Source organism: Halogranum roseipondis, assembly GCF_059695585.1.
The window spans coordinates 114242-169123 of the sequence record NZ_JBUEED010000007.1 but is presented as its reverse complement, the minus strand read 5'-3'; the positions used below and the strand labels follow the sequence as shown (position 1 = coordinate 169123).

The following is a 54882-nucleotide window of genomic DNA, read 5'->3' as shown; positions in this document are numbered from 1 at the left end:
GCTCTGTCCGAATAACGGACGGCGCCGTTTCAATGAGGATCTGTTCAAAGCTGTGGGAATTACGGCTTTTCTCTCGGACAAGACGACTTTCGATTGGACGCGCTGATGCCGAGCAACAGCGGAAGGCTTATTCTTAAGATTAGAATTAATATTAAATCTAGTTTTACCGTTGTTCCCATCCCGGTCTCGGTGACCCCGGCAGATCATCTGTAGCGTCGAGTAGCTCTTCCTCAGTCGTCCAGGGATAACATCGTCCGTGGAGTTCGAAGAGACGGAAGTCATTCAGATGCACCCAACTGTACGACGGAACCTCGATATCGTGTTCTTCAAGCGTGGTCCTCACCGCATCGACCGATATGTCGATCCCAGCGTCGTCCGCTCGTTCGACGAGGGCCTTGAGTTCTGCCATCTTCATCTCGTCATCGATGCCGGTGGCAGCGCTGATCTGCGCAGCAGCAGCGATTACATCACGTTCGTCGGTGAGGTGGTCCTCCGTTTCCCATTGGTATGCGCGCGGGAAGGCGTACGCCTTCTCGAAGTACTCCGTTTCGCCCAGTTTGCCGAGTTCGTTGATCTCACCGCCCGCATCTTGCTCGAACACAGCAGCCACATAATCACAGAGTGTCGCCGTGATATGGAACTTCACGCGGAACTCCGGAAGTCGGGGGAGGTCGATGTCTGAGAGGTCTCCAATGAGGAAGGCATATGTCCCGTATCGGCGGTTCAGCCGATCACTGACTGCCCGTACGCGTCGGAGATACGGATCACGGTAGCTCCCGAGGACGAGATACGCTGTTTGATCCCGGTCGTAGATTGCTGGTGTCTCACTGTTTGCCCACGAGAGGATTTGCACGGCCTCCGTTGACCCGACGTCGAGCCCGCGTAAGGCCTGCTGCACAGCCTTCATGATCTTGCCCGAGTTCGGGGGCACAGATGGAGCACTCATAAGTGGGAACTGTACTGGCTGAGTAAAAGGCGTTTCTAACTAACTCAGTGTTTCGGCGATTCTATTGACTTGTTCAACCCAAACCGTTATGCAGTCGAGCCCACTACTCTACAGTATGAGCGACACGGCCCCGGAAGGGTTCGAGGATCCCTTCGCAGAGCAGCAGCGGATGCGTGAGCTGCTCTCCCAGGAGACGCGCCACCTCATCGTGCAGTTGATCCTCGGTCACCCAGCACACCTCGCGTCGTTGGCCGAGCTCGACTACATGATTCCGAAGAACGAGGCGGCCATCCTCGACCAGCTCGAGACACTCCAAGAGGCAGGAATTCTTGACGTCTACGTGCACGAACCCAACGTGTCGACGCGAGATCTCCCGTCAAAGTTCTGGGGACTGACCGAGCGCGGGGTTGAGATACTCTACGAGCATAATTTCCTGCGGGGCGTCCCGGTTGCACGCGCGGTCTACGAGGAGACGAAAAAATCTGAGCGGGTGCAGCGCCACGAGGACGCACCGCGGCCGACGCTTCCCGCAGCCGTTAGAGAGGCACTCGAATTCGACGAACCGGATATGGAAGAGGCTGAGGTTTCCTAGGGTTCGTCAGGAGAATCTTGAGGAGAGCGGTTTCTCGCTGCCGCTAGGTTGGCAGGTACTTCGAACGCCATATCCGTCGCTGCGACTGTTGGAAGCGATGGTGAATGGCTGCGAGCGCCTTTTCATCTGAGTTGGTATTCATGGTGTCTTCCCCGATGAATGTTCTCTCAGAGCTACCATGGTAGCTCTAAGCTACCGCTATCTTGGCGCCTTGTTGTGAGACTGCGAAAAGACCGCATTGCCCTTAATTCTAATCTTAATATTAAATATTGCGGAGGAACTCAGAGACACACGTACGGTATTGTGAGTTGGCTCTATTGAAAAACTTAATAGCTGACACAAACTCCGTGCGAGACAATGAGGCCATATTCAGCACTACGAGTCTGTTTATTTTCACCCGCCTCCTGCTGGACCAGCCGTTAGAATGAGAGTGCTTATTGTTTGATTAGTTGCTTTTGTTGTTCGAGAGTTTCTTCGTGATCTTCGATAGCATCGCCACGAGCCTCCGTATCTCCTGCTTGACGGTCTGAGAGTTCTTGTAAGCGGTCTCGTTTTCCGTAGAGAACGAGGGTGTCATCCGGTTTCATCTCCATCTCCAATTGCGGCGCACCGATGTACGAATCGTTTCGCTTAACGCCAAGGACTAACACCCCTTCCGACGGCAAGTCTAATTCTGCAAGCGTTTTCTCGGCGAGCCAGTCACTCGCTTCGATATCAACTTCTGCTACTCGATACTCGCTTTGCAGCCCAAGCAACTGAGCGTAATCTCTGACCTCCAACTCCGTCGTCCGGCTGAGCGCCCATTCGATAAAGGGAGTGACGATGCGGTTGAACCACCGACTCCGTGCGAAAAGGACGATCACACCAGCGCCACCGAGGATGTATGCCAAGTTCAAGAGATGGCCGTCACTCGTTTGTGTGAACGAAAGGATGAGTGACGAAATTGCGCCGAGGAGTCCAATACTGCCGAGCCGAATGAGTGCTTTCACGGTCTTTCGACGGCCAGCTGTCGCGACAGTCTGCTCTGCCTCCTCAGTCGTATATCCTGCTCCGGAAAAGGCCGACGTGGCTTGGAAGGAAGCCACATCCGGTGACAGGCCGGTCATCTCCAGTGCAATCGAGCCAACACGAACGATCAGCAATGAGAGCGCGAAGATGACCAACAGGGACAGAATCGGATACGTGGCGACCATGGCGACATAACAACGGCTGCATCAGTAAACGTTCCACCGACTGGTGAGGGCAATGACGTTCCTCTGTATCTTGCGCTCTGAGGTCTCGCCAGACGACTGGCTCGTGACCGATTCGCGCTCTACGTTCAGCACGACTCCAGAAACCTCTCAGACCTCAAGTGCTCAACAAAGCCTGGGAGTTCTCATGCTTCCATCCGTAACTAATGATAGCTGAGTCACTACTGCTGACCGGATATGTGCAGAATTAATCTTAATATTAGAATTAACTGGTGGTCAGAGGAGTTTCCCATCTGCTTTAACCAACAGTCTATGCAATTGGAGTGTGTTGGTTAACTCACTCCCCGAGGAGATCGTCGACTTGCTTCGCGGTCTCTGCTGCCTGGATGTCGGAGTAAGATTCGTGGGTTGTCTCGATGCTCGCGTGTCGGAGCGCTGATTGGGCCAATTCAGCGTGGCCGCTCGCGTAGAGTTCGTGGCCTAGTCCTCGACGAGCACCGTGTGGCTTCAGGTAGTCACCGTCGACTTCAAGGTCGGCGTCCTCACACAGTCGCTTCATCAGGTTTCGAGCACCGTTCGTCGAGAGCGCTGGTGGGACGACCTCATGTTCTCGGAGCACTGTGTCGATATCACTGTCGTCGAGGATGGTCTCGATCTCGTTGTCCGAAATCCCCTCGCGGGCCAGCTGCTCACGAACAGCGCGATATTTCGACGGGGCGTGTCCGCTGGGAAAGACCGGCCACTCGTCGGTCGGTGGATTGAGGACAGTCCTGTACCGCTCTAATGCCGTGGCGGCCCGCTCGGGAAGCTGTGCGTACTCGTACGCTCGTGACTTCCCGAGGACGCGGACGGCGCCGGCGTCAAGCTGGACGTCTCCCCAGGTGATGCCGTTGCGCTTGTCGTCGGAGGGTTCGGCGAACACCTCCGCGCCGCGAACGCCAGAGAGTCCCAGGAGATAGACGATTGCTCGGTCGCGAAAGGCCCGCTCACGACTCACGTCCGCTTCCTCGTCAAGGGCGTGGTCGACACGTTCGTCGACGTAGCGCATGATCGCCCGCCGCTCCTTTTCCCGCCAGAACTGCCGGTCGGCATCACCGAGATCCTCGGGGAGCTCGTCGGTGGCACGCTTCGCTTTGGCCGGATTCGTATCGAGGAGCTCGTCGGCGACGCAGAACGTGAGGAACGCGCGGACGTACGCGTAGTAGGTGGTCGCGGTACTCGCTTTCAAATCGCCGTCGCGGGCCTGCTTTTTGAGATGACGCGCGTATCGGCGGCAGTCGAGGACGTCGAGGTCCTCGAGGTCCGTCACACCGCGCTCCTCGCGCAGCCAGGTGCGCCACGTCGCGAGGGTCGACGCGAAGTTCTTCTTGGAGTTACCAGCCTCGACGCTGTCGAGGTACTGCTGGATGGCCGTCTCGACCGGTGTTCCCCCGGGTGTAGCGTCGCCCTCGTCGGGTTCCATGGTTCGTGCTCGACCGACGGCGGCGACCTACGTAAATCTACTGTGTACAACTGGGATAATACACAGTAATTCTAAATTCTTGAATTCTTCCTATATCGAAGGGTAGACAGGCTATAACGTCGATATTCCATTTTATGAACTGTATGTGGCTATACAAAATTCCGGGCGGGCTGAGGCCACAGATTCGGAGGATTCGTAGCTACAAATCATCATCATCATGGCCGACTGGCTGCGAAAAAGACGCCTAATCGGTAGGGAGCGAGGGATTGGCGGATTCATCCTTGATGAAGACGACGTGAATCCCTAATACAGCCTCCAGTCGGTCACGATTCCCGCACGTGTGGTATTTGTCTGCCGAGACAACCTTTTCGAGAGTATTGGAATGCGGTCAATCCGTTTGAATACGGCCGAACGGCGGTTCTAGATCGGACTCTAAGCGGAATAATTCTTCCAATGTGCTTTTGGTAATTTCTGGGTGGCGGTACATCGCCCGGCCGATTGCTTGGAAGCGTTCGTCAGCCGTGGTCCAGTTTCGTATCTCTTCTATATCGAAGTCGGGGTCATCGCGATAGTCTCGAAGTTCCCACGCCACACTGCGAGCCTCGTCGATTGTCAACCGGACGTCGTCAACAGCGGTCGGATTCTCTAGCTCGCCGTGGTTGCCGATCTCGGTGTTTGTTAGCGCTGAAATGTTACTGATGAGGTTTTGACTGAGTTCAGTCACGTCCGCTTTCAGCTTCTCGTCGTGATGGGCTGCGACGAGTTGTAAGTACAAGAGCGCCGACATGGTATCCTGCGATGCATACACGACTTGGTGGACGGATTGGACGTTCTCGAACGCTTCGTACGCGTCTTCGAGCTGAATTTGCGCTTCTGTCAGGATATCTCCCATCAAATCGAACGACAAAATGTGCTCGTATATACTTTCTCCCCCTGGTTGGCGGACTGTGGGCGCCGAGAGATCAACGTGATCTCGATACCAGCACGTCCTTTTCGATAAGGTACTCACTAAGACGGGCGAATGTGTCCGCACAACTGTCTTCCTCGTCTCGAAACGCTGCTGTGTTCGAGAGCGTGTCCCAATCACCGATCACCACAAGTCGCTTTTTCGCACGAGTGAGGGCAACGTTCAGCCGTTTGCGGCCATCATCCCGAGGTGACTCAAGGAATCCAGAATCGTTGTTTGCATTCGACCGGACAAACGACACGATAATCACTTCTCGCTGACCACCCTGGAACTTGTCAATGGTTTCGACGTCAACACCGTTCCCGACTTCGCTATCAAGTTCCGTCCGAATTTGACTACGAATGTAATCCCGTTGCGCGCTATACCCAGTAATCACCCCGATATCTGATGGAGTCACACCATGTTGAAGCGCCTTGTTCACCTGCGCAACCACGTATTGTGCTTCTGTAGGGTTGTAGTAGGAGTAATCGTCCTGTTGCTCATCGCCGGAGTCATCGATCCCAAGCAGCGGTGTGAGCCCATCGATGGTCTCGGCCCGATTTGCTTCTCCATGTTCGAGGTTCCCGTCGTAGAACTCCTGACTGGCGAACGCTGCAATGTCCTCATGCATACGGTATTGCCGATGGAGGGTCTGCGCGAGGTCGTCCCCGTATACGTTCAAGAGGTGCTCGAAAAGCGACGTGTGTAGCTCTTGATCTCGCATCTCAGGGTCAGACACAAACGGTGGGAGTTGTTTGTGATCACCCGCAAGCACGGTCCGGAGACCATATGGACGCGGGTACTCCTGATCCTCGTCTAGTCGGCGTCCCCGACCGAATGGAACTGCCGTTGCAGGCCCTGAAGCTTGCGTCGCTTCGTCAATCACCACCAAGTCGAATGCGATCTCGCTCTGGTTTTCCAGCGTCGCAGCAGTATTGGTCGTTGAAGCAATGATATCAGTATCACCAAGGCTCCCATTCAACTGGTTTGACTGTTGGAAATACTGCCTGCCTACGAAGCTATTGACATCTCGCCTTGAACTCCCGATTCGAGCCATCGAAACACCGAGATCGTCAAATTCCTTCACCACGTTGTGGAGCGACGCCCGATCAATTTCGTTCTCAGTGCTTTCCCCGGCTACGATGTTATCGACTGCCTGGTTAGAATGAGCGCAGACAAGCACTCGTTGTCCCTGCTTCACTGCATGAGCGACAACCGTGACAAGCGTCCGTGTTTTCCCCGTCCCCGGTGGGCCATGAATACAAAAGACGTCATCCGTTCGTAGTGCGCCCACAGCGGCGCGTTCTTGATACGTGTTCAAGTTGAGGAACGGCTCGAACTTTTCCCGTAGAGGTGAGCAGAACGAGATCTCGCGGTTCCCAGCGAGAAGATCACGGTGGTTGGCCGCAATCGACTCAAATGCTTCGTACTCTCGTTTTTCGGCGATGCCTTTCGTTATCACACGAAGAGAGCACTCATCGATTCCACCAAGGTTGACGTCACTGAAGTCAACCGCACCGAAAGCAGGGTCGATAGTAATAGACGATGATCCAATCGCCGTTACCAGTCCATCGAGATACGTCTCCTCATCCGTATTGGACTCCCACACAAGTAGCACGGTATTCCCTTCGAAAACACCGTACTCGCTTTGAACCTGATTATACCTCTGCCCGGGCGAATTCGCAGGTGGGACGTAGACGCTACAGGAGATTTCGCTACCTTGGACTCTCGGTCGCGCGGACTGGATCTTCCCACCACCCGAACTCTCAACTTCTACCCCTCGACTAACGACCGTGTCTAACTCCTCTTCATGGGTTCGAAGGAGTTCAGTCCGAACGAATTGAAGCGTGTCGTTGACGTAATCGGTGTAGTCCTCGTCGTCCAAGGCCTGCTGAGCGGTAATCGGCTCAGATCTGTACGGAGGTCGATCATCGATCAAATCCAACTCGACGTCGTCTGGCAAATCGAAATGGCGATCCCAAAATCTGAGTCTGTAAGCCAATCCCGACCGAGCTGCCTCTTCGAACTCAATAAATTCGTCGAGATCTCCTTCTGTGTCGTAGTAATGCAGTGCTTCGCCGTACTCGTCCTTCCGATAGGCGATATACTCACCCGTCAGCTCGGGATGGTCTGTCTCATGGACCGGAAGCATAACGACATCACCCGTTCCAAGCCCCCGCCGGTTAAACACGGTAACGAGGTGGTCGAGAGCCACATCGGGGTCACCGTTCTGCCAGAGATCGCAAATCTCCGCGTCGTCTGTTGAAAGTTCTATTTGAGTTGGCGAGTTAGAACGTAGTTGAGCCGCGATATCTTCCAAATACGTATCCATTATCACTCGCCGTGGTTTTCAAACACAAAAATCGTACTGTTCGGTCGGGCTTCGAACCAGACTCAGAGGGTCAGACACCGCCAACGCCATCGTCATCGTCGTCAGTCGAGAGGACGAGACCCGCCAGACCGCCGATCAACGCACCGGCTGGCCCACCGATGGCGAAACCAGCCGCGGCCCCGCCCGCACCCCCGAGTGTCTGGCGCTGGCCCTGCGTCAACTTCTCGTGCATCCCGCGACTGACAGTCCCCGATCCGTTGCACTTGGGACAGTCACCGTAGCCTGTCTGCGGGTCAGCCGTTGCACCACTCCCGTTGCAGGTGGGGCACTTCTTCGTCTCAGTCATAATCGGTAGTGTCTGTCAAGATGGCAAAGATGTTCCGGTCAGTCGGCCCGTTCGAAGTACATGAGACCGTTGTTCTCCCGTCCAGGGCCAGTGTAGTAGAGCCCTTCGAGGGTCTCTGTGTCGCTCTCATCACGGTATTCGAGGGACGCAGTTCCGAAGTGCATGTTCAGCCCCTTGACGAGTGGCGAGCCCTCGTTCTCGTACTGGTAACTGATACTTGGCCACTTTCCTTCGTCAGTCAGCATCGTCGCACCGTTGCTGTCTGAAGGCGTCTGCGTCGTCTCGAAGTGGACGTTGATCTTTCGCCACGTCTGATCGATGTCAAGCCAGGCCTTCAGTTTCTGGCCATCCTGGCTGTGGTCGTTATCGGGATGAAGCGCCTCGTCGGGGATTTCTCCTTCATACGATGTGACGATCCACCCCTCCCACTTCCCGTTAAGATTTGGAACGCAAGTGATACCGAGCGCCTGGGCGATTCGAGTCTTCCAGAACCACCGGTCGTGGATCTTCCAGACAGCAGCGAAGGCGAGTCCCCATGAGACAACGAATCCCGCCGCAAATGGAAGGACAGTTGAGAGCGCCGAGGTGACCAGCTCGACGAGGATCGTGATGCCGTAGGCGAGCAAAGCCAGGCCGCCGTATATCTTCGGGCGGAGATCATTGTCCGTGGAGTACGTGTGCATAGGTTACCAGTTGTCCCAGAGTGTGACCATCGCGTCGATGTACCGGTCCGCGTACCGGGTGTTCCACTCCGCGGGGCCCGACCCGAACATGTCGGTGATGCCGTTCTGGCAGGTCCAGTCACTATAGTCCGTCGAATTCAGGTATCGGAGAATTTTCGCGACGCGGTCCTGTTTGTTATAGGTATATCGTCCGTCTGGGACGTTGTACAGGAGGTTCTCGATGAAGTACGATGGGACGTTCTCCTTGCTCAGTTCGTTATTATCGACGAGGTAGTTCCGTGCGCGCTTGAAGATGCGCACGGTCTCTTTGAACCGGTTGCTGGTGCTTGACTGCCTGGTGCTGCCGTTGTTGATGTGTTGTTTCGGGTAGTTTACGATCTTCGTGTTGTTGAGGTTGAAGAACGCGATGCCCGAGTGGTAGCCGTTCGGGTAGTGGTAGTAGTCGCGGTGGTCCGCACAGACGAGCACGTCGGCGTTCAGCGGCAGTTTACCCGCTTCCACTTCGATTGCTTTCCCGACCGGATCGACAGCCGAGGAGCCGAAGCGCGACTCCAGTACGTCAACGACATCGGACCGGAACTCGTGCCAGCTGTAGTCCGGGTCGCCGGAGTTGCGCCGCCAATGATCCCGCTCAGCGGGGCTGAGCCCGGACAGATCAACGTAGTACATGTCCGTAAGCTGGACCACGATGTCCACATCGGAACTGGCCCGGACGATGGTGTAGTTCGCATAGGAGCCCTGCAGATAGGTGTCGAAGTCCGCGTGGGCGAGCGTTTCGCTGGACTGCAATTCCTTCTGGATTCGGTTGTGGGTCCGCTTCGCGGAATCGATGGGGCCGCTCTCGTATTGCGCCCACGATTCCAGTGTCCCTGTATCTATCGGCATTAATGGGAGTTACACGCCTCTTTCTGACCGACCGCTAAAACCCCCCCGATTCCACTTCCACCGTGCTCTGCGAACCGTTAAGGGACCGTAGCAGGCAATTAGAATCGTGACCGTCCCGTCTCCTATCGAAACTCTGCCAATTTCTCTTGGTGGTGGCTATGGCAATCGATGAGGATACCCTCGAAAGCTGGACCGACCCGAAGCGAGCCGCCGTGAAATCAGCGGAGAAAACTCACAAGAAGATCCGGAACGCGCTCAACGACAGCGATACGCTCGCTGACGTCGAGTTCCACGACTTCCTCCAAGGGTCGTACGCGAACCACACGATCATCCGCGATTCGAGCGACGTCGATATCGTCGTTCGCCTCGACGAGTTCCAGTACTTCAACCTCCACGACCTCGACCCGGAAGACCAGGAGGATGTAGATGTCGAAGATTACGATTACGACTACGACGAGTTCCGAGACGACGTGCTGAGCGTTCTGCAGGACACCTACCCCGAGGGGACGTTCGACCCGTCCGGGAACGCTATCGAGATCTCGGCACCGGGTCTACCACTCGACGCCGACGTGCTGGTATGCGTTCAGTACAAGCACTACTACAACTATCCCCAAGGGTACGATGGGATCATTTTCTGGCCGACCGATTCGATCTCCTCGGTCGTGAACTATCCGACGCGGCACAAGGACCACGGATCGGACAAGCAGGACGACACCGACGACCTGTATAAAGAGACTGTGCGGATGTTCAAGAACGCCCGCAAGGAGATCGTCGCGGACGGGTACATCACCGACGACATCGTAGCGTCCTACTTCATCGAGTGTCTCCTGTACAACGTCCCACCGGGCCGGTACGTGGACGGCCTGCAAGAACGGTATGTCAAGATCGTCGATTACCTGAAGGACGCGAACTTCTCCGGGTGGAAGTGCCAAAATGGTACGACCGATCTCTTCGGGCGTGGCCGCACGAGGTGGGACACCTGGCACGCCAAGCTATTCGTCGATGCTTTGGAAACGTACTGGGAGAACGCCAGCACCAACAGCATAAATGCACGTCTATTCTAGCGATAACGAGTTCCGCCCGACGTTCCTAGCGACCCTGGGCGTCGTCGCGTTCGTCGTCGTGATCGCACTGAATGCTTACGTCTTCCCGTGGCTCTACCAGCAAATCCCGTTCGAAATTCCATCACTGATAGTTCCCGGTCTCGCCTTCGGGGTTGTGTTCGGCCTGTTTCGCCGAGTGTTCGACCGACGGCTGTGGAACAAGGCCTGGATGCCAGACTTCATTGCCGCCGTTCCCGATCTCACTGGCCACTGGGAGGGCGAAATCAAGACCAGCTACGAGGGTGAAATCTCAGACGACTACCTCGCCGACGGAGGCCACCGGCCGATGACGGCTACACTGGACATCGAGCAGACGTGGAGCAAGATCATCATCCACTTCGAAACAGATCGTTCTCAGTCGGTCAGCACGGCGGCCAACTTCCAGACCGAGGGGACGCTCCATCCAAAGCTCTCTTACCTATTCGAGAACGAGGGTGCAGATGTTGACGAGCAGGCGGCAGACGAAGGACCATACGACGGGACGACACGGTTCACGTATCGGGAATCGAACGACCGACTCGTGGGCTATTACTACACTGGGCCTGCCCGTGCTTCGGAGCAAGGCGATGGCCAAAAGACGACGTATGGGACAGCGGAGTTCACTCGTATGAGCGACGAGTCCCAGAAATAGTGTTAACGCACTGCTTGGTTTGGAACTCGTGGCCGGTCGTTTTCCCAGGAGGCGGCATCAGCGAGTTCCACGAGATCGGTAATCCGCTGGTCAAACACGTTCATGCGTGATATTGAGGAGCAGCTGACGCAACGCTAGCTTCCCAGGGCTTTGGTCTAGCCCATTCTTAATATTAAGAATAAGATTAAGTACTGCTGACTGCTGACAGCCTACAGTATCGAATTTGGCTGTTGTTCCGATTCTGTGCGAGGGAGGCGTCCGTCTGGTCGGGGAACGTGCCCTGCCTCGATTTCGATATCGACGCGGCGCATATGCTTACAGCCCCCCTCAGGTTCGCGTCGCTGCCAGTCGAGACATGTACACGTCTCAGCGGCGACATCGACATCGTAGAAATTCCCGGACTCTGAATGAACCTCGTACACGCCGCCCTTCTTCAAGAGTGAGACGTCCATCTCTTCGTCGCATGCTCGCCGCGTTCGCGGTGTGAGTTCATCGGCTGACGGTTCTGCCGAGACCGCATCAGTCTCTGGTTGGATGGCGCTCTGGCGGTCTCTGTTTGCCACCCATCCACCGTCTGGGGCGAGAGCGGGGTCGTTGGGTTCCACGAGGCGAGCCAAGTGCTCCTCAATCGGGTGATTGTAGTGGAGGAGAAAGTGTGCTTCGCGTCGACCGCGGTGATCGTAGGAGCCACACGCTGCAGCTGGCCCCTCCCAGACGTGCCACGCGCCGAGCGCCGTCATCACCTCCAACGCCCGTCGCGGCAACCCGTCCTGGTCTAACTGCTCGTAGAAGATGCGAAACCGAGTACAGTGTTCTTGCGGTTCGATGTCGGTCCACCACTCAACCTCGTCTCTCCAGTGATCGAACATCGCCGCATCGTTCCCGTACCCGACCGTGATCCCTGGAACACGTGATTCGCCCGTATGGGTGTCTTCAGCCTCGTTCTCCAGCAGTCGGAGTACCGCGAAACGCAGGTGTTCGTGGAGTGGCTGTTCGGTTCCGTAGCCGACTTGCGGATGGTTCTCGATTGTCTGGCTGGCTTCGTCGAGAACCGTCGTGAGGTACTGTTCAGTCATGGATTCGTTCTATCCCGGTCGACGCACGATCACGCGCGCCGCCACCCTTCCACGGCACAATAGAAACTCACGGCGACGTGGAGAGCTGTTCATCGACGCGCTACACTGACCTACCCGTCGATCATGTCGATTATCTCCTCTGCGGTGCTGCTAATCCGTCCGAACCGATCTTGGATCGACTCTGGTTCGTCATCCTGCCACGCGGCGAGATAGAACGCTGAGCCGCTCGTTTCAAGGCCGCAATACCGACCAACGATGTACGCGACGGCTTCTGCTTCGACTTCGCGCTTTGACCGTTCGGCCTCGTCGTCGACGTCGAAATGGAGCAGCGCGTGAGCGAACTCGTGAATTAGCGTAACCGCGAGGTCGGCCTGGTTTGTCCGTGCTTTCGCCTCAACGATCGGCGTGAAATCATGGATATCCCGCTGTTTGCAGACGCCTTTTGCGTCGCCGTGCTCCCACTCGTCAGCGTCGACGATGCGAACCGTCACGCCGAGCTCATCCGCTGCGTCTGTGAGTGCGGGTACGAGGCCCTCAGCGTCGCCTGTCGCCTCCGTTTCTAACTCGGGAAGCGGTTCTCCCTCGGTCTGGGAGACATCGAAGACAGCGGCCGGTTTGAATCCCACGAGCCCTTTCGACCACTCCTCGAGGGGTGTCTCGTCGTACTCACAATCGCTGTTCTCGTGGTAACTGGGCGAGTTCTCGCATTCGGGGCACTGCTTCGTAATGATCGGGGCCCAGATCCAGATCGCCTGTTCGCCTTCCTGGACGTGCCGGCCGAACTCATTCAGCCAGGTGTTGAAGCCAGCGACCTTCGTCGCCTCGGGACACTGGAGTTTGATGAGCAGTGTGTTTCGATGTGAATAGTCGTGGAAACGACTTTGGACGTCCAACCATTCCTGGAACGCCTCACTTGCTTGTGCATCGTCGACGCGGTCGACGAGGTCGTCGATCCACTCTTCGATGGTACTGTGCATCTCGTCGTGTCGGGTGTCGGTCTCCTCGAACGAGACCGACGAATCACTACTCGTAGCCATGATTTCTGGACTCGAATTACCGCAACTGCGCCGATTCAGACCGCGCCGCACCCTTCGGGGCGCGAAAAACAACGCTATCTAGCGGAGGGCTTGTTTCTCGTCTGCGAAGCCGAGCGAGGTGAGATATTCGAGAAATTCGTCGAACTGCTCGACGTCGCTCGGTGCGTCGGTCGCGAGGTGCCGCGCCCACTCGATAGCCCACTGGAACGATGGATCGGTGGCACCCTTTCCGTGGATATACCACCAGCGGGCGGCCTTCAGCACGACGAGCGGATTCGTCGGTGGTTGCTCGCTCGCTAGCCCACGGGTAACCGACTGAATTTCGTCGGGGACCTCTGCTGGGTCTACACTGGCTGTTTGAGTGTTCGGGAGGTCGATTGGAATCTGATCGATTGAGATGTCACTCGGATGGTGCTGTTGACTCATGGAGAATCACTCTCTTGTAGGCTCTCTTTCGAGCCCTCACCCCTTCCGGGGGCGAAAAAACAGCTAGCCGCTCAGACTGGCGGGAAGTGGACGCTTTGTTCGCCGACTAGCTCTTCGAGCTGATTCTGATGCCGATGCGTGAAGTAGCAGTCGTAGCTACAGTACCCACAGATCTCTCCCGTATCGTACTCCGCTACGAAGGGGCCTCGTTTGGTCGTCCAAACGTTTGCGCCGCACTCAGCACACGCTGCACTCTCGATATCAGTCGGTGACGGGCCGCGATACTCGAACTCGATGCCGTCTTCCGTCGTTGTCGATTCGGGCCAAACGCCTCGTGCCCGCCAGAATTCTCGAACCTTCGCGAGACTCCATCGGACGGTTTTCCGGATCGTCATGTGCTCGGCGTCGCGACCGCTGTCGTCCCACCCACTAGCCGTCCAGAACTCGCCGAACTGTGCGCCCCGGTGAAGCCCATTCCAGTCGAGGCCGACGATATCTGCAGGTGGGTCTCCCGTCAGCGTAGGACGGGTAAGCTGTTCGATCACGTCCAGCTGTTTCGACGGACTTCCGCCGAGTATATGGACGCGATGACCACGCCAATCGTGCGGTTCTGAAAACTCGTGAGCGAGCCGGTCAGCGTATCCACGGGAGTACCCGAGAACGAGGTCATCAGGAACCGCATGAATCGCGGCACGGCATTTGGGGACGATGACGAGATCCGATTCTGGGTAGCTCCCTTGGATCTCGCGAGCAGCAGCAACGTATCGGTCCACCTCTTCGACTCCGTAGGCATCACCAATCACCCCGACCTGAGGCTCGTGTTTGAAAAAGCGCTCGACGTACCGCTCAAGGTCTGGATTTCGAAAATCGTTATCGAGCATCCCGACGGGTAACTCTAACGCGTTGAACTGCTGCTGTTGGTAGGAACAGTCCTCTCGAAATCCGGTGAGAAAGCCGAGTCGGAGCGCGTCACATGCAAATGGAACCCGATGGAGAAACGCGACATGGTCTGCCTGTCGAGCAGCTGCAATTTCGCTGGCGGCGTTGCTGGTCGTACTCGCTGTGAGTGCCATGATGAATCAACGCGGGAACTCGCCCCGCGCCCCCTCTTGGGGGAGAAAAACTGCTTCCGACGGCTAGTCGTTAACCAACATCGCTGGCAATTGTGCGATTTACGTTGGTTAATTAGGAGAGAAGATATTGTGAGTGTCTGCTACGTCGCCGGCTCAGAACTGATATCCCGCTTCTAACGGCTCAATCTCTCCCGCTTCGACGAGACTCGTTTTCGAACCTGAATCTTCGTGGAGCAGGTCGACGAGCGCGAACTGCGCACACGCAGTGAACGAACACTCGTCGCTGAGACACCACACGTCGGCATAGACGATGTCCGTGTGTTCGTCTGCGTAGATCGGTTTCCCAATTCCAAGCCGAGATTCGCAGTCGTCACGAGGACAACTCGGCTCGATACGGGTGAACGTTGGATTGTCTTCCGTCATCTCACTTCAGTACGGGAGGTAGTTCGGGGCGATGTCCCCGGTCAGTACGCTACTCTCGAACGCGTCGCTTTCGCTGCCCTCGAGGTCGACAATTCGATAGACTGCATCACCACTCCAGTCACACTCCTCGCTCGAACACACCGCACTAGCCAGGGCACCGTTCTCTGTATCGAGATGGACGCTCTGGAGATCGAGCCGTTCGCTACAGAACGGGCACGTCGCCGGAACTTGCGCATAGCGGTAGCCTGTACTGACGTCGATGTCAGCTTGGCCAGCATCGATTCCACGAAGCCCTTCGACGAGATGGCCGACTCGAGAATGGAATTCGTTGAGAAGCGCGTTGCGGGCTTGCTCATCGACGGGGAGCTCGGCACTATCGAGGGTGATCGTTACTCGATACGTGGTCGTCTCGTTGGTGTCTTTCATTTGGGTCACCTCTGGGGGCATATTTGATTCCCCCGCACCCCTTCGGGGGTGAAAAACGATTTCCGACTGAATCCCACCACGACAGATACGAACCTCGTTCTCAGTGGTTGTCTTCGTCCTCGTTCTCGAACAGACAGCATCCTCCGGCTCGTTCACCGGTGAGTGTTCGTTGATCCTCTGCAGTCTCCGTGAACAGATTCGACTGATCACTCGCAGACGATTGCGTCACTTCTGGACGGTCATCGACGCCGAATCCACTCGCATGCGGGCAATCAATCCGGGAGTCGTGCTCACGATGGTCCACCTCCGCACCAAAATCCTCGAGAGACGTCTCGACGCTCTGCTCGCTCACTTCGAGCTGCCCATCGTCTCTGAATGCGGTCTGATGCTGGATGTTGATCTCTGGTCGGTCGCTCATCTGGATTGAGCCTCCACCCATTGGAGGCTCCGAAAAACAGCGATTACGAGCTGACTCACCCCTCTTGTGAGCGGATCTCTTGTGCCCGACGTTCGAGACGTCGGAGTATCAGAACCCGTCCGCGGTTCGCATTCTCGTAGGCAACACACGCTCGAAGCGTTTCCATGTCGTTGATCGTCACGATACCGGCGTTGATGAGGCGCGTGTTCGGTGGTTCGAGACGCTGCTCTGGTGTTAGGCCACCCGATTCTACAGATTGATCTGACGAATCGCTCACTGGTGTTCGCCTCCGCGCCCTCAAGGCGGCGACAAACAGCACCTGCTCACTCTCTGTCGGGCTCAACTTCGGCGACGGCCACTCACAGATACCGCCGCTGTTGCTGTTGCAGTGAGCGCTATCTCACTCCTGTTGCCGCTTGAGGAACTCGAGAAGCGTCTCGATATCATCTGCCGAGGCTGAGGATTGACCGAACATGCTCTTGAACCGGTGATCGAGCCCGCCCTCCTCGATGAACGCTTGTGCCTCACTGAGCTGTTCCCGAAGAGCATCAGCATCGCCGCGATGCAGGTGCGTCTCGACCATGTCGAGGTCGATCGACGGAATGGCAGCGAGGACATCAGCGAGATCCGTTTTTCGACCACTATGGAGCTTGGCCGCGACGAGTACTTCTCCGTCGGCTGCTCGTGCTGTCGTCGACCGAGTGCCGCCTGAAATCGTCGTCGGGGAACTGTGCGTGCGCAGATAGTCGAACGACCACTCTGCTTCGGTCTGTCGGCAGCCGAGGCCATTCACCAGGATGTCTACGCCGACCGGGTGAGGAAGCCCCTCAGTGCGCTCGAAGAGTTCGATTTCCCGATTATAGATCGTCTCTTCTGGGGGAACTTCGAGATCGGCCTGTCGCTCGAAGCCGCGTGCTTCGAGAAAGGCAACGACTTCATCGTAGTCGTCTGGGGCGATGACGAGGTCGAGGTCGGTCGAGAACCGCGTCTCGAACTGACTAATTGCGTAGCCTCCAACGAGGACGAACCCGATGTCTGACTGCTCTAGTTCTTCGAGGACTTCGATGAGCGCCTCGCTTCGGTCTTCTTGACTCATGTTCAGGCTGGCTCCATCCGGTAGGCTGCGTCCGTGTCGACGTCGTCGTACATCCGGCCGAGCATATCGAGTGCCGACTCGAAGGTCGCGTAGTACTCGTTTGCGAACGCCACGGTTTCCTGGAGCGGGATGACGGGCCGTCCATCGACCATCTCGGCATCGATCTGTGACCGTGGCTCCAGAACAACCTGAATGGCGCCATCGAGGTCGTCAGCGGACTGGCGCTCTTCCGCAGTCGGGATTCCGAATCGGTCGAAGAACGCCGTCCAGGCGTCGAGGTCGGACTCGTGGACGGCGATGAACAGCGGATAGTCCGCCGGGTCGCGAGCGACTTGGTAGCCACCGCGAGTCCAGACATAGACTGCATCGATGGCGGTGAACGCGTAGCTCATGCCGGCGAACTGGGGAAGGACGTACGTCTCCGAAATCGATGGCGGCGAGGTGGTTGCTGCCGCCGTCAGGAAATCGAGGCCGACGTCGCGGAGCGTCTGATCGACGAGCTGGAGGCCATCATCGTACGCGATGTATCCCGCCTCTTCGAGGCGGTTCACGACGCGCCGAATCGTCTCGCGGTTCTCGTCGATCTTTCGCGCGACGCCGGAGATGGAATCTCCTGGGTCAAGCGCGAGGATGACCTTGAGTTCCTTTTCACCGCATACTTCGTACATCCTATGGTTACACAATTCTGTGCAACACCCAAAAGAATTACTCTTCGTGTGGGTCTCCTGGCTGGATCTGGCGAGCGTCCTCGGCGAGGTCGTGGATGTACGCGCGGAGGGTTTCCATGTCCTCGCGGGCCTCCTCGAGCGTTTTCGCCTTCACTTTGGCTGTGACCTTGTCCTGATCGCGGGTGCCAGTACCGCGAGTGAGCTTCACGGTGAGTGAGACGCCGACATCGCTTCGCTCGACGTATTCAGTAGGCGTCTGTCGCGCACTCTTCTCGGTCGATTCTACGTTCGTACGGGACTGCTGGGTGGGTTCTGACATAGATTGCTCTCTGTGAACGTTAGTTGACGGACGGTGCGACTGGTTCGCCGACTGTCTCACGAAGGGCTGTATCGATCTCTCGTCCGGTGAGTCGCCAGCAGCCGTCTGGTTCTGTACACTCCAGCTGGCTCACCACCTCGGTCTTGAAGGACATGTACTCCGCCAGTGCCACCTCCTCATCGTCGGTGTGATCGAGCAGGAGCGCGAGCGCGAGTTGGGCCGGGCCGCTCCCACCATATCCCCATTCGAAACCCGAGGGACTGTGATTCGCCAACTCGAGACTCCGATCGAGTGTGAGCTGTTCCTGGTCAGGATGTTTCTCGACGATGGCGCGGCCTCGACGACGGTAGCCGACGTAGACGATGTCGGCGTCAGCCGAGGCGCGTGGCTGTTCGTGCGAGTGTGAGTCGGTAAATCCACTCATAGGTCTGTTCGCGGGTTGCTCGTTCGAGCACCCCCGCACCCCTCAGGGGGCGAAAAACCTCTCTGCGGTCGCCTGAATCGTCGAGTGCAGACTTACACCGCACTCAGCACAATGAGACCGAAATCAGCTACACGACGTCTCTTGGAGGTACTCCTCGCCCCAGGCGTCCATCGCTTTGATCACGGGTTCGAGCGAGGCACCCTGTTCGGTCAGGGAGTACTCCACCCGGAACGGTTTCTCGCTCACGATCGCTCGATTCACGAGACCATTGTCTTCCAAATTCTCAAGGCTGTTCGAGAGCACGGTACTGGAGATCGACTCGATCTCGTCTTTGAGCGCATTGAACCCGAGCGGGCCGTGATCGAGCAGTCGGTGGACGATGACGGGATGCCATTTCTTCCCGATGAGATGGGCTGTACACGTCACCGTACACCAGTCGTCGTCAGCACACCACGACGCAACGCACTCTTCGTCTTCGATTGCTCTACTCATTCGTTACTCGCGATAGTGAATGTGGACCTATTATTATGACGCTACTAAGTTGCTATTCCTGAGTTGGTGGGGAATCCATAGCTAGTTAGCAACCAGTACTCCCTCAGCACCAGCTTCGCTTACGCTTATCCGGATTCTTGGACACCTCTCAGTATGGAAGACGCCGCTGTCGATCGTATTCAGGCACTGCGGCAGGCGATACCGGAGTGGGTTCACATTGGTCTTCGTCTCGTTCTTGTCGCACTCGTCGCGAAACCAGCACTGAGCAAGTTCGTCACCCACGAGAATTCAGTTACCTTCTTCGATGCAATTGGGATGCCCGCCCCTCAGTTGATGGTCATCATTGCAGGCATCATCGAGGTCGGGGCAGTTCTCCTGCTATTGGTTGGCGTCGGTGAGCGCCTTGCGGCTGTGTCACTCATTCCGGTGATGTTCGTCGCCATATTGTACGTGGGACCAGACTGGAAGAACCTCAGCGTATTGGTCGGAGCGCTTGCACTACTCGTCCTGCAGACTGAGGTGGACGCCGTCTGGCGCCCTGCTGATCGACTACGCGGTTAGGTCACCCTCACGTAGTATGGGTCGTTGACTCCGTCAGTCCGACCTTGTCTTAGCCTTATTTGGTCGCTCACAGTTGCTTCGAGTGTGACACAACATAGGCTCCGAGCGGGGTTCGGCTACGGTGTAATCGCGACGATTGCGATGTCAATTCTCATGCTCCTCGCAGTAGTTTCGGGGAAGTCGCCGATGCCCCAGCCGATTCCAAAAGCAATGGTTGCACAGCTTTTCGGCAGCGGTCTCCCGAAACCCATGGTGATGGCGCTCGCCGTGGGACTCCATCTCGGATATGGTGGTGCATTCGGCGCAGTCCTCGCACGAGTTGCGCGCCCCGTGACGATTGGAAAGGGCCTCGCGCTCGGTGTCGGTCTCTGGATCCTGATGCAGGTCGCATTCCTGCCGTTTCTCGGGTGGGGCCTGTTTGGCACGGCGATCACGCCGAGAATCGCGGTTGCCACGCTTGTCCTGCACCTCGTCTACGGTGGCGTGCTCGGCTGGGCGCTGGATCGCCACACAGTGTCGACGAGTGGTGAATCGGTCACGACCGCTGACTGACGAGACTCGGTTAGCTCGCGCTAACTGGGTCAGGGAACCCTTGTCTTAGCTTTACGGTGATTCCGTTCCGAGTAGAGAGTAGGTATGACTGCTGTGTTGAATAGGGGTACGGCGTAGGGATCAGAGCGGATCACAGAGTTGTTCGATGTTGATGATGGCGAACATCAGGACGATTTCACGGAACTCTCGATACCAGGTTTGCGCTCGCACGGCATCGCCGAGCGAGCGCTTCACGGACGAATACGACGTTTCAGCCATCCAACGCTGGGTGTAGCCACGCTCTCGAATGAGCGCGTTGTTGCTGAGCGCGTTCGCAGACGATCCACGGTAGTGAATCAACGGTTCCACGCTGAGGCTGTAGAACTCGTATTCAGAGTGCCAATCCTGGAAGCCGTTATCAGCAGCGACTGTATGCAGGTCGTCCGCGTTCCGGCGGACGACCTGCGGCCCTGATTTCGTATCATGTGGCCACTGCGCGTGGCACTGCACGTCAAGAACAGCGAGTGACGCTGTATCGGTCAATGTCGTCACTTTCATCGTCTCAACCGTCTGGTTCGACCGATCGAGATAATGCGCAGAGGCGTGGCCTCGATCAAAAAACGTGCTGTCGAGAGCGGCGAATCCAGACTGCGGGTGTTGCTGCGCTGAAACGCGCAGCAACGCCCGCCACACCCACATCTTGAACCGATCGAACGACTTGTTCAGCGTCGTGTAATCTGGGACGTCGCTCCTGTTCAACTCAAGGACGTCCCGTATGTCACCCATGTACTTCAGCCGATTTGCGGTTTCTCGGAAGCTGTGCTCCTCTTCGAGCCGAAACCCGTGAATAACGACGTGCTTCCAGCGGGCGAACCCGCCGGTGGCGGGCTCGCCCGCGTGCTTTCCCAAGGCTTGTTTGGCTAGACGCTTGAACCACTCAACGAAGTCGAGGAGATCGACTTCCACCATACCCGACCTCCTCGGCTTCATCCTTACTGATTTGACGGTCTATCCCGACGCCGTCTGTCTATTCAACACAGCAGGTATGACCGCAATCGAAATCGAATACTGCGTGCCGTGTGGATTGCTCGAGCCCGCGATTGAAACCCAGACGCGGCTTCTGAACGAATTCGGCCAGGATCTGGACGGGGTCACCCTCACCCCTGGCCACGGTGGCGTCTTCGTCGTGACCGCCGATGGCGAGACCATCTGGGACAAAGAGGTACACGGGGCTGACCTTGATTTGGAACTCATCGTCGAGACGATCGATGACCGACTCCCGGCAGAAGCCTAATTCCCTGTATCCATGCTCGAACTCTACCAAGCAGAGGGCTGTGGCTACTCGAAAAAAGTCCGTGAAGCGTTGACCGAGTTCGGTGTCTCATACGTCATTCACAACCCGCGAACCGCTGCGGGTGAGACGCGAAACGAACAGACTCACGACGAACTCCGAACGCTAGGTGGACAGGATCAGATTCCGTTCTTGGTTGACCATCAGCGTGGCGCCACGATGTACGAAAGCGACGATATCGTCGACTATCTGGAGGAACACTACGCATGACTACTGCCGTCGAAGATGATTGCCCGATCTGCAACTCCTCACAGCGGGCGAAAGAGCGGTTCGCAGTAGCCAAAGTCGCTGAACATATCCTCGAGAAGGCCCGACGAGACCAGAATCATCAGCAGTGGATCGATGAGCACACCACGAACGGCACGCTCGCCGAGATTCGAGAGGCTCTCGAACACCACGATCGCCCTCGGCAATAGCTGATGGTTGGCACCGACGGTACACCTGATCGGTCGTGGCAAATTGTCAGTGTCTTCCCGTTATGGACCTCATTTCGGAAAGCAACTAGTCCTCCTTCTGGGAGGATCGAGCATTGACAGCCACGAGAGAACTATCAATGCGAACTTACACCTGTCGTCCCAAATTAGCTATAATGAGTGAGCTTGGGTGGTTCTTCGGCGGTGCCGGACTGCTGTTCGTGCTTCACCCAAGCGCCGCTGCTCGATATCCCGACAGTGACCCAGACGGTCAACGACTGGTTCGCTACGTTGGCGCACCCACCTTGGTGGTTCTTGGACTACTGATCTCCCTCGAAACCACAATTCAATAACGACAGTGACTATCTTATGACACGACTCTCGAAACAGTGGATTCAGCACAACCAGGTCGGAGTGTACGCCGTCGCCGTCCTCCTCGCGATCGGGATCGGTCTTGGACTGCCGGGCGCGAGTTCCATTCTGGAACCGCTTATCAATCCCGTCCTCGCGGTGCTATTGTACGTGACGTTTCTGGAGATCCCATTCGTTCGGATTCGGCGGGCGTTCCGGAACGGCCGGTTCATGGCGGCTGCGCTCGGGATGAACTTCGTGGTTGTCCCGGTTGTCGTGTTCGGACTCACCCGATTTCTCCCGCAGGAGCCGGTACTCCTCGTCGGGGCGTTCATGGTGTTGCTGACGCCGTGTATCGACTACGTCATCACGTTCACAGACCTCGCGGACGGGGATGCCGAGCAGATCACTGCCGCAACGCCGGCACTGATGCTCGTTCAGTTGCTGTTGCTCCCGCTGTACCTCTGGCTGTTCATGGGCCAGCAGGTGGCCGAGTTCATTGAAGCTGGTCCGTTCATCGAGGCTTTCGTCGTCATTATCGCGCTGCCGTTGGCGCTCGCCTGGGCGACCGAACTCTGGGCAGATCGATCGGACCGTGGTGAAGCGTGGCAGGAGACGATGGGCTGGTTGCCGGTGCCGATGATGGGGGTGACGCTGTTCGTGGTTATTGCCTCCCAGCTGCCACGCGTCCAGGATTCGATCGGGCAAATCGCGGCTGTCGTTCCGGTGTACGTGGCATTCCTCGTTATCATGCCGCTGCTCGGTCGACTCGCTGCTGGACTGCTCGGAATGGACGTCGGTGAGAGCCGTGCGCTCGTATTCACGTCCGTGACGCGGAACTCGCTGGTTATCCTTCCGCTGGCACTGGCGTTACCGTCGGGGTATGCGCTCGCGCCGGCGGTCGTCGTGACGCAGACGCTCGTCGAACTGACCGGGATGGTCATCCTGACCCGAGTTGTTCCGGGATGGCTCTTGCCGGACGCCCCATCCCCGATTCCGTTGGGCACGTAATAGACGGATATGGCGGGATGTCTGCTCGTGTGCGTTTCTCCCGTCGGTATCGATCGACGACGAACAGTACGTTCGTCGGTGTCGGTAACGCCGCTCGAAGTCACATAGAACTTCATACGGGGCGAGCGGATCGCTGCGACGCTGTCGATTAGAATGCGTGGCTTCGCCGCTCGCGGTGAGCGCTAGATGCAGTCATTCTGGGCCTCTGCCCATTCGAGGAGTGGGTCAAGTCGCTCGCGAAGTTCGTCACCTTTCTCGGTGAGTTCGTACTCGACGCGGGGTGGGATCTCCGCGTACTGTTCGCGGGCGAGAAAGCCCGCTTCAACGAGGTCATCAAGACGAGTCGACAGCGTCGAACTGCTCACCTCGCCGAAGGTCTCCTCGATCTCGCCGTATCTCGCAGGCCCGATCGCGCCGACAACGCAGATCACTTGCATCGCGTACCGCCGACTGAGCAGATCCATCACGCCGCCCAAAGGGCAGTAGCAGGTAGTCTCTGTGTTCTGTATCTCTGGGACGTCAGGTGACGAGTCTGGTGTTTCTGCCATAGCTTTCATTCGCCGAATTTGGTGCAATACTTCGGACTTGACAGTATAAACACTGCCGTATTCAAAGTAATTGTGTATCATGAGTCAAAACGACTCGTCACGAGAGGTTGCATGTACGCTCACTGAAGAACAGGAGCGAGAACGGAGTGCAAAAGTCCACTCGCGTCTCATTTCCCACTACGTCGGGTATATGGAAACGGAAGATGGACTGGCCATTCGGTTCGATGGAACCGACGAGTCGCTTCCCGCGGTTGCACAGTTTACCGCGTCGGAATTGCAGTGCTGTGCATTCGCCGAGTACGAGATCACGGTCACACCGCCGTACGAGGAGACCGTGTTGACAATCACTGGTCCCGATGGAACGCGACAGATGTTCCGCGACGGACTGGTCGACCGACTCGAGGCCGAGACCGCATAGTCCCCCTCTGGTATCGAGCTGGAACTCACTTACGCGACTGTCTTCCCTCCCGCTCGTGTCAGTAAGTACGAGGCCGCTAACGATCGAAGCGAGGGTGAGCAATCGGTCACCCCATAGTTCTGATCGTGGGATCTTTGTTCGAGCACGCCGCATTCCTCAGGGGATAGGAAAAACGCCTCTATGTGGCAGAACTAGATGTCTTTCGTGGCTGCCGGGACCTCAGTCGGACGTATCGAATTCCTCGAACAGCGCGATAACCCGCTGTTCGATCTCATCGCGAATGTCTCTGACTCGATCGAGAGATTGTCCGTCTGGATCCTCAAGCGCCCAGTCGCGCACATCGACGTCACTCCCGACTTCCCCGACGTCAAGCGTCGAACAACCCATCGTCGCGACGTAATCACACGACTGGAGTTCGTCGATCGTGATCTCCCGAGGCGTTCGATCAGAGAGATCAAACTCGACCTCGTCCATTACCTTGATCACTTCCTCGTGGACGTGCTCTGCTGGATGCGTCCCACCGGTCAGGATTTCGACCTGCTCGGTAAGACCACGGCGGTCGCGCTCGCGCTCTGCGAACGCGGTGGACATCTGCGAGCGGCCAGCATTCTGGACGCACATGAAGGCGATACGAACCGGGTCAGTGGTGTCAGTAGTGGTGGACATTGGGTGGGTGGTGATTAGTCGTCAGTAGTCGGTTCGGACGTAGACGAGTTCCGGCGGCCAATCTCAGAGCCGCCCCAATCGAGTTTCCGCTGGAAGTAGAGGGCGACGTTGACCAGCGCAAGTAAGACCGGGACTTCGATGAGCGGCCCAATGACGGTCGCGAAGGCAACGCCGGAGCCCACACCGAACACCGCCACGGCGACGGCGATCGCCAACTCGAAATTATTCGAGGCAGCCGTGAATCCGATCGCGGTTGTCGTCGAGTAGTCTGCACCGATGCCCTTGCCCATGCCGAAGCTCACGAGGAACATCACGACGAAGTAGATCGTCAGCGGCACGGCGATCAACAGGACATCTGCGGGCGCAGCCATGATATTCTCGCCCTGCGTGGCGAACATCACAATGATGGTGAACAGCAGTGCGACCAGCGTCAGGGGGTCGATTTTCGGGATGAACGCCTCCTCATACCATTCTTCGCCCTTGGTCCGCGTTCCGACGTAGCGGGTGAGAAAGCCCGCCGCGAAGGGAATACCGAGGAAGACGACGATCGCCTCGAACACCTGCATCGGGGTGATATCGAAGGTCGTAATCCCGGCAACGAGCGTCTCCATCCCGAGGAGCGGCGGCAGGAACAGCGCGAAGAACCAGACGTACACGCCGTAGGTGAGGATTTGGAACAGGCTGTTGAACGCGACCAGCCCAGTTACGTATTCGGTCGAGCCCTCGGCGAGTTCGTTCCAGACGAGGACCATTGCGATACACCGTGCCATTCCGATGAACACGAGTCCGAGGAAGAACTCGGGTCGGGCCGGCAGGCCAGGAACGAGCCCGCTGAAGAAGATGACCGCCAGCGCGAACATCAGGGTCGGGCCGATGAGCCAGTTCTGGACGAGACTCAATCCGAGCACCCGCCAGTTGCTGAATACGGTTCGGAGCTGGGAATAGTCTGCCTTCGCCAGCGGGGGGTACATCATCAGTATGAGGCCGATTCCCACGAGATGGAGGTTCTGAATCGGCTCGGTGACCGACGGGGCGACGTAGCCAAGCCCCACGCCGATGGCCATCGCGCCGAAGATCCAGACGGTGAGATACTTGTCGAGGAAGTCCATCGACCGGGGATCCCCACAGCTCTCACAGTCGCAGTTCGGCCCGTGCTCGTGAGCGTCGACGTTACTCATCGCTCACGCTTCCTTCGAGGACGGTGACAAGGGCGACTGCGCGGTTGGTTGCCCGGTACTTCTTCCAGCGACCGTCCTTCCGCCCGGAGACGAGTCCTGCGTCAACGAGCGCCGAGAGCGCATGGCTGAGTCCGCTCTCGCTCACATCGACGACCGCATTCAACTCACAGACGCAGAGTTCCTCCTCGGCAGCGACGAGAACACGAACGAGCGTATAGCGTGTCTCGTTGGCGAGTGCTGAGAGGACGTCAAGTTCGGCATCAACCTGCGCGGGGCCGAGCGCAGCTTCCAATGTTCCGAGTTCGTTGAGCCGTTGGTCGATGTCCTCGCTTCGACACTCCCCGAGTTCGTCTTCGAGATAGCGTCGTAATCGATCTGTGGCTTGTGCCATTGGAGATTACTTGAGAAATGATTCAATTAGAGCTTTCGGTAACAGCTGGGGAGAACGTGAATAGGTGCCGATATAGCCGCTTTATGATCATCCAGTTGAAGGCCGACCGGACTAAATTAGTTGAGTAGCTATTCAAGTATCACATGGCGAGCGAATCGACTACTCGAACTCGTGTCGCCTCCCGTGCAAGTGACGCTACTCGAAAACAGCGTGATGGAACGAAGTTTACTGGCGGATTCGGCCAACGAACTGGCGAGTCTGATTTGCTCTTCGTCAAGGGGCAACTCCCGAAACGGGATGGATCGGTCGCAGGCGATGCCTCTGCGTCGAAACAGATAGAACTCTCCTTGGAGAATTTACTTAACGGGTGAGGAGAAAATGGTTGGCAGTATACCTGTTTCACTCAGGCGGGCAGGTCGTACCCAGCGTTGTGAATTGCTTGCCGGACTGTCTTCTCTGTCTCAGCAGGAGCAGTAACGTCGACTGTGCCGCTTTCATGGTCGGCTTCGACTCGGTGAATGTCCTCGATCTGCTTGACGGCGTTCGCGACACGCTCTTCACAGCCGGTGCAACTCATCCCGTCTACCCGCAGTGTGTACTGATTCATAGGGATGCATAGCCTCCGGCGATGGTTAACCCTTTCGAGAGTTATGATAGCGATACAATTTCTATTGGAGCTCTCGTAGCATTCGAACTCATGGCTGAGACGAGATTAGGAAAGTAATTCTGTGAGGTCTCCCTCCTCGCCGAGATCGATGAGGGCCTGGTTGATGAGTTCCCGAATGATGAACTCCTCGTAGTGTTGCGTACTACAATATTCGCAGGGTTTCATCTCTTTGGCGACGGCCTCGATCTCGTTACCGTGCTCCGCTATCAGTTGTTCGATGAGCGTCGCGAGTTCGGTGTTCACCAGTGCAGACGCACCGGCCAACGTGGTTTCAGCATCGCCAGGGAGGTCGTAGGAGAAGATGCGTGTGTTCGATTTGTAGTATTTGCGCGTGCCACCGCCGGCTTCCTCGAGCCGAGCGAGTTCGACCATACCAGCGTCTTTCAAGACCTTCACGTGGTGACGGACGGTCGTTTCGGCCTTCTCCTCGTGGCGACGTTCAAGCTCCGCGTGTATCTCCTCGATCGTCATCTCGCGATCGGTGAGCATATCGAGGATCTTCGCTCGGACGTCATTTTCGAGGGCTTTCGCTTTCGTGGGGTCGGTTGTGATGACGTTCTTGATTCGAACGTCCTCCTCGAGGAGCGCCATTACCCCATCCTAGAGGTGCTAGAAGGATAATATTGTCGGGACGGAATCTAAATCGGTTCGATTAGAATAGTATCGATACAACTCTAGTCGTAATAGGTAAGGGTGAGCCGTGCGTACATCGACTCAATGGCGAACAAACACGTGCAGTACAACATCGGCGGGATGAGCTGTTCGTTCTGCGCTGAGACCATCAATAAGGCGTATAGCCGGACTGAGGGCGTCGAAGGCGTCGACGTGAGTCTCGCCCATGAGGAGCTCCTCGTCGAGTACGACGACGAGGTGCTCTCGGAGGCCGAAGTGAAAGACGTCATCCGGGACCTCGGGTACACCATCCGTGACCCCGACAAGGAGAAGCGCTTCGAACAGCAACAGGCGGAACTCGACGAGGGACGCCGTCACCTCTGGATCAGTGGCATCGCGTCGATTCTCACCTTCGGGCTGATGGCTGTGATGATCGCCCGCAACGGTTGGAACATCTTCGCGGAGACCGACGCCCGTTGGATGTGGTACGGGTCGCTGGCACTTGCGCTCGTGACGATGTTCGGTCCGGGGCGCTACATCAAGGAGAAGGCCTGGCAAAGTCTCCGCAGGGGTATCTTCAACCAGCACGTCCTGCTCGAAGCTGGCGCATTCGCCGGGCTCGCCGGTGGCTTTCTCGGCTGGTTCGTGTTCACCGGCTCCGGCTTCCCGGTGGTCCACTTCTTCGCCGTCTCGACGTTCATCACTACCTACCATATCCTCTCCGAGTACACGAGTCTCATCGTCCGTACTCGGGCTTCGCGGGCGGTCAACGATCTCATGGACCTCCAACCCGACACGGCCCGTCGCGTCACTGAGGACGGAGAGATAGAGGACGTCGCTGTCGACGACCTCGCGGTCGGCGACCGCGTGCGCGTCAAACCGGGCGAGAACGTCCCCATCGATGGGACGGTCCTTGAGGGCGAGTCAGCCGTCGACGAATCAGTCGCAACCGGGGAATCAGCACCGGTCGACAAACAGCCCGGCGACGAGGTGATCGGCGGCAGCGTCAACGAAACAGGTACGCTGCTTATCGAGGTGACCGCTGTCGGCGACGACGCGTTCCTGAACCAAGTCGCCCGACAGATCGAGGAGGCGCGAGCGATGAAGCCGGGGATCATCCAGTTGGCCGACCGGATTCTGAAGTACTTCGTCCCCGGCGTGCTCTCGATTGCGGTTGCATCGTTCCTCTTCTGGACGGTCGTCCCAACCGTCGTTCCCGGGACGATTCTCGGGACGGGACCACAGTTCGAAACAGCAGCGTTCGCGGCGCTCGCGGTGCTCGTCCTCGGGTATCCGTGTGCGCTCGGGATGGCGACGCCGTTGGCGCTCATCCGTGGCGGTGGGGAAGCTGCCAGACGCGGTATTCTGATGCGCAGTGGCGACGCCTTCCAGGTCTATCGTGATGTCGACACCATCGTCCTCGACAAAACCGGGACTATTACGAGAGGCGAACCTGCCGTCGCGCAAATCGTCGGCGTTGGCGACCATGCTGAAGTCGATGTCCTTCGGACGGCTGCAAGCGCGGAGGCGTTCAGCGAACACCCACTGGCGGACGCCGTTCTCGACTACGCCGACGCACAGGATGTCAGGTTCCCCGACCCAGAGAAGTTCGACAGCATCACCGGCAAGGGCGTTCGCGCAACTATCGATGGTGATGACGTATTAGTCGGCAAACCGGGCTGGCTCGAAGCCGAAGATGTCGATGTGACTGCCGGCCAGGATGCGATCGACGCGTTGCAAGCAGACGGACTGACCACTATCGGTGTGGTTGTGAACGGGGAGCTAGTCGGCCTCGTCGGTATCGGTGACGAGATCAAATCTGACGCCGTCGAGACTGTCAACCGCATTCTGAATGCGGGCATTGACCCGGTGATGATCACGGGCGACAACGAACGCACCGCTCAGACCGTCGCCGACGAGGTCGGCATCGAGCGAGTGATGGCGAACGTCCTCCCCGACGACAAGCGAGACGAGATACGTCGCCTCCAGAAGGCAGACGAACGGGTGGCGATGGTCGGCGACGGCATCAACGACGCGCCCGCGCTCACGCAGGCGGATATCGGGATCGCCATCGGCGCGGGCACCGACATCGCCATCGAGTCAGCGGACGTCGTGCTGATGGGTGACCGCCTCGGCGGCGTAATGGACGCCTACGAGATCGCACAGACGAGCTATTCGAAGACGCGTCAGAACCTGATCGCAGCGTTCAGCTTCAACGGTATCGGCGTCACAGCGGCGACGACGGGCCTCGTTCACCCGGTGTTCGCGATGCTCGCGATGATTTCGTCGGTATCGCTGGTGCTCGCGAACAGCTTCGCTGGACAGCTACTCTCCGGCGAGGGCATCAAGACGGACTTCAGCGTCGAAACACAGGAGACCGAAGGCCGTGATGAGGGATCAGAAACTGTCGATACAGAGGCGGACACGGACGGCGTGATGTCCGACCCAGCCGACGCGGAATCCGCATCCGAGAGAGTCGACGAGACGCGGGGCCGTGAAACTGTCACGTTCGCCGTCGACCTGAACTGCGGAGGTTGCGAGGATCGGCTCACCGAGGCATTACGGGACCACGATGGCGTCCGTGACGTGGACGCTGATTCGGAGACTAAACGCGTCTCGGTCACGTTCAATCCGCACGTGACGGCCGCTGACGACCTGGAAACTGTCATTGTCGAACTCGGCTACACCGTCGACCGACAGTCGCTAACGACCGCGGAGTAACGTACGGCACAATATTACACCACTACGAATACTATGATACCGATACAAAAATCATCAAAACGACTAAGTCGCTTCTTGCCGAACCTCCTGAGTGGATGGTCGGTCATGACGTGATTGGAACGACCGTCGGGTGACCTGTGAAGGTCACCGGAACGACACGCCGTCCCAAGTACCACCGTTAATACATACAGCAAACAATCATGCCAGAGCGAGATTCTACCGGCGTCGATCGACGTTCCGTAATGCAAGCATTCGGCATAACGGGCCTCTTCGGCCTCACAGGATACGCTGCTCCCGACTCTCAACAGATGCAATCACCACAGTCACAACAGCACAGCGAGGCGGCAGACGAACAGACCACTGATACCGACGCCCAAATGTTCGAACGGATTCCCGCCATCGATCTTCCGGTCATCGACGGGTATCACAACTGCGACAAGGTATGGTTCATTCACACGAGCGCGTCGAGCGAGAAGATGGCAGAACGGTTGACGAAGATGGTGAACTACCCGACGTTGCACGTCCCCCGGTTGACGGAGATCGTCAATGCCGACGAGCTGGCTGACATCTACGTTTTCAAAAACGGGATCGACCAGAGTGACGTGGACCCATGGGGCGGCGGGCCGTTCGGCTATCAGATCGACATCCTCGATTCAGTCCCCGGTGAAGAGACGTACACACCACTCCGACATCCACACGTCGTTACGTGGAAAGAGGACGCAGAGCCAGAAATCCTCAAATCAGTCGACCAACTGATGGCAGCGAAACAGGCAGGGCGACTCACAATCAAGCCGACGGACGTCGTCGTGACCGCGCCCGTGGTGAGCTGGCCCGGTGACCCGTTCGGACAGAATCTGCATATGGGTATGGGCCCCTCCGACACGATGCAGCAGATGTCCCAGATGATGGAACAAATGTGTGAACAGAACGGCGGGATGAATCGATCGGAACAACCGTAAGAAAAGTACAGTCATTCATTTGTAGACGGACTAGGTAACCACTCACTGCATTCTAAGGGTGATCGCGGTGGTTCGACGGATACCAGTGCGCTCGAGAGCTCAAGAGCGTTCCGCGTTAGGAGGGCGACCGCCCCGACGAAGAAGAGTGACCCGACCGGCGACGTCGGGTCGACAAATGCCCAGTACAGCGGGCTTGCTGTCAGTCCCAGAACCGAACTCGTAAGTGCATATGCGGCAGGGCCACAGCAACAGCAGGCAGTCGCTCCAGTCGTCGCGACCGACCCGAGGACTCCACCGGTGGAGTTGACGGAGAGATTGCGCTGCCAGACGCTCGTCACGAGCGCGGTGTTTACAGCCACGAGGCCGACGAGCAATCCGATGAGAAGTGCTGTCCCGATCGACATCGCCCCGGCGAGTGGGATCGACGGGAGGTAGAATTCGACGGCTGGCCAGACGACTAACGGATCTGCGAACTCCGCTACGGTGACGAACGCCGTCGTCGGTGCATTTACCCCCTCATCGGGGTTGACCGTGAACAGGCCCGCAGAGAAGAGGAGAAAGACCGTCACCAGAGAGGCGACGAGAAGACTGACCCGTCGAGCGAGGGCACCAACGTCTCCCGTGAGAGCGGGCCACACGCCGTTCCACAAGATGTACCCGACGGTCAGTGGGACGGCGAGCGTAATGAGATAGCCCAGTGGATGGGCCAGCCCCGCTCCTGGTAGGAGGGTTGGGTACAGCACCCATAGTCCCAATAACACCCCGAGAACGGAATACTGGGGGCGATCGACCCACCGAGACACCCCGAAGACGAGCGTTGCGGTCAGTATCCCAAAGCCTGCCAGTCCAGAGAGGATCGGGAACCACGTCCGACCGACAGAAGCGGTACTAATCGGTTCGATCTGAATCTGCGTGAGCCCGATGACTCCGACGAGTGTGACGACGAGACCGAGGAGAACGCTGGAGAGCGTTCGATACGGGCGGGCGGACCAAATCGTTCGGTCGAAGTGGAGGCTTCCGGTGATGATACCGAGTCCAGCGAGGACAACCGCCAGCAGCACCCAGTGTGGCGTTCCTGCGTGAACAGTTCCCTCGTGTGCGGCCACTGTTGGAACCATCGTCAGGGTCCCTCCTGCGGCTACAGATATACTGGCCAATCGTGAGAGACGAGTACGTCCGGTTTTCATTGGTGGGATAAGCGGTAGTGGAGTACGACCCCAATCGCTACCAGCGGAAGTGCAGTTACTACCATCGTCACGAGCAACCCTTCGACTCTACCGATTGTTCCATTCACGACGGTCGCTCCTGCGAGGCTTCCTCCCGTGACCGCAACCCCACCGACGAGGGTAGCGGTACCGGCACAACAGAAACTGAGGACGCCCGCTACTCCAAGTATCCCCCACCGATTCGCGTCCGCCGATTCAGACATTGGAGGTTCCTCCGAACTGATGGTAGCCAAGTGCGAGTAGCGCCATGGTGAGCCCGCCGACACCCACGACACCGAGATACGTCGCCCCTGTCGAGAGTCCGACCGTCGCTGCGAGCCCTGAGACGATCACGGCACCCCCCAAGAGTTCGATTCCGAGACAGCAGACTGCAATACCACCGAGTCCTGCGTACGGAAGAAGTGACTCGGCGTCACGCTCGTCAGGCATCGGAATCGGTGTCGGAGTCGGTGTCCGTGACGATTTCACAGCCGAGGACGCTCTCGATGTTCTGCCGAATGCAGTCGTCGGCGAGCGCGACCATCTTTGCGGCTTCGGGGCGGCTCACGGTGTAGTACTTCTTTCGCCCGTCGCGTTCGGCGTCGACGAGCTGGCAGTTCTTCAGACACTGGAGGTGGTGAGAGACGAGATTTGTCTTCCGGTCGGTCCGTTCGCACAGCTCAGTCACGTTCAGCGGCTCATCCGCCTCGAGGAGCGTCTGGAAGATCCGGAGGCGGGTCGGGTCGCTCAACGCCCCGAAGATGTTGGCTCGCGCTTCGTTTACGTCGGCGGTCGACTGAAGGAGCTGGATACTCATTACAATATATACTGGAACATCGAGTAATAGACGTTTCGGATGATTCTGTCACCCTGGTGTGGCTATCATCGATTCGAAGCCAGAATCTTAATAACCACAATACTCTAATGACCATTAGAATGAGTGCTGAGACACACTACGATCTCGTGGTTCTCGGTGGCGGCGCAGCGGCGTTCGCTGCGATTACCGAAGCCAGCAGCCGTGGCCTCTCGACCGCCATGGTCAACACTGGACTCCCGCTCGGTGGAACGTGCGTCAACGTCGGGTGCGTCCCGAGCAAGCACCTCCTCGCCGTCTCGGAGACCGCGTACGAGCCACCGAACAACCCGTTCGACGCTGTTCGGTACAGCAGTGATGAACCCACCATCGATTGGTCGGCTGCGCTCGATGAGAAAGATCGACTCGTTGGTCAGCTTCGCCAGGAGAACTACGTCGACGTCGCCGAGCACTTCGGAACCGACATCTACGAAGGGTACGGGAGATTCGTCGATTCGACGACCATCGAGGTGGTCGACGGGCCAGACGAGGGGACACGCATCACCGGCGAGAAGGCCCTCATCGCAACCGGGAGTTCACCGTGGGCCGCGCCCATCGACGGACTCGAAGATGTCGAGTACGAGACAAGCGAGACCATCTTGAGCCGCCACGAACTCCCCGAGAGCATCGTCATCCTCGGTGGTGGATACATTGCACTCGAATGGGGACAAATTCTCCACCGCGTCGGCGTCGACGTGACGATCCTCCAGCGCTCCGAGCGCGTGTTATCGGGGATGGACGGTCAACTCGGTCGCGAGATGCAGCGATGCTTCCGCGAGGAAGGGATCACCGTCGTCACTGGCAACGACTTCCAGCAAATTACGTCAGTGGCAACGGATGGCGGCCTCGCGACGCAGGAAACCGGCATCAGCGTCGAGACGGTCGTCGACGGCGAGCCGCGAACTTTCGACGCTGCCGAACTGTTCGTGGCGACCGGCGTGCAACCAAACAGCGAGAATATCGGACTCGACACAATCGGTGTTGACACCGACGACCGTAGGGCAGTCGTCGTCGACGAACACTTCCGTACGACGAATCCCGACGTGTACGCCGCCGGGGACGTCATCGGCGAGCCCGAACTGGAGACGGTCGCCGCGAAGGAAGGCAACCATGCAGTGAAGAACGCCTTTGGCGATGAAGGGAAAACTATCGACTACAACGCCGTCCCTGCGGTCGTCTTTACCAGCCCCGAAGTCGCCAGCGTCGGGATCACCGAGCATGAGTACATGGACGAGTACGGTACCTGTTCGTGCCGGACGGTCCAGATGGCGGACGTGCCGAAAGCACGAGCCGTCGAGGACACGCGAGGGCTGCTCCAGGTGGTCAAACACCACGAGACCGACGAGATCGTCGGCGTCCACATGGTCGCGCCGCGGGCTGCGGACATGATCATGGAAGCGACGCTCGCGGTGAAGTTCGGCCTCACCGTCGACGACATCATCGACACCATCCACCCGTTCCCGACGTTCTCGGAAGCGTTCAAACACGCCTGTCAGGCGTTCCGGCGGGACACCTCGACGATGAGCTGCTGCGTCGAATAACACTGCTCTTCAGGCGCTTACACGAACCATAATAAAGCAATACATCAACGACTATTGAACCATGAATCGACGAACTCTACTCACGACACTTGGTGGCGTCACAGTAACAGGATTCGCTGGCTGTCTCGGGGGAGAGGCTTCCCAGGGCCAACCTTCCAGTACATCAAACAATAACGAAGGGACTTCAACGGGAGGTTCCGGTGACACAGACGCGAAAACAGGGTTGAAGGTCGGACAGAAACTCCCAGACTTTACGTTACAGACGACCGCCGGAAACGAGGTTTCGCTACACCCTGTCGAGAAACCGACGGCGCTATTCTTCATGGCAGCGTGGTGCACCTCCTGCAAGCAGGAAGAACACAATCTGAAACAGGTTCTCGAGACGTTCGGCGACGATGTTCAATTGATTTCGATTGACATGGACCCCGACCGAGACAGCATGCAAGACCTCCAGCAATTCAAAGAAAAGTATGGGGGTGAGTGGACGCATGCGATGGGAACGAAGGAACTCATCCAGAGCTATCGGTTGACCTCGCTGGACACGACCTACATCATCGACCAGAACGGTGTGTCCACCTACAAGGACTCGAATGTCACACCCGCGAGCACGTACGAGCGCGAATTCAAGAAACTCCTGTGACACATGACGAGTGAATTCTTCTCGCCTGCCGTTCCACTCGCCATTGGGAGCGTTAGCTGGAGTCTCTTCGCATGGGGCCTCTCTGGTGGCGTGGCGTCGTTCTTCTCACCCTGCGCACTGCCGATGTTGCCCGCTTACCTCTCGTACTATCTCTCTGCTGAGTCCACGTCGATCACCGACGGCACAGTTGAACCGGGCATCGGAGCAGACGGTGGGCATTCTGTAGCAACGAGTCTCCGCCGTGGCGTTCTGTTCGGCGGCCTCGCCAGTCTCGGGATGTTGAGCGTCTTCGCGGTCACCGCAGCCATCGCTGGCGTACTCGGCGACGTGCTGACGCGAGTAATTCCAGTGCTCATTCCGATCGTCGGTGTCATCGTCCTCGGGTTGGGGGTACTGATGCTCGTGAATCGGGCAAGCTTCCTCTCGCAGTCGGTCCAGCTTCCAGAGTGGGGTGAGGCATCACCGAAGCAGTTCTTCGTCTTTGGCCTGCTGTTCGCCGGAGCTGCACTCGGATGCACCGCCCCAGTGTTCTTTGGAATCACCCTGACCGCGCTCTCGACCGGCGGGATTGCTGGGGCAGTCACAGTCCTAGCTGGCTACGCAGGCGGCATGATCGGGCTGTTCATCGCTATGACTGGTCTTGTCGCGGTTGCGAAAGACGAGACGGCTCGACGTATCCAGTCGCTCGTCCCATACATCGAGCGGGCGAGCGCTGTACTGCTGATCGGTGCTGGCCTCTACATGCTCTACTACTACGTCCAGGTGCAGTCTCTCTAACAATCGCCCCTCTCTGCTCTCTCGTTCGAGGGGACGCGATACTCTACTCGCCTGACTAGAATACTGGCGCCACTACGCTTATTCCGATGGTCATTGTACTATTGGGTAGTGAGATAGTATGCCTGCTCCAACTGCTCCGTGTCCCGAGTGTGGGAACGATGCGCGACAGATCAAGACCGAGACGGTTCGGAACATGGTTGAACCGTTCGGCAATCAGGACGTCGAAGACGACATACAATACCGTATCTGCAAGACACAGGACTGTCCTGTCGTCTACTTCGCGGACGAGATCGACCAGCGGTTCGAGGTCGACGTCATCCGCGAGCCTCCGAATTTTAAGCTCGCGGCAGACGCGGACCCGTACCCCCTCTGTTACTGCTTCGGCTACACCAAACAGCACCTCCGAGAGGATATCCAGGCGAATGGGGAAACCACGATAGACGAGTGGATCACCGAACGCGTTCAGGCAGAAGAGTGTGCGTGTCGGTGGAAGAGTCCGGTTGGCGGCTGTTGTCTTGGGAACGTGAAAGCCGCTATTTCGGAGGTTCAGGAGGAGGTGGCCACTCGATGACCGACGAATACGACCTCATCGTTCTGGGAGGCGGGATGGCTGGTCTCCCGGTCGCGATGAAATGTGCGTACTCCGGCATGGACACAGCACTCGTCGAGCAGGACCTGCTCGGAGGGACCTGTCTCAACCGGGGGTGTATCCCGACGAAGACGATGATCCGGAGCGCAGAAGTCGCGAACCTCATCCGGCGAAGCGGGGAGTTCGGTATCGACATCGACGGCGACGTCAGTACCGACATGGAGGCAATCGTCGACCGCAAGGACACCGTCGTCGAGAGTATCCGCGAAGGTTCCTACGAGAACGTCGAGGATAACGACAATCTCACACTCATCGAAGAGCACGGCGTCTTCGAGTCCGAGGACAAACTCCGCGTCGGCGACCGGACGATCACTGCCGAGCGAATCGTCATCAACACTGGTGCGCGCCCGTCGAAGCCACCGATCGACGGCCTCGACGAGGTGGAAACGCTCGACAGTACGGATATGCTCTTTCTCGATTCCGTCCCCGACTCGCTGGTCGTCGTTGGCGGTGGATACGTTGGCTGTGAGTACGCCCAGATGTACAGTCGGTTCGGAGCCGACGTCACGGTCATCCAGCGTCCTGAGCGACTGCTCCCCCGAGAGGAGCCGGACGTCAGTGCGGTCATCGAGGACGTCTTCGCTGATGAGGATATCGACGTGCACACAGACACGTCCGTTGCGGCACTCGAATCGGCAGGTGACGCAATCAGTGTCGAGGCAGATGGTCCGGGCGGAACGCTCGAAGTGACGACCACAGACGTCCTCCTGGCCGTTGGCCGAACCCCGAACACGAACGAGATTGGTCTCGATGCGGCAGGCGTGGAGACCACTGAACAGGGGTTCGTCGAGACTGACGATAGCTTCGCGACGACCGCTGACGGCGTCTACGCAATCGGCGACGTGAGTGGGCCGCCGATGTTCACCCACTCGGCGCGAGACGACGCGGACCTCCTGTACCGTCATCTCGCGAAAGACGAGGAGGTGAGCACCGAGGGTCGGGCCGTCCCGTGGGCGGTGTTCACCGACCCGCAGGTAGGTCACGTTGGGTTGACCGAACAGGAGGCTCGCGACGAGGGGTACGAAGTTGGTGTCGGTCGACAGGACTTCGCCACACAGGGAAAACCGAAGGCACTCGGTGAGACGGATGGGTTCGTGAAACTCGTGACTGACGCAGAGACCGACGAACTCCTCGGTGCGCACGTTGTTGGGGAGCAGGGTGCAGAGATCGTCCACGAACTCGTGCTCGCGATTGAACTGGGGGCGACTGCCGAGGATGTCGCGAACACGATGCACATTCACCCCACCCTTCCAGAGAGCATCAACTCGGCAGCGGGAGGGGTACACAAGCCATCGTAACCTCTGGTGGTCTGTAGAATAAAACGAGATGTTTTGACTGTCTCTCTTCACGTCGCCAGTTAGAAAGCCGGGGTATCTGTTAGAAGTGGACGTCGGCGGGGACGATCCAGAGGTCCTCACTCGCTTCGAGGAGTCGATCCAGTTGCTCGCGATGCCGGATGCCGCTCGCGTGCTGGTCGTACAGGAATACCGACGGCCCGTCGTACGCGCCGACTTGGTGGAACGCGTGCCGAGCGAGATCCTCATCGCGCATGATTTCCTTGTCGGAGAGTTCGTCGATGGCTTCCTTCGCCCGTTCGAGATTACGCTCGAACTCTTCTTTCGTCGCTTCCCACCCTCGGTCGAGCAGGTCTTGGCCGTCGTCTGAGTCAACTGGTGCCGTGGTCGGGAGATCACCCCACCGCGCTTTGCCTGCGACCGTCGTGTCCTCCTCGTCGAACGTCACGTAGTAGTCAAAGACGGCGCCGGCGTGCGGGCCCGCACCCACCAGTCGGTCGAACACCGTCTTTCCGGTGGCTAACGCGTCGTCGTGTGTCGATGCCTCTACCAGGGTGTAAATGACCATGTGCATCGGTTTTCACCTCTCTCTGCCGACGCACGCGACTGCACACCGCGTCACTACGTAATGCGCCGGCACCCATCGCCGGCGCTCAAAAAGTACTGACGACGCTGGCTAGACGTTCTCGAGTTCCGACTGGCAGTCTTCCTCCTCGACAGTGATCGTCAGGTCCCCAGTCTCGTAATCGGCCTCGAACTCAACCGAGAACGTATCCGAGTTGTAGGCGGCGTACACCTCGTTGCCGCCGTCGAAGAGTCCGTAATCGGCATCATCCGTCCTTGCCACCGGCTATGTCACGCTCCTACTTCAACGTGCAAAGGTGAGCAATCTTTCACATGCCTGGATAAATGATGGAATTCGCTGTATGGTGTGAGTGTGCGTCACAAGAACAAAGAGGACACGGGCTGTCTCTCCATCCATGCCTGGAACAGTAACCGAGAAACTCATCGATGACCATCTCGTCGACGGTCAGCTGAAGCCGGGCGAGGAGATTGCCCTGGAGATCGATCAGACGCTCACCCAAGACGCCACCGGGACGATGGTGATGCTCGAACTCGAGGCGATGAATGTCGAGCACCTCGAAAGCGAGCTCTCCGCACAGTACGTCGACCACAACCTCATCCAGGAGGACAACAAGAACCCGGACGACCACCTGTTTCTGAACAGTGCCTGCGAGAAGTGGGGTATCTGGTTCTCTCCCGCCGGGAACGGCGTCTCCCACCCCGTCCACCAAGAACGGTTCGGCGTGCCGGGCAAGACCCTGCTTGGCTCCGACTCACACACGCCGGCCGCGGGTGCGATGGGGATGCTCGCAATCGGCTCCGGTGGCCTCGACATCGCCATGGCGATGGCCGGCGAGCCCTACCACGTGAACGCACCGGAGGTCTGGGGTGTGGAGTTACGTGGGGAACTCCCCGACTGGTGCAGCGCCAAAGACGTCATCCTCGAAATGCTCCGTCGCCACGATGTCGACGGCGGCGTCGGACGTGTCATCGAGTACCACGGCTCCGGGCTGGATACGCTGACCGCGATGGACCGCCACGTGATCGCCAACATGGGCACCGAGCTGGGTGCCACCAGCACGGTGTTCCCGGCCGATGACGCCGTCAAACAGTTCCTCGCCCAGCAGGAGCGCGAGGACGAATTCCAGGAGTTACGGGCCGACGACGACGCCGAGTACCACGTAACCGAGACCATCCGGCTCGACGAGATCGAACCGTTGATCGCCAAACCATCCAGCCCCGGAAACGTCGTCCCGGTGACGGAGGTGGCGGGCGAGGACATCTACCAGGCCTACATCGGGTCCAGCGCGAACCCCGGACTCCGCGACTTCGCGGTGCCGGCGATGATCGTGAAGGGCGAGCGGGTCCCCCCCGAGGTCAGCTTCGACGTGAACCCCACCTCTCGGCAGATGCTTGAGAACCTGACCGAGATGGGGTATCTAGGCTCGTTGATCGCGAGTGGGGCTCGTATCCATCAGGCGGGCTGTAACGGCTGTATCGGGATGGGACAGGCGCCGGCCACCGGCCGGAACAGCCTGCGGACGGTCCCGCGGAACTTCCCCGGGCGCACCGGCACCCGCGAGGACAGCGTCTTCCTCTGCAGTCCGGAGACCGCGGCTGCGAGCGCGCTGGCCGGCGAGATCACGGACCCGCGCACCCTCGAGGAGACCCACGACATGGCGTACCCCGACTGGACCGAGCCCGAGGAGATCATCGTGGACGAGTCGGCGTTGAGCCCGCCCCCCGAGACCCCCGGCGGCGAGCTGGAGAAAGGACCCAACGTGAAGTCCCTCCCGACGTTCGAGCGCGTGCCGGACGCGATCACCGGTCCCGTGTTGATGAAGGTCGGCGACGACATCTCGACCGACGAGATCATGCCCGCCGGCTCGGAGGTGCTTCCCTACCGGTCGAACATCCCGAAAATCAGCGAGTGGGTGTTCGACCAGGTTGAGCAGGGGTTCTACAAGCGAGCAAACGAACAGGGCGCGCCGTGGATGGTTGTCGGCGGGTCGAACTACGGTCAGGGAAGTTCCCGCGAGCACGCAGCCCTCGCGCCGTATTACCTGGGGATGCGGGCCGCACTGGCGGTCAGCTACGCCCGAATCCACTGGCAGAACCTCGTGAACTTCGGCATCGTGCCGCTTGAGTTCACCGACCGCGCCGACTACGACGCCATCGAGCAGGGTGACACCCTCGAACTGCCCGCCGTGCGTGAGGAGCTACAGAACGGGCGAGAGGTCACCGTGCGCAACGCCACGCAGGACACGACATTTGCGGCCGCGCACAGTCTGAGCTTGCGCCAGGTTGAGATTGTGCTGCAAGGCGGGTTGATCGAGGACTTCAAGCAGTAAACCTCTCCGGCGCGATGAACTCATCAAGACGGTTCAAAATCTCGAGGACCACACTGTTACCGACCTTGTTTCCCTGTTTGACTAAGCAGTCGGGCCGGGGAGTATCACGAAGGAACGTGCACTTGTTAGTTCACGTGAGCCATAACTGATTCAGTTCGAGCGTTCAGCTTCCTACATCAGAACCACCGACCGGACAAGCCGCGCGAGACTAGTACGATGGCCAATTGGGAGTGGCTCTAGGTGTCCCCTCCGCTCTAAGACTGCCTCCGACGAAGTATTGGATGATGTCTGACGAAATTGAGGCTGAACAGCAACTGTCCCGGGCAGAGATCGCTGACTACTTCGAAGAACTCGCTGAGAAGCTCCGCGGTGATGACCCCGTTCCCGTCCCAGTCGGCTTCAAGACCTTCTTTGTTGATCCACCAACCACTGTCATCTTTGGAGCTGAAGTTGAAGACGAAGGTGAGGAAGTTGGTTCGGCGGAGCGGAATATCGAGTTCGAACTCAAATGGCAAACTCAAGAGGGAGACGCAGAACTGGAAGAGCTCTCAACAATTCGGCAGTAAGTATCCTCTTTTGCTACATATGAAGAAAATATACCATGTACTGATTTCATCATTCTTCGACCGAGATAGGGCGTTCGAGTCAGATTCTCTACCAGATATTCAGAACTCCGAATAGCATCACCCCGACATACCCGAGATAGACGAGGATGAACACAAGCACTTGCCATCGCGAGAAGCCAGATTCGTCTCGACTCCAGTAGAGAAATGCCGAATAGATGATCGGCATCACGGCGACAAACACGAGATTTACCCAGTACAGTTGGAAGTCGGTAATCGTCACGGTCACGAGCGCCAGTGGGACGAACGCGAGAGTCATTGTGACTGCATTATCCGTCAGCACTCCCGTCGCGCCAGATGTGACCTGTCCACTTCGTGTGACTGCCCATGTAGCAAACACTTCTGGCGTCGTACTCATCGTCCCGGTAATGAACAGTCCGGCGATGACGTTCGAAATGCCGAATAGCGATGCAAGATTTTCAGTGGCTCGGACGGTGAAATACGCGCCTACGGCGAGTGCCCCGAGGCCAGCGACTGCAAGTCCGATCTCTTTGGCTGACCACTCAACGGATTCGCCCTCCTGTCGGCCACGCACGAGTGCTTGACCAGCGTAGAGAAGGTAGGCGAGAAACATGATTGCCCCATCAACCGGTTGTAACCCACGCCAGGGCTCTGGAATCGTCAGTATGGCGACTAAGGTGATGATTCCGAGATAGGGGAGTGCTAACACCGTGACCGCACTTTGATCGACTTGTAGGAGCCGTTCGTGGCGATGTTGTGCGTGGTTCTGGTGCGTAATGGTGGAGTCCCCAGTAGAAGCTTGCCCTGACTCGCTAGTATCGTCCGATAGATTCCGTTTTCGTGTCGCTACATAGGCAACCGTCACCATGAGCGGAATTGAGATGATATTCGCACCGAGCATATTTCCAAGTCCAATACCGCTGACGCCTTGGATAGCGCTAACCGTGTTCGTCCCGACCTCGGGGCTGGCAGATGCGAGCCCAATCAGCGTTCCGCCAGCAATTGCTGTTATCCCCCACTGACGTCGCAGTTTCTTGAGCGGCTCAGTAAGCCTCTCTGCGCCCCAGTGTGCGACGAAAACCGCAGCGAGGAGTACGACGAACCAAAAGCCAATACGAAGAATCATGCTAAGCGAGCTTGCGAGGAGTAACTCTCTGGTAAACGCTGCTGGCTGGAATTTTGCCGCTCTTATACGTCAGGCATTTTCCTCGCGTGGCCACGCTCAGTCGCAGTATTGCTAATATTGGCATCACCGCGTTGGGCTGAGCACGACGATCTGGACGAGTGCTCTGATGACTATTCAGAGATTCATGCTTCCGCATTCTGATCAACGTCGCTGTGCATACGTACCGGGACGATCTGTGGAAGAATGGATTGAACTGCATACTATTATCCGCTGTTAGGGATAGGGCATCGATCTGCTGTTCGAAGGTTCCGCACTGAGTAGAGGTAACTTGCTGTGAGCAGGACAATGCTTCCAGCCAGGAATATCGACCCTATTGGCGAGGATGGATCGAGGAAGAGCCAATAGATAGGCATAGCAAGCGATGGGCCAATCAGGACGACAACTAATTCGGCCATCAGTGGCCCACAGCAGACGCAGACGTTCGGACCGGCAAGTGCCATTGCGCCGATTGAGCTTTGAGCTGATTGAGCTTTGATTTGATTCCTAAATTGATATGCTGCGGCGGCTGCATTTACCCCGACAAGAAGCGCGAAGACGAAAACGATGAGTCCCGTTCCCACCGATATCATCCCTGTCACGGGTATTTGTGGAACGAGATAGGTGATCGAAGGCCACAGCACTAATGGCTCAGCAATTGGTGCAGTATCAACCGAAAACGTCGAAAGCGCCCCGACTCCTTCGTCTGGAACAAACGAGAGCATAGTCGTGGAGAGCATGAAGAAGAGCGCCATCAACGTGCCAACGCCCATCCCAAATCGGCGAGCCACATCGTCTACCCAGAGTAAACGGAGCGTTTGCCGTCCATCTATCCAGAGTATGTATCCGACCAGAAGCGGCAAGCTTACGACCGTTAGATAACCCACAGGATGGGTGCTACCGTTCGAACCGCGGAAGATGGCTGGATAGGTGACCCAGAATCCTAATACCGTACCGAGCAGGGCATATCGTGGTTTATGAGGCCACTTGAACTGGCCAATGATCACACTCAGAACGATAATCGATGACCCAATAAAGAGTGAGAGAGGGAGATACCATTCGTGTGGAATCACCATTGACTTTGCAGAATACTCTTCAATCTGTGAGAGTTGCATGACTACTCCTCCCCCAACGACAACCACCACAAGTCCAGTAAAGACGCCAGCCAGTATGTGTGCCGGTTTTAGGAGATCAGTCCCTCGGGAAAAGCCGAGGAACGTTCCCACGATACCGACGCCACCGAGCAATATTGCGAGCCCATACCACTGCGGAAGCGACGGAGCATGTTCGCTACCATGTGCTGAGACGACCGGAAGCATGTTGATGGAGAGCGTACTAATAATCCCGAAAATTGAGATTCGTCTGATGAATTGAAGCACAGTCTGTTTTCGTTGTTGTGTAATCTGTTTTTCTGGTTCGTTCGGTTGTCTATACTTGACCCGACGCTTCATTACGAAGTCACGTCTGTTCCAGGTCATAAATGGGGGAACGCTTGAGCGTGCGAATGTCGACACCACCTTTTGGTTAATCCTTCTGGTACGCAATACTCAGGCTCCCGTCTCCTGATCTGCATCACTGCGTAGACTCTCGGGGACAATCCGTGAGAGCCGCATCGCGTTCCCGGTGACGCCGAGGCTCATCCCCATGTCGCCGACGACCACCGCCAGCGCGACGCTCACAAGTCCCAGCGGTACGCCGAGCGCGAGCAGGAACTTCACGCCGAGGCTTCCCCAGATGTTCTGCCGGATCACGTCGTTGGCCGTGTGCGACAGGTCGTACAGGTAGGGGAGCTTCCCGACGTCGTCGCCCATCAGCGCGATGTCCGCCGTCTCGAGCGCGGTGTCGGTGCCGGCCGCACCCATCGCGATACCGACGTCGGCGGTCGCCAGCGCGGGCGCGTCGTTGATGCCATCGCCGACCATCGCAACTTCGCCATACTCAGCCTGCAACTCCTCGACGGCGTCGACCTTCTCGTCCGGCAGGAGTTCGGCGCGGTATTCGTCGACGCCAACCTGCTCGGCGATGGCGCGGGCGGTTCCCTCGTTGTCGCCAGTCAGCATCACCACATGCTCCACGCCAAGCGCATGCAGGCGCTCGACGGCCCGCTTCGAGGCTGGGCGCACCTCGTCGGCGATAGCGATCGCGCCCAGCAGCTCCGACTCCGTGCCGACGATGACGACCGTCTTGCCCTCCCGCTCCAGCGCGGCGAGTGCGTCCTCAGCGAATGTTCGGTCACCGGTCTCAACCACATCCATCTCGGGAACGCCGCCGTCGGTTGCTGACCGGACTCGCGAGAGGTCGAACCCTATGTCCTCGAACAGTGCAGGCTTGCCCGCGTAGTACGTCTTGTCGCCGATCTCGCCGCGGATACCCTTACCCGTCAGGCTCTCGAAGTCCGTCGGGTCAGACAGCTCGTCCACGCCTGCCTTGTCGGCACGGGTGAGGATTGCGGCGGCGATGGGGTGTTCGCTCCGGCGCTCCAGTCCGGCGGCGTGACGGAGCAGCGTCGCCTCGTCGGTGTCACCGACCGGAACGACGTCGGTGACGGTGAGTTCGCCCTTCGTGAGCGTTCCTGTTTTGTCGAGGGCGACGGCGTCGACCTCGCCCATCGCTTCCAGGTAGTTACCGCCCTTGATCAGAACGCCGTTTTTCGCGGCGCTGGTAATACCTGATACCACCGAGACGGGCGTGGAGATGACGAACGCACACGGACACGCGATCACCAGCAGGGTAAGTCCACGAATGAACCACGTCTGCCAGCTTCCGCTGAAGGTGTGTGAGAAGCCGGCGAGACTGACAGTAGCGCCCCCGCCGATCAGTAGTGGCGGAAGCGCGGCGGTCAGAATCGCCAAGACGACGATCGTCGGCGTGTAGTACCCCGAGAACCGGTCGACGAACTGCTCCTTCTCGGTCTTTTTCTCCTGTGCGCCCTGCACCATCTCGATGATCTGTGAGAGGGTCGACTCGGAGGCGGGCGCAGTAGCCTCGAACTCAAGGTAGCCCTCCTCGTTGATACTGCCGGCATAAATCTCGTCGCCGACGCTCTTGTCGACGGGGACGCTCTCTCCGGTGATGGGGGACTCGTCGACTGCACTTCCGCCGTCGACGATGGTGCCGTCGAGCGGAATCTTCTCGCCGGGCCGGACGATCACCGTCTCGCCGACGTCAACCTCGTCTGCGGGGACGGTCACCTCCTCACCGTCGCGGCGGACGGTCGCCTCGTCGGGCGACAGCTCCATCAGTTCGCGGAGGGAGTCCCGGGCCCGGTCCATCGCGTAGTCTTCGAGCAACTCGGCGATGCTGAACAGGACGGCCAGTGTGGCGGCCTCGACGAAGTAGCCGATACCGGTGGCGGCGATGATGGCCGTTCCCATTAGCAGGTCGATGTCGAGGCTCAGATTCTTTGCCGAGTAGTAGCCTCCGCGAACGACCGGGTAGCCGCTGGTGACGATCGCGACGAGGAAGAGCCCGTCCGCAACGTGAAGGGGATAGTCGAGCACACTTGCGACGGCGAGGTTTTGCCCCGTGAGGACGAACTCGAAGAGCAGCCCGAGTGTGACGAACGCTGCGCCGATCCACGTCTTGATGGCGCGCGAACTTGTCCAGACTTCTGACGGGGGCGCAATCTCCAACTCGTCGTTTGATGACCCTTCTGCGCCGCCGCCGCTGACGACTTCGTAGCCGGCGTTCTCGATGGCCTGGACGACGTCGGCCTCGGTGACGCGGTCGGGGTCGTACGTGACGTTTGCCGTGCCGGTGGTCGGCTGGAGCGTGGCATCGACGACGCCGTCGACGCGCTGAAGGCTCTTGTCGACTTTCTGGGCACACGACGGACAGTCCATCTCGGGGACGGTGAGGCGGACGGACAGCTCCCGTCGCTGCCCGCCGCCGTTCGGCGGCCCCGCTGTATCCGCATCCGGATTCTCTGTCATCAATTCACGGTAGGAGCGGGAGTTCGATATGTCTTTGTTGGAATATTCCAAACCCGCGCGTTAGCGCGATGCCAGTCGTTCTTCCGTGACCCGCTCGCCGGCGACGTGCTGCTTCGCCAAGTGTTCCTCTGCCCGACGGAGTCGGTAGGTGAGCGTCGACCGGGGCACGTCGAGATGCTCGGCGAGCTCGCCGACGTCAACCTCGCGGGGTGACTCGTAGTAGCCGTGTTCGACGGCGGCCTGCAGAGCGGCCTCTTGGGCAGGAGGTAATCCACTCGGTGTTCCGTCGCTCCTCCCAGCTGCTGTCGTCGTGTCCGCTGTGCGGAGCATCTCCATCTGGGCACACTCCCCAACGGCGGCTTCGAGGGCGTCAAAGAACGCCGCTACGTCGCCTTCACCGGGGTGGATGAGCCGCCATGTGTAGTGGCGTCCCTCATGACGGGTATCGAACAGAACGCCGTCGCCGAGATGGTCGCGAGCGATATGGGGAACTGAGGCGCAGGCAGGAGTGCGCTCCCAGTCAGAGTAGAGAATAAGTGTTTCATCCGCGCGGTCGAGGATGCGGGTGGTCTGCGTGGCGCCGCAATCCTCAGTCGCCAGACAGTCGGCGTAGTAGTCGCCGGTGAGAAAGGCGTCCTCGATGGCATCAAGCGCCTCGGGGGTTCCGGTGGCGTGGTCGACCCGCCAGAGACGCTCGGCAGTGGCGTGCAGCGAGAGCGAGCGAACCCGGGCGTCGGAGTAGTCGGCGAGGGTGTCCGCCACCCTGTTGCACCCCGGTTCGTATTCGAGGGCGAAGACAAGTTCGCGCATACCGACGCGTAAGGGGCGGCTGGATATAACACGTGGGTCGGTGCTGCCCAGCGTTGATGTGGGATCAGATCGTGTCGTCGGGATCGTGTTCGTTCTGCATTCGCTGGGCCTCAGTGGCGTACTGTTCTCGGAGATCTGGATCGTCAACAGAACCGAGGTTATCAGGCACAGCTTCGACAGCGGCGGTTGTATCGCGCACGTCACCGAACGACGTGAGGGCTCGCTCTTTTCTGAAATAGTGCTTGCCATCGGGAGTCGCGTAGGTAAGGATGATCAGATTCTGTTCGTCGTCGGAGTACGTCCGTTCGACGAGCCAAACACGCACGCTCTCATCCGATTCTATCGCCATATAATCCCGGTCGTCTGCCACAGTGTTAAACGGTGGAGTCTCGGCGAGTAGTGTACTCCGCAGAAATTCTTGTATAACCACCGAATGCCGGTGATTCCGTCTTTCTGACGTATGAACATGCGCTTTTGCCGGTAGACAACCAATATGGTATAGTGACTCAACGATGGCATTCGCTGAATGGCTATTGGGAGATGGACTACAACTCCAACCTTGTCCATGGTATAATCCACGGGCCAGAGAGTAGCAATGCAGATGATATGCGCACTCGGCGGCAGTATCTTAACACGACGGCGGTCGGATTCGCTGGAATCGTTCTCGCTGGGTGTCTCGCCCCGACTGCTCGTCAGCCACAAAGTCAGCCAGGGCCAGGTCCGCAGCAATCCTCGCGAGGGGTGCAAGGTCCGCGTGGCAGTCAACAACCCCCGATGGGGCCACAAGGTACCGGCCGCGGATGGCGTCACTCTCCGATGGGACCGTACGGACCAGTGGGACCGCAAGGTACGACAGGGACACTAGAGCAGTGGTTCCTCAACGTCGAAAACTACGCCGGAGTCATCGATATGACTGGGCAGTCAATGGTCACAGTACAAGTTGGTGCTCCGGGTAACGGCGGCGACTTCGCATTTGAACCGCCCGCCATTCGTATTTCTCGTGGGACCACTGTTCGGTGGATGTGGACGGGTCGAGGTGGCACACACGACGTTGCGTTCGTTGATGGTGTTGCAAGCAGTCTGGTTGCGAACGCGGGGGTGAACTTCGAGCGACCTTTTAGCCAACTAGGAACATACTTGTACTACTGTACACCGCATCGGGCAATCGGGATGAAGGGCGCAGTCATCGTCATGTAGGTATCTAAAATAGCTAACAGGCACCGTCTAGATAAGGAACGAATCGGTCGAAGAGCTAGCGATCTCTACTACTCCCAACCCTGCTTACTGAGAGTTTTAGACACTGCGGCGGTTGAATGTTGGCAGCGGAAGCAGACGGCGACGTTAACGAGACGCTTCGTATCTCGTTCGCACACCTGACCCTCCGATTTCTGGGGACGCCTGCCAGGGCCTTCGCTGCCCGACTTCACGCTGCCGGTTTGTTGCTTAGATAGACAGAAGTGACTCTGCACCTTATCGGCGTAGAACGCTCGCTGCAGGCAATATCTCAGTAGGTACATCGATTGGCTGACAGCGTTGCAGGCCCGCCGAAAGCGGCGCTGAAGCGGGTCGCAGTTGACGAGACCACAGTCAATATCAATGGTGATGGTCTTGGTTGTATGGCACAATAGACTTCGACACAAAAGTGGTCCTCGACGTCGCGCTGTTCAAACGTCACGGGACTGATTCGGCGGCTGCGTTTCTCCATGTACTCTACGAGAAACACGACTGTTCAGAGACTGTGTTTTCACGAATCGCTCGGCTATCGGACTGTAATCTTTCGATTAGAGTTGAACGGTCGGTTCGACTACATACCGACATCAGATTGAAACGTAGTTTTCAGACGTTTAAAATGAGAGTCGACCATTTCCACAACTCGTGGTGGGCAGTCGGCTGAGTCTCCGCCAGTATATTGTAGCGTCGGTTCATTACTATAATTTTCACCGACCCCATCAATTGCTTGACGGTCGAACGCCAGCTCAGGAGTTAACTAGACAGTGCCGTGCACGGATATGGTGAAGAAGGGAATTATTTCACTTGTTGCATGGTTGATGAGAGTCGTTTGTAGATTCGACGTCGATGATATATCCCCTCACCCGAGGCCCACCCGAGTAGGATCATCCCAGCGAGAATAGTGCGGACAAAGTCCCACGACCCCATCCAAACCGGACGAATCCATGGTGTGATGTGCGCCCATCTGTCGGCAGCCCACGCTACTTCTGCATCAATCGGTGTTCGAGCAAATGTGTCTGTTAGCCACTCTGCAAACGTAGACTTGGTGCCGGTCTCGAGCGACACTGCAGCGCCTCCAGTTAGGGTAGCCGACCCAACCGCATTTTGTTGTTGGATTGTAGGCCCACTAGGTTCATCGCCCAACTGCATTCGCTCAGCATCGTATGTTCCCCACGGAGCATAGAACTCCCAGACTACCTCACCATTTGGGGTCACTTCCACTACACGATGGTTGAGCGTGTCTGTAATGAGTGTATTTCCGTTTGGTAATCGGTCAGCGTCACGGGGCCAGTTGAAATTCCCGGTAAGAGTCCACGTCCGTGTCCAGTTCCCCTCCTCCTTCGCGTATTCGACGATACGGTCGTTCTCGCTGTCAGCAACGAGCATCGTCGGTGTCGAATTTTCTCCTCGAAGGTATTGTGGATTGTGCTGTTCGTATAAAATCGAATGTTTTTCGTCTGCGCCGAGTTGTTGAGTCACTTCTTTGGTTGACCGATTTACGACGATTACTTGATCAAAATTTCGTGGAGAGGCAACATAGCGTCCCTCACCAATCTTATCCACATCGTTTACATGTGTCCAGTCATCTGTATATTTCCCCCCGCCACTCTCGTTGTACCCTCGGTTCTTGAACTTCCATTCCCAAATGATTTCCTCCTTCGAGAGATTGTAGAGAAGTAGTCGGTCGTTGTTTCTCCCAGTTGACTCGTTGTAGTTCCGCATATTAGCAACCAACAGTTGGTCACCATTGATGAGGTCTACGTCATGAGTATCATCCCAATCGAATGTTTTGGATAGCTCTGTCTCTTTTGTTTGCGGATTCCAAACTGAGACAACTGTTTTCTCCGGTTTCGTTCCGGTAATCAAGAGTGACCCGTTTTCGAGTGGGTCCACATCATAGAACCAGACAATACCATTATTGTTTCCTTCATAGACCCACTTTACGTCTCCGCTACCTCCGACTCCGACGAGTCGGGCCGGCTTTTTTCCGCTTTGCTGTCCGGCAATTTTGAATCCTTGAACCGAGATTACTGTGGTGCCATTTGCAGGGCTTTTTATTGTCCCTGACTGCAGGGTTGTTGGTTCGTTGGTGAATGCCGACACACCTGTTGGGACGAGTAGGGCCGTGACGACAAGTAAGACAATCCCGCGCATTATCCAGGATCGACTGTTATCTTGAAGCGGCAACTTCATAGTGTGATATTAAATTCTTGAACAGACTGTGGTGATAATTGTTTCCTTCATCTATCGATTCTCTTAGTGGACTCCTATCAGTGAGCGTGCGCTACTCAGTCCGCCTGATTAGTGGCGGTCTCATCGGATTCACTAAGTTCGATAGTTACGTGATCAACCCCGTGTTTGGTAAGTAGTTCATGGACTTGTGCTCGTGTTTCCCGGCGTTCTTCTAGCGATGTCGCCGTATCGATGAGACGGACGGTTCCGACTGTGAGTTGACTACATACCTGCCAGATGTGAAGGTCATTGACTCTTTCAACCCTCTTGAGCGAGGAAAGTTCATCCTTGAGTTCTCGTGAATCGATTGGACTTCGCTGGAGAAGTATCGATATGCTTTCTCGTAGAACTTTTCCAGCGGACCAAAGCACTAAGAGTGCGATGAGAACCGCTGCAATAGGATCTGCTACTGGAAGATTGAACCACGCAACAGCAACGGTTGAGATGATAACTGCGACTGATCCTCCAGCATCGCCAAGTAGATGATAGAACGCACCACGTTCGTTGAGACTCATTTCATCACCCTCGAGTAGATATACTGACCCAAGGTTGACCAATAGTCCACCAGTTGCGATAACAAGCGTGAACACTGGGTCGATCTTGACAGGATCGAGGAATCGTTGATAAGCTTCCCATACGATGTATCCGACCATCGGAATCAGGAAAACACCATTAAGGAACGCAGCGACTGGCTCAAGCCGGTGAAGACCATAAGACCACGACTGTCCTCCGTTAAAACGTTCTGCTGTGTAGCTCGCTCCAAATGCCATCACATATGCGAGCATATCAAACAGCATATGTAATGCATCACTGATGAGTGCAACAGAACCAAACAGGAGTCCTCCAGCCAATTCTATGACAAATCCGATGAAATTAACGGCAGCAACGAGCGCCAGTCGGCGCGTGCTTCTACCTGTACTTGTTGATCCACTAAGCCCGTCACCGTGGTTATGAGAAGCCATCGTTCGATATATCGAAACTTCAATCCGATTAGATAAAAGTCCGTTGGCAACGAGCCGACAGTGAACTTAGAACAGTGGGCGTCGCCAGTATAGCTCTGTGATTCCCCAGATAAGACCCGTCCCGACAAGAATCACTAATGCGAACAGTTCGACGATACCAATCCAAACGGGGGTGATATACATAAGCCCATTCAGGTATTTGCCCGGAATGAACTGCTTGACCAAAATCCAAAACTTCGCATCAATGTCACCCGTGTTGGACTTGATATCGGCTTGTGCAGCGCTCGAACCGCCTGCACTTTCGTCACCCGTCCCCAACCGTTCGGCTTCATACGGGAAGGCGACGTTTACACTCCAGACAACCTCTCCGTTTTCATCAATCTCGAAGACGCGGTTCCCATTGGAGTCAGTGACCAAGGTGTGATTGTTTGGCAGTCGATCAGCGTCGCGTGGCCACTGCATTCGTGCATCACGCCACACGAAAGACTGGTTCCAACTCCCGTTCTCTCGCTGATACTCTACGATTCGATTGTTTTCTGAATCGGCAACAAGTACGGCAGGTCCACCTTCCGTGGCTGGAATATAGTCTGGATTGTGTTGCTCATACAATATGTTGTAGTTGTCTTCTTCTCCCAGGGTCCAACTTTTTATCAATCCGGATTCATTCAAGAAGATAGCTCGATCTTGATTACGGGCACTTACCATGATTCGACCGTCTGAGACAACATTGACGTCATTAATGTGTGTCCAGTCTTCTGGATATGGACCACCCGTGTCTTTCGAGAACTCACTACTTGCATTCCACGTCCATTCGGTCCTATTCGTTTCCGTATTTACAACAAACACACGATCAAGATAGATGTCTGCGACGACGAGATGCGTCTCGTTGAGCCGATCTGCGTCGTGATACCGTGTCGCTTCTTTCCCAGGAGTAATCTCAGACCAGACGTCCGTTACTGCTCCCGTGGTGAGGTTAACTCGCTCAACTCCATTTTCTGTACACGCTCCGACTGACTGTTGAGCATTCAAATACTCTTCCCAGACACTTTCATTGACACCTCTTCGTTGTATGTTCCAGTTGGTCGGACATTTTTCACTCTCGAGGTGATCTGCATACATATACTCCACTGTGGCTCTCGTACCAGGCACGGGATCAACATCCCAGTATCGCGTGTGCGTATCGTTATAATAGAGGATCGACCCGTTTGCGTTGAACGCGACTAACTCTGCTCGTGCCCGTGGGCCTTCACTTTCTTGCCCACGCCAGGAATTTGAATCAGTAGCAACTACCGTGATGTTCTCACGTGGTGCAACAACCTGTTCTGTCTGTGATTTAACACCGTCCTTATTGAGGTTCTTCTCAAGGGTCGACTCTGACGCACCCGAGGCGTATCCAAACCCAACTGTAAGTACTGAACTTGCAATTAGAGCAACAAATAGTAGTCTCAACCCTTTCTTTTTCTTCATTAGCGACTGTTTGTGATAACCTTCAATATGACTTGTGGCTTCATTGTTATCAAAGCTCATAGCTGGTTACGAGATAGTCTCGCAACAGAGTCGGTAATTCATCACCTCCAAGCCATTACGGCATTAGTGTTGTAATAAATATCTCCGGCCAATTAATAACAAGTGGCTAGTTATACCCTGTGATATTAATAACTTTGGGCGGAAATCTGGGTGTGATTTATTAAAACACTCGTTCCGAAGGTTGACCTATAGGCGAGATATTTGAGGTGAAATGTGGTATTAATCCAATGTTCTGGATGTTATTTCTTGTCGATTAGTTGGGAGGGGGTGATGACATCGATATCCTTCTTTTCGACGTGATCTAAGATATTCATGAAGTCGTTGATTGAGGTGTCAGAATCCGATTGTCCGATACTATGGAAGTAGACCACTACAAGCTGGTTGAACGCCTCTGCAATGTTAAGCAGTCGCCTCACACCTTGTGGGTCCGTCCCCTGCACACGCGAGATAGTATACATTCCACTTGGTTCGATTGCATTATTCGGACATGCACCAAAACTGAAGCCTGTTTCGTATCCTACTTCTTTGAGGATCTCTACGGTTTCTGTACTCAGACGATTATATGGGGCAACGAAATGACGTGCCCCATTCGGGAAGCCCTTTAGTTCGAGATAGCGTTTCGCTCGTTTGAGTTCCTCACGTTGTTTTTCGGGAGAATAAGCGGGGAACGGCTTCGGTTGGTGAGGATGAGACATCATATCCCACCCTGCGTCACGCATTTCACGCATCTGGCCGGTTGTCAAGCGCCCTTCGCTATTGACCGTATCTGGAATGATGCTAACGGCACCAGGCCATCCACGCTCCTGGAGTTCCTTGAACGCAACATCGTATTGTGACGCTACGTTATCGTCGAAATGGAACATCACTGCTCCACGATCCGGTTTAGGAATCACCCGCAGATCGTCGATCCAGACCTTGATTGGTTCTCCTTCGGGTGTTAACACCATCAAGCGAAGTTCTTGTACCTCCTTCAAAATTGGATCCCCCTGACGACCGGTGTACCCGAGATCTATCCGTACCCATCCGTCCAGCTCTTTAACGAGAAATCGATTGCTGGCAAGCATATCGCTCCGGGCCGGAGCAATAACTTCAGCAGAAAACTTCCCTCGGGCCGGCTTTTCCATTTTCACCGCTATCGAGAGGTCATTCTTTGTAAGGTCGAGTCCATCCGGGAAGGATTTGAAAATCCCAGCAAC

60 protein-coding genes and 2 pseudogenes (1 of these 62 running past the window's edge) are annotated in these 54882 nt (G+C 57.1%); 21 read left to right on the top strand and 41 right to left on the bottom strand.

The features are described 5' to 3' along the window. Positions 1–163: 163 nt before the first annotated feature. Complete coding sequence (locus tag EOHIBHHM_RS23130; protein WP_497258265.1) at positions 164–946, bottom strand: DUF8170 family protein; 783 nt, start codon at positions 944–946, stop codon at positions 164–166. 115 nt (positions 947–1061) lie between these two features. Between EOHIBHHM_RS23130 and EOHIBHHM_RS23125 the strand changes: the two genes are divergently transcribed. After that, positions 1062–1538: an ArsR family transcriptional regulator gene (locus tag EOHIBHHM_RS23125; protein ID WP_497258263.1), complete on the top strand. Its 477-nt coding sequence runs from the start codon at positions 1062–1064 to the stop codon at positions 1536–1538. A 434-nt stretch (positions 1539–1972) separates the two neighbouring features. On the opposite strand, the gene EOHIBHHM_RS23120 is transcribed toward EOHIBHHM_RS23125, so the two are convergent. From EOHIBHHM_RS23120 to EOHIBHHM_RS23090, 7 genes are all read right to left on the bottom strand, one after another. After that, positions 1973–2731, bottom strand: coding sequence for a potassium channel family protein (locus EOHIBHHM_RS23120; RefSeq protein ID WP_497258261.1), 759 nt, complete (start codon positions 2729–2731; stop codon positions 1973–1975). Positions 2732–3065: 334 nt separating this feature from the next. Beyond that, entirely contained in the window at positions 3066–4190 is a 1125-nt protein-coding gene (locus tag EOHIBHHM_RS23115; RefSeq protein WP_497258259.1) for a tyrosine-type recombinase/integrase, read from the bottom strand. 388 nt (positions 4191–4578) lie between these two features. Next, entirely contained in the window at positions 4579–5082 is a 504-nt protein-coding gene (locus tag EOHIBHHM_RS23110) for a hypothetical protein (protein ID WP_497258257.1), read from the bottom strand. A gap of 70 nt (positions 5083–5152) precedes the next feature. Further along, complete coding sequence (locus EOHIBHHM_RS23105; protein WP_497258818.1) at positions 5153–7468, bottom strand: AAA domain-containing protein; 2316 nt, start codon at positions 7466–7468, stop codon at positions 5153–5155. Positions 7469–7538: 70 nt separating this feature from the next. Beyond that, on the bottom strand, positions 7539–7814 hold the full coding sequence (locus tag EOHIBHHM_RS23100; protein WP_267623136.1) for a hypothetical protein: 276 nt from the start codon (positions 7812–7814) through the stop codon (positions 7539–7541). Between the two features lie 38 nt (positions 7815–7852). Next, positions 7853–8497 carry a Cap15 family cyclic dinucleotide receptor domain-containing protein gene (locus EOHIBHHM_RS23095; protein ID WP_497258816.1) on the bottom strand — a complete coding sequence of 215 codons (645 nt, stop codon included), beginning with the start codon at positions 8495–8497 and terminating at the stop codon, positions 7853–7855. A gap of 3 nt (positions 8498–8500) precedes the next feature. Beyond that, entirely contained in the window at positions 8501–9193 is a 693-nt protein-coding gene (locus EOHIBHHM_RS23090) for a nucleotidyltransferase-like protein (RefSeq protein ID WP_497258814.1), read from the bottom strand. A 347-nt stretch (positions 9194–9540) separates the two neighbouring features. On the opposite strand from EOHIBHHM_RS23090, the gene EOHIBHHM_RS23085 reads away from it, so the two are divergent. Next, positions 9541–10446, top strand: coding sequence for a nucleotidyltransferase domain-containing protein (locus tag EOHIBHHM_RS23085; protein WP_497258812.1), 906 nt, complete (start codon positions 9541–9543; stop codon positions 10444–10446). Next, the gene (locus tag EOHIBHHM_RS23080) at positions 10430–11116 is read left to right on the top strand and encodes a Cap15 family cyclic dinucleotide receptor domain-containing protein (protein ID WP_267623131.1); all 687 of its coding nucleotides are present in this window, start codon (positions 10430–10432) and stop codon (positions 11114–11116) included. Before EOHIBHHM_RS23085 ends, EOHIBHHM_RS23080 begins: the two co-directional genes overlap by 17 nt. 209 nt (positions 11117–11325) lie before the next feature. Here EOHIBHHM_RS23080 and EOHIBHHM_RS23075 read toward each other — a convergent pair whose 3' ends face one another. The 12 genes from EOHIBHHM_RS23075 to EOHIBHHM_RS23020 form a co-directional block, all read right to left on the bottom strand. After that, on the bottom strand, positions 11326–12192 hold the full coding sequence (locus EOHIBHHM_RS23075) for a hypothetical protein (protein ID WP_497258810.1): 867 nt from the start codon (positions 12190–12192) through the stop codon (positions 11326–11328). A 110-nt stretch (positions 12193–12302) separates the two neighbouring features. Further along, positions 12303–13229 (bottom strand): ArdC-like ssDNA-binding domain-containing protein, encoded by a 927-nt coding sequence (locus EOHIBHHM_RS23070; RefSeq protein ID WP_497258808.1) that lies wholly within the window; start codon positions 13227–13229, stop codon positions 12303–12305. A 78-nt stretch (positions 13230–13307) separates the two neighbouring features. Beyond that, entirely contained in the window at positions 13308–13655 is a 348-nt protein-coding gene (locus tag EOHIBHHM_RS23065) for a DUF8013 domain-containing protein (RefSeq protein WP_497258806.1), read from the bottom strand. Positions 13656–13726: 71 nt separating this feature from the next. Next, entirely contained in the window at positions 13727–14728 is a 1002-nt protein-coding gene (locus EOHIBHHM_RS23060; RefSeq protein WP_497258804.1) for a DUF6610 family protein, read from the bottom strand. A gap of 429 nt (positions 14729–15157) precedes the next feature. Continuing rightward, positions 15158–15577: a hypothetical protein gene (locus EOHIBHHM_RS23055; protein WP_497258802.1), complete on the bottom strand. Its 420-nt coding sequence runs from the start codon at positions 15575–15577 to the stop codon at positions 15158–15160. 100 nt (positions 15578–15677) lie between these two features. Beyond that, the gene (locus EOHIBHHM_RS23050; protein ID WP_497258800.1) at positions 15678–15995 is read right to left on the bottom strand and encodes a hypothetical protein; all 318 of its coding nucleotides are present in this window, start codon (positions 15993–15995) and stop codon (positions 15678–15680) included. A 55-nt stretch (positions 15996–16050) separates the two neighbouring features. Next, entirely contained in the window at positions 16051–16272 is a 222-nt protein-coding gene (locus tag EOHIBHHM_RS23045) for a DUF8129 domain-containing protein (RefSeq protein WP_497258798.1), read from the bottom strand. Positions 16273–16395: 123 nt separating this feature from the next. Then, positions 16396–17091, bottom strand: coding sequence for a nucleotidyltransferase family protein (locus tag EOHIBHHM_RS23040; protein WP_497258796.1), 696 nt, complete (start codon positions 17089–17091; stop codon positions 16396–16398). A 2-nt stretch (positions 17092–17093) separates the two neighbouring features. Continuing rightward, positions 17094–17759, bottom strand: a complete 666-nt coding sequence (locus EOHIBHHM_RS23035) for a helix-turn-helix domain-containing protein (RefSeq protein WP_497258794.1) — start codon at positions 17757–17759, stop codon at positions 17094–17096. Positions 17760–17796: 37 nt separating this feature from the next. Then, on the bottom strand, positions 17797–18078 hold the full coding sequence (locus EOHIBHHM_RS23030; protein ID WP_497258792.1) for a DUF7389 domain-containing protein: 282 nt from the start codon (positions 18076–18078) through the stop codon (positions 17797–17799). Positions 18079–18097: 19 nt separating this feature from the next. After that, positions 18098–18502 (bottom strand): DUF6166 domain-containing protein, encoded by a 405-nt coding sequence (locus tag EOHIBHHM_RS23025; RefSeq protein ID WP_497258790.1) that lies wholly within the window; start codon positions 18500–18502, stop codon positions 18098–18100. Positions 18503–18625: 123 nt separating this feature from the next. Further along, entirely contained in the window at positions 18626–18994 is a 369-nt protein-coding gene (locus tag EOHIBHHM_RS23020; protein ID WP_497258788.1) for a winged helix-turn-helix transcriptional regulator, read from the bottom strand. A gap of 153 nt (positions 18995–19147) precedes the next feature. Between EOHIBHHM_RS23020 and EOHIBHHM_RS23015 the strand changes: the two genes are divergently transcribed. Together EOHIBHHM_RS23015 and EOHIBHHM_RS23010 are read left to right on the top strand one after the other, a co-directional pair. Then, on the top strand, positions 19148–19555 hold the full coding sequence (locus EOHIBHHM_RS23015) for a DoxX family protein (RefSeq protein WP_497258786.1): 408 nt from the start codon (positions 19148–19150) through the stop codon (positions 19553–19555). A gap of 84 nt (positions 19556–19639) precedes the next feature. Beyond that, positions 19640–20107 carry a DUF6789 family protein gene (locus EOHIBHHM_RS23010; protein WP_497258784.1) on the top strand — a complete coding sequence of 156 codons (468 nt, stop codon included), beginning with the start codon at positions 19640–19642 and terminating at the stop codon, positions 20105–20107. A gap of 120 nt (positions 20108–20227) precedes the next feature. On the opposite strand, the gene EOHIBHHM_RS23005 is transcribed toward EOHIBHHM_RS23010, so the two are convergent. Further along, the gene (locus EOHIBHHM_RS23005; protein ID WP_497256876.1) at positions 20228–21052 is read right to left on the bottom strand and encodes an IS5 family transposase; all 825 of its coding nucleotides are present in this window, start codon (positions 21050–21052) and stop codon (positions 20228–20230) included. Positions 21053–21131: 79 nt separating this feature from the next. On the opposite strand from EOHIBHHM_RS23005, the gene EOHIBHHM_RS23000 reads away from it, so the two are divergent. From EOHIBHHM_RS23000 to EOHIBHHM_RS22985, 4 genes are all read left to right on the top strand, one after another. Continuing rightward, positions 21132–21380: an Rdx family protein gene (locus tag EOHIBHHM_RS23000; protein ID WP_497258782.1), complete on the top strand. Its 249-nt coding sequence runs from the start codon at positions 21132–21134 to the stop codon at positions 21378–21380. A gap of 12 nt (positions 21381–21392) precedes the next feature. Continuing rightward, entirely contained in the window at positions 21393–21647 is a 255-nt protein-coding gene (locus tag EOHIBHHM_RS22995; protein ID WP_497258780.1) for a glutathione S-transferase N-terminal domain-containing protein, read from the top strand. Further along, a complete protein-coding gene (locus EOHIBHHM_RS22990) occupies positions 21644–21853 on the top strand; it encodes a hypothetical protein (protein ID WP_497258778.1) in 210 nt (69 codons plus the stop codon). Before EOHIBHHM_RS22995 ends, EOHIBHHM_RS22990 begins: the two co-directional genes overlap by 4 nt. Positions 21854–22219: 366 nt before the next feature. After that, a complete protein-coding gene (locus tag EOHIBHHM_RS22985) occupies positions 22220–23212 on the top strand; it encodes an arsenic resistance protein (protein ID WP_497258776.1) in 993 nt (330 codons plus the stop codon). 182 nt (positions 23213–23394) lie between these two features. Here EOHIBHHM_RS22985 and EOHIBHHM_RS22980 read toward each other — a convergent pair whose 3' ends face one another. Next, positions 23395–23676, bottom strand: a complete 282-nt coding sequence (locus EOHIBHHM_RS22980) for a winged helix-turn-helix transcriptional regulator (protein ID WP_497258774.1) — start codon at positions 23674–23676, stop codon at positions 23395–23397. A 274-nt stretch (positions 23677–23950) separates the two neighbouring features. Here EOHIBHHM_RS22980 and EOHIBHHM_RS22975 point away from each other — a divergent pair, with 274 nt between their 5' ends. Further along, the gene (locus EOHIBHHM_RS22975; protein ID WP_497258772.1) at positions 23951–24178 is read left to right on the top strand and encodes a hypothetical protein; all 228 of its coding nucleotides are present in this window, start codon (positions 23951–23953) and stop codon (positions 24176–24178) included. A gap of 219 nt (positions 24179–24397) precedes the next feature. Here the strand turns inward: EOHIBHHM_RS22975 and EOHIBHHM_RS22970 are convergent, their stop codons facing one another. From EOHIBHHM_RS22970 to EOHIBHHM_RS22950, 5 genes are all read right to left on the bottom strand, one after another. Beyond that, positions 24398–24844: a low molecular weight phosphatase family protein gene (locus tag EOHIBHHM_RS22970; RefSeq protein ID WP_497258770.1), complete on the bottom strand. Its 447-nt coding sequence runs from the start codon at positions 24842–24844 to the stop codon at positions 24398–24400. A gap of 14 nt (positions 24845–24858) precedes the next feature. Further along, positions 24859–26022, bottom strand: coding sequence for an ACR3 family arsenite efflux transporter (arsB, locus tag EOHIBHHM_RS22965; RefSeq protein ID WP_497258768.1), 1164 nt, complete (start codon positions 26020–26022; stop codon positions 24859–24861). Next, positions 26015–26413, bottom strand: coding sequence for an ArsR/SmtB family transcription factor (locus EOHIBHHM_RS22960; protein ID WP_497258766.1), 399 nt, complete (start codon positions 26411–26413; stop codon positions 26015–26017). The genes arsB and EOHIBHHM_RS22960 overlap by 8 nt, the downstream gene beginning before the upstream one ends. A 403-nt stretch (positions 26414–26816) precedes the next feature. Next, a complete protein-coding gene (locus EOHIBHHM_RS22955) occupies positions 26817–27020 on the bottom strand; it encodes a heavy-metal-associated domain-containing protein (RefSeq protein ID WP_497258764.1) in 204 nt (67 codons plus the stop codon). A 105-nt stretch (positions 27021–27125) separates the two neighbouring features. Then, on the bottom strand, positions 27126–27671 hold the full coding sequence (locus tag EOHIBHHM_RS22950; protein WP_497258762.1) for an ArsR/SmtB family transcription factor: 546 nt from the start codon (positions 27669–27671) through the stop codon (positions 27126–27128). A gap of 126 nt (positions 27672–27797) precedes the next feature. On the opposite strand from EOHIBHHM_RS22950, the gene EOHIBHHM_RS22945 reads away from it, so the two are divergent. Further along, positions 27798–30413, top strand: a complete 2616-nt coding sequence (locus EOHIBHHM_RS22945; protein WP_497258760.1) for a heavy metal translocating P-type ATPase — start codon at positions 27798–27800, stop codon at positions 30411–30413. A 242-nt stretch (positions 30414–30655) separates the two neighbouring features. After that, positions 30656–31372, top strand: a complete 717-nt coding sequence (locus EOHIBHHM_RS22940) for a DUF7482 domain-containing protein (RefSeq protein ID WP_497258758.1) — start codon at positions 30656–30658, stop codon at positions 31370–31372. A gap of 11 nt (positions 31373–31383) precedes the next feature. On the opposite strand, the gene EOHIBHHM_RS22935 is transcribed toward EOHIBHHM_RS22940, so the two are convergent. The 3 genes from EOHIBHHM_RS22935 to EOHIBHHM_RS22925 all read right to left on the bottom strand — a co-directional run bounded on the left by EOHIBHHM_RS22935 (position 31384) and on the right by EOHIBHHM_RS22925 (position 33394). Continuing rightward, positions 31384–32490, bottom strand: coding sequence for a hypothetical protein (locus tag EOHIBHHM_RS22935; RefSeq protein ID WP_497258756.1), 1107 nt, complete (start codon positions 32488–32490; stop codon positions 31384–31386). 303 nt (positions 32491–32793) lie between these two features. After that, positions 32794–33027 carry a hypothetical protein gene (locus tag EOHIBHHM_RS22930; protein WP_497258754.1) on the bottom strand — a complete coding sequence of 78 codons (234 nt, stop codon included), beginning with the start codon at positions 33025–33027 and terminating at the stop codon, positions 32794–32796. After that, the gene (locus EOHIBHHM_RS22925; RefSeq protein WP_497258752.1) at positions 33020–33394 is read right to left on the bottom strand and encodes an ArsR/SmtB family transcription factor; all 375 of its coding nucleotides are present in this window, start codon (positions 33392–33394) and stop codon (positions 33020–33022) included. Before EOHIBHHM_RS22925 ends, EOHIBHHM_RS22930 begins: the two co-directional genes overlap by 8 nt. Before the next feature lie 119 nt (positions 33395–33513). Here EOHIBHHM_RS22925 and merA point away from each other — a divergent pair, with 119 nt between their 5' ends. From merA to lpdA, 5 genes are all read left to right on the top strand, one after another. Continuing rightward, complete coding sequence (merA, locus tag EOHIBHHM_RS22920; protein WP_497258750.1) at positions 33514–34971, top strand: mercury(II) reductase; 1458 nt, start codon at positions 33514–33516, stop codon at positions 34969–34971. A 61-nt stretch (positions 34972–35032) separates the two neighbouring features. Continuing rightward, a complete protein-coding gene (locus EOHIBHHM_RS22915; RefSeq protein ID WP_497258748.1) occupies positions 35033–35611 on the top strand; it encodes a peroxiredoxin family protein in 579 nt (192 codons plus the stop codon). 3 nt (positions 35612–35614) lie between these two features. Beyond that, positions 35615–36388 carry a cytochrome c biogenesis CcdA family protein gene (locus EOHIBHHM_RS22910; RefSeq protein WP_497258746.1) on the top strand — a complete coding sequence of 258 codons (774 nt, stop codon included), beginning with the start codon at positions 35615–35617 and terminating at the stop codon, positions 36386–36388. A 118-nt stretch (positions 36389–36506) separates the two neighbouring features. Continuing rightward, the gene (locus EOHIBHHM_RS22905; RefSeq protein ID WP_497258744.1) at positions 36507–36959 is read left to right on the top strand and encodes a putative iron-sulfur cluster-binding metallochaperone; all 453 of its coding nucleotides are present in this window, start codon (positions 36507–36509) and stop codon (positions 36957–36959) included. Then, the gene (gene lpdA / locus EOHIBHHM_RS22900; protein ID WP_497258742.1) at positions 36956–38335 is read left to right on the top strand and encodes a dihydrolipoyl dehydrogenase; all 1380 of its coding nucleotides are present in this window, start codon (positions 36956–36958) and stop codon (positions 38333–38335) included. The genes EOHIBHHM_RS22905 and lpdA overlap by 4 nt, the downstream gene beginning before the upstream one ends. 79 nt (positions 38336–38414) lie before the next feature. Here the strand turns inward: lpdA and EOHIBHHM_RS22895 are convergent, their stop codons facing one another. After that, the gene (locus tag EOHIBHHM_RS22895) at positions 38415–38906 is read right to left on the bottom strand and encodes a DUF7995 family protein (protein WP_497258740.1); all 492 of its coding nucleotides are present in this window, start codon (positions 38904–38906) and stop codon (positions 38415–38417) included. A gap of 102 nt (positions 38907–39008) precedes the next feature. Beyond that, positions 39009–39125 (bottom strand): annotated as a pseudogene (locus tag EOHIBHHM_RS22890) (DUF8025 family protein); the annotation flags it as partial. 187 nt (positions 39126–39312) lie between these two features. Between EOHIBHHM_RS22890 and EOHIBHHM_RS22885 the strand changes: the two are divergent. Both EOHIBHHM_RS22885 and EOHIBHHM_RS22880 read left to right on the top strand, forming a co-directional pair. Further along, positions 39313–41247: an aconitate hydratase gene (locus EOHIBHHM_RS22885; RefSeq protein WP_497258738.1), complete on the top strand. Its 1935-nt coding sequence runs from the start codon at positions 39313–39315 to the stop codon at positions 41245–41247. Positions 41248–41531: 284 nt separating this feature from the next. After that, complete coding sequence (locus EOHIBHHM_RS22880) at positions 41532–41813, top strand: amphi-Trp domain-containing protein (RefSeq protein ID WP_497258736.1); 282 nt, start codon at positions 41532–41534, stop codon at positions 41811–41813. A gap of 88 nt (positions 41814–41901) precedes the next feature. Here EOHIBHHM_RS22880 and EOHIBHHM_RS22875 read toward each other — a convergent pair whose 3' ends face one another. The 5 genes from EOHIBHHM_RS22875 to EOHIBHHM_RS22855 all read right to left on the bottom strand — a co-directional run bounded on the left by EOHIBHHM_RS22875 (position 41902) and on the right by EOHIBHHM_RS22855 (position 48084). Beyond that, positions 41902–42957 carry a sodium:calcium antiporter gene (locus tag EOHIBHHM_RS22875; RefSeq protein WP_497258734.1) on the bottom strand — a complete coding sequence of 352 codons (1056 nt, stop codon included), beginning with the start codon at positions 42955–42957 and terminating at the stop codon, positions 41902–41904. Between the two features lie 263 nt (positions 42958–43220). Continuing rightward, positions 43221–44444 carry a hypothetical protein gene (locus EOHIBHHM_RS22870; RefSeq protein ID WP_497258732.1) on the bottom strand — a complete coding sequence of 408 codons (1224 nt, stop codon included), beginning with the start codon at positions 44442–44444 and terminating at the stop codon, positions 43221–43223. A 96-nt stretch (positions 44445–44540) separates the two neighbouring features. Further along, the gene (locus EOHIBHHM_RS22865; RefSeq protein WP_497258730.1) at positions 44541–46925 is read right to left on the bottom strand and encodes a heavy metal translocating P-type ATPase; all 2385 of its coding nucleotides are present in this window, start codon (positions 46923–46925) and stop codon (positions 44541–44543) included. Positions 46926–46985: 60 nt separating this feature from the next. Beyond that, a complete protein-coding gene (locus tag EOHIBHHM_RS22860) occupies positions 46986–47735 on the bottom strand; it encodes a helix-turn-helix domain-containing protein (RefSeq protein WP_497258728.1) in 750 nt (249 codons plus the stop codon). Between the two features lie 64 nt (positions 47736–47799). Continuing rightward, a complete protein-coding gene (locus EOHIBHHM_RS22855) occupies positions 47800–48084 on the bottom strand; it encodes a DUF7967 family protein (RefSeq protein WP_009378062.1) in 285 nt (94 codons plus the stop codon). Positions 48085–48275: 191 nt separating this feature from the next. On the opposite strand from EOHIBHHM_RS22855, the gene EOHIBHHM_RS22850 reads away from it, so the two are divergent. Then, a complete protein-coding gene (locus tag EOHIBHHM_RS22850; RefSeq protein WP_497258831.1) occupies positions 48276–48932 on the top strand; it encodes a halocyanin domain-containing protein in 657 nt (218 codons plus the stop codon). A gap of 80 nt (positions 48933–49012) precedes the next feature. After that, a pseudogene (locus EOHIBHHM_RS22845) lies at positions 49013–49751 on the top strand (DDE-type integrase/transposase/recombinase). A gap of 9 nt (positions 49752–49760) precedes the next feature. On the opposite strand, the gene EOHIBHHM_RS22840 reads toward EOHIBHHM_RS22845, so the two are convergent. From EOHIBHHM_RS22840 to EOHIBHHM_RS22825, 4 genes are all read right to left on the bottom strand, one after another. Beyond that, the gene (locus EOHIBHHM_RS22840) at positions 49761–51119 is read right to left on the bottom strand and encodes an arylsulfotransferase family protein (protein WP_497258726.1); all 1359 of its coding nucleotides are present in this window, start codon (positions 51117–51119) and stop codon (positions 49761–49763) included. Between the two features lie 134 nt (positions 51120–51253). Then, a complete protein-coding gene (locus tag EOHIBHHM_RS22835) occupies positions 51254–52159 on the bottom strand; it encodes a cation diffusion facilitator family transporter (RefSeq protein WP_497258724.1) in 906 nt (301 codons plus the stop codon). A 66-nt stretch (positions 52160–52225) separates the two neighbouring features. Continuing rightward, the gene (locus tag EOHIBHHM_RS22830; RefSeq protein WP_497258722.1) at positions 52226–53686 is read right to left on the bottom strand and encodes an arylsulfotransferase family protein; all 1461 of its coding nucleotides are present in this window, start codon (positions 53684–53686) and stop codon (positions 52226–52228) included. A gap of 239 nt (positions 53687–53925) precedes the next feature. Next, positions 53926–54882, bottom strand: partial view of a polysaccharide deacetylase family protein gene (locus tag EOHIBHHM_RS22825; protein WP_497258720.1) — the 3' portion only. 333 nt of this gene lie beyond the right edge of the window; only the last 957 of its 1290 coding nucleotides appear in the window; the start codon falls outside the window, past its right edge; its stop codon occupies positions 53926–53928.

Bases quoted from the DNA above. Each gene is read 5' to 3' on its own strand.
- EOHIBHHM_RS23055 (WP_497258802.1), bottom strand. From the start codon at position 15,577: ATGAAAGACACCAACGAGACGACCACGTATCGAGTAACGATCACCCTC.
- EOHIBHHM_RS23025 (WP_497258790.1), bottom strand. From the start codon at position 18,502: ATGAGTGGATTTACCGACTCACACTCGCACGAACAGCCACGCGCCTCG.
- EOHIBHHM_RS22985 (WP_497258776.1), top strand. From the start codon at position 22,220: ATGACACGACTCTCGAAACAGTGGATTCAGCACAACCAGGTCGGAGTG.
- EOHIBHHM_RS22880 (WP_497258736.1), top strand. From the start codon at position 41,532: ATGTCTGACGAAATTGAGGCTGAACAGCAACTGTCCCGGGCAGAGATC.
- EOHIBHHM_RS23085 (WP_497258812.1), top strand. From the start codon at position 9,541: ATGGCAATCGATGAGGATACCCTCGAAAGCTGGACCGACCCGAAGCGA.
- EOHIBHHM_RS22835 (WP_497258724.1), bottom strand. From the start codon at position 52,159: ATGGCTTCTCATAACCACGGTGACGGGCTTAGTGGATCAACAAGTACA.
- EOHIBHHM_RS23120 (WP_497258261.1), bottom strand. From the start codon at position 2,731: ATGGTCGCCACGTATCCGATTCTGTCCCTGTTGGTCATCTTCGCGCTC.
- EOHIBHHM_RS22990 (WP_497258778.1), top strand. From the start codon at position 21,644: ATGACTACTGCCGTCGAAGATGATTGCCCGATCTGCAACTCCTCACAG.
- EOHIBHHM_RS22970 (WP_497258770.1), bottom strand. From the start codon at position 24,844: ATGTCCACCACTACTGACACCACTGACCCGGTTCGTATCGCCTTCATG.
- EOHIBHHM_RS23070 (WP_497258808.1), bottom strand. From the start codon at position 13,229: ATGGCTACGAGTAGTGATTCGTCGGTCTCGTTCGAGGAGACCGACACC.
- EOHIBHHM_RS23015 (WP_497258786.1), top strand. From the start codon at position 19,148: ATGGAAGACGCCGCTGTCGATCGTATTCAGGCACTGCGGCAGGCGATA.
- EOHIBHHM_RS22865 (WP_497258730.1), bottom strand. From the start codon at position 46,925: ATGACAGAGAATCCGGATGCGGATACAGCGGGGCCGCCGAACGGCGGC.
- lpdA (WP_497258742.1), top strand. From the start codon at position 36,956: ATGACCGACGAATACGACCTCATCGTTCTGGGAGGCGGGATGGCTGGT.
- EOHIBHHM_RS22860 (WP_497258728.1), bottom strand. From the start codon at position 47,735: ATGCGCGAACTTGTCTTCGCCCTCGAATACGAACCGGGGTGCAACAGG.
- EOHIBHHM_RS22935 (WP_497258756.1), bottom strand. From the start codon at position 32,490: ATGGTTCCAACAGTGGCCGCACACGAGGGAACTGTTCACGCAGGAACG.
- EOHIBHHM_RS23105 (WP_497258818.1), bottom strand. From the start codon at position 7,468: ATGGATACGTATTTGGAAGATATCGCGGCTCAACTACGTTCTAACTCG.
- arsB (WP_497258768.1), bottom strand. From the start codon at position 26,022: ATGAGTAACGTCGACGCTCACGAGCACGGGCCGAACTGCGACTGTGAG.
- EOHIBHHM_RS22830 (WP_497258722.1), bottom strand. From the start codon at position 53,686: ATGAGCTTTGATAACAATGAAGCCACAAGTCATATTGAAGGTTATCAC.
- EOHIBHHM_RS22875 (WP_497258734.1), bottom strand. From the start codon at position 42,957: ATGATTCTTCGTATTGGCTTTTGGTTCGTCGTACTCCTCGCTGCGGTT.
- EOHIBHHM_RS23110 (WP_497258257.1), bottom strand. From the start codon at position 5,082: ATGGGAGATATCCTGACAGAAGCGCAAATTCAGCTCGAAGACGCGTAC.
- EOHIBHHM_RS22930 (WP_497258754.1), bottom strand. From the start codon at position 33,027: ATGCCTGACGAGCGTGACGCCGAGTCACTTCTTCCGTACGCAGGACTC.
- EOHIBHHM_RS22995 (WP_497258780.1), top strand. From the start codon at position 21,393: ATGCTCGAACTCTACCAAGCAGAGGGCTGTGGCTACTCGAAAAAAGTC.
- EOHIBHHM_RS22895 (WP_497258740.1), bottom strand. From the start codon at position 38,906: ATGCACATGGTCATTTACACCCTGGTAGAGGCATCGACACACGACGAC.
- EOHIBHHM_RS22840 (WP_497258726.1), bottom strand. From the start codon at position 51,119: ATGCGCGGGATTGTCTTACTTGTCGTCACGGCCCTACTCGTCCCAACA.
- merA (WP_497258750.1), top strand. From the start codon at position 33,514: ATGAGTGCTGAGACACACTACGATCTCGTGGTTCTCGGTGGCGGCGCA.
- EOHIBHHM_RS22945 (WP_497258760.1), top strand. From the start codon at position 27,798: ATGGCGAACAAACACGTGCAGTACAACATCGGCGGGATGAGCTGTTCG.
- EOHIBHHM_RS23060 (WP_497258804.1), bottom strand. From the start codon at position 14,728: ATGGCACTCACAGCGAGTACGACCAGCAACGCCGCCAGCGAAATTGCA.
- EOHIBHHM_RS22925 (WP_497258752.1), bottom strand. From the start codon at position 33,394: ATGAGTATCCAGCTCCTTCAGTCGACCGCCGACGTAAACGAAGCGCGA.
- EOHIBHHM_RS23020 (WP_497258788.1), bottom strand. From the start codon at position 18,994: ATGAGTAGAGCAATCGAAGACGAAGAGTGCGTTGCGTCGTGGTGTGCT.
- EOHIBHHM_RS22975 (WP_497258772.1), top strand. From the start codon at position 23,951: ATGGAAACGGAAGATGGACTGGCCATTCGGTTCGATGGAACCGACGAG.
- EOHIBHHM_RS22905 (WP_497258744.1), top strand. From the start codon at position 36,507: ATGCCTGCTCCAACTGCTCCGTGTCCCGAGTGTGGGAACGATGCGCGA.
- EOHIBHHM_RS22910 (WP_497258746.1), top strand. From the start codon at position 35,615: ATGACGAGTGAATTCTTCTCGCCTGCCGTTCCACTCGCCATTGGGAGC.
- EOHIBHHM_RS23035 (WP_497258794.1), bottom strand. From the start codon at position 17,759: ATGTACGAAGTATGCGGTGAAAAGGAACTCAAGGTCATCCTCGCGCTT.
- EOHIBHHM_RS22950 (WP_497258762.1), bottom strand. From the start codon at position 27,671: ATGGCGCTCCTCGAGGAGGACGTTCGAATCAAGAACGTCATCACAACC.
- EOHIBHHM_RS23125 (WP_497258263.1), top strand. From the start codon at position 1,062: ATGAGCGACACGGCCCCGGAAGGGTTCGAGGATCCCTTCGCAGAGCAG.
- EOHIBHHM_RS22885 (WP_497258738.1), top strand. From the start codon at position 39,313: ATGCCTGGAACAGTAACCGAGAAACTCATCGATGACCATCTCGTCGAC.
- EOHIBHHM_RS22915 (WP_497258748.1), top strand. From the start codon at position 35,033: ATGAATCGACGAACTCTACTCACGACACTTGGTGGCGTCACAGTAACA.
- EOHIBHHM_RS23130 (WP_497258265.1), bottom strand. From the start codon at position 946: ATGAGTGCTCCATCTGTGCCCCCGAACTCGGGCAAGATCATGAAGGCT.
- EOHIBHHM_RS23100 (WP_267623136.1), bottom strand. From the start codon at position 7,814: ATGACTGAGACGAAGAAGTGCCCCACCTGCAACGGGAGTGGTGCAACG.
- EOHIBHHM_RS22955 (WP_497258764.1), bottom strand. From the start codon at position 27,020: ATGAATCAGTACACACTGCGGGTAGACGGGATGAGTTGCACCGGCTGT.
- EOHIBHHM_RS22980 (WP_497258774.1), bottom strand. From the start codon at position 23,676: ATGGATCTGCTCAGTCGGCGGTACGCGATGCAAGTGATCTGCGTTGTC.
- EOHIBHHM_RS23040 (WP_497258796.1), bottom strand. From the start codon at position 17,091: ATGAGTCAAGAAGACCGAAGCGAGGCGCTCATCGAAGTCCTCGAAGAA.
- EOHIBHHM_RS22940 (WP_497258758.1), top strand. From the start codon at position 30,656: ATGCAAGCATTCGGCATAACGGGCCTCTTCGGCCTCACAGGATACGCT.
- EOHIBHHM_RS23030 (WP_497258792.1), bottom strand. From the start codon at position 18,078: ATGTCAGAACCCACCCAGCAGTCCCGTACGAACGTAGAATCGACCGAG.
- EOHIBHHM_RS22850 (WP_497258831.1), top strand. From the start codon at position 48,276: ATGGACTACAACTCCAACCTTGTCCATGGTATAATCCACGGGCCAGAG.
- EOHIBHHM_RS23000 (WP_497258782.1), top strand. From the start codon at position 21,132: ATGACCGCAATCGAAATCGAATACTGCGTGCCGTGTGGATTGCTCGAG.
- EOHIBHHM_RS23075 (WP_497258810.1), bottom strand. From the start codon at position 12,192: ATGACTGAACAGTACCTCACGACGGTTCTCGACGAAGCCAGCCAGACA.
- EOHIBHHM_RS22870 (WP_497258732.1), bottom strand. From the start codon at position 44,444: ATGAAGCGTCGGGTCAAGTATAGACAACCGAACGAACCAGAAAAACAG.
- EOHIBHHM_RS23115 (WP_497258259.1), bottom strand. From the start codon at position 4,190: ATGGAACCCGACGAGGGCGACGCTACACCCGGGGGAACACCGGTCGAG.
- EOHIBHHM_RS23095 (WP_497258816.1), bottom strand. From the start codon at position 8,497: ATGCACACGTACTCCACGGACAATGATCTCCGCCCGAAGATATACGGC.
- EOHIBHHM_RS22960 (WP_497258766.1), bottom strand. From the start codon at position 26,413: ATGGCACAAGCCACAGATCGATTACGACGCTATCTCGAAGACGAACTC.
- EOHIBHHM_RS23080 (WP_267623131.1), top strand. From the start codon at position 10,430: ATGCACGTCTATTCTAGCGATAACGAGTTCCGCCCGACGTTCCTAGCG.
- EOHIBHHM_RS23050 (WP_497258800.1), bottom strand. From the start codon at position 15,995: ATGAGCGACCGACCAGAGATCAACATCCAGCATCAGACCGCATTCAGA.
- EOHIBHHM_RS23065 (WP_497258806.1), bottom strand. From the start codon at position 13,655: ATGAGTCAACAGCACCATCCGAGTGACATCTCAATCGATCAGATTCCA.
- EOHIBHHM_RS22855 (WP_009378062.1), bottom strand. From the start codon at position 48,084: ATGGCGATAGAATCGGATGAGAGCGTGCGTGTTTGGCTCGTCGAACGG.